This is a genomic window from Pseudomonas sp. GW821-FHT12A04 (assembly GCF_058807755.1).
In genome coordinates this window covers 170,178-217,151 of record NZ_JBXAQZ010000010.1, presented here as the reverse complement: position 1 = coordinate 217,151, position 46,974 = coordinate 170,178, and the positions used below count along the sequence as shown (strand labels likewise).

Sequence of the window (46,974 nt, the reverse complement as noted above, 5' to 3'; positions counted from 1 at the left end):
GTGCCAACGTCGAGAATCTGTATTTCGGCGGTAGTGGCAACTTTGCGGGCAGCGGCAACGAGCTCAATAACACGATCGTGGGCGGTGCGGGTAACGACGTCCTCATCGGCGGCGCAGGCAACGACGTTATCATCGGTCGCGCAGGTGCCGACACGATGGCTGGCGGTATCGGCAGCGATGTCTACGAAGTCACCGACCTCGGGGACGTGGTAAACGAGCTTGCCGGTGCCGGCAGCGACTCGGTCTGGACCTCGCTCGCGAGCTACACCCTGGGTGCCGACGTCGAAAATCTGTTTTTCGGCGGTAGCGGCAACTTTGCGGGCACCGGCAACGGGCTGGCCAACACGATCGAGGGGGGGGCAGGTAACGACGTTCTCACCGGCGGTGGCGGTAACGACGTGATGAGTGGCGGCGTCGCCGGTAACGATACGTTCGCGTTTGCTGCGGGTTTCGGCAGCGATACGATCCTGAACTTCGGAGCCAATCCGGCCGGGCAAGACTTGCTCAATATCACGGCGCTGGGGATCAACAGCGCGACGTTCGCTGCCAACGTGACCATTACGGCCAACGGGGCGGACACGGTGGTAGGGATCGGGGCGGACACGATTCACCTTGTGGGTGTCAACAGCGCAGCCGTTGATCAGACGGACTTCATTCTGGCCACTTGAGGTCCTGGTCAGTACTGTCGCAGGGAGCGTGGACAGCGGAGGGGAGGGCAATGGATGCCCTCCCTTTCTCCTTCCATTCAATTGCCCATCAGCTATCGGGGGTGCCAGCAGCGTACTGGAACTCATCAAAGCAGGTTGGAACCGAACTGCGAAATCAAAGAAACAATGAAAAAGGAAACCCGGCCTTGAACACTTCAGCCATCTGCCTCTTGAGCAGTCTATTGGTTTCGATCGCTGCTTCTGCTACCGGGGTTAATCCGGTGTTCGACCTGGATTTCACCAGGTCAGCCACGGAAACGCTGAAAAAACTGCACATCAACGACGCTTGTATTATCGCCATCTCAAGTCCTGCTGCGTTTACGTTCTGCCGAGAAGGGTCATCAACGCTCTGGAAGTATCAGGCGCTGGATCTGGAGCAACAGGCGCTGATCCAGATTGGCCAAAAGCGGTCTTCGACGGACTTTCAGCAAATAACCCTTGTGGAAGTCGACAGCGTTGCTTGCGAACAGGATCACCTTGTGGAATGGGTTAAACCAACTATCAGGCATGGACTTGTCCTTGGTCTGATTACCCTGTTTCTGTTGGCCGGCCTGCGATATACCTACCGGGCGATCATGCATTGCTGTTATGACGAGGCTGGCTTTTCGAAGTTCGGCTTACAGCGATTGGACGAATCCTGGTCAGCGCACAATTCAACGGTAATGGCGTTGGTCGCATGGGGTATGGCGGCAGCTATGGCATTTGTTTACTTCGGGTTTTGAGCATGACCACAATTAGCGGATGTGCCGTTTCAAGATGTTCGCCATTCGATGTACTTTGACTCCGTGCAGTTCCACTCGCTGACGATTGATTGATTGATTGATTGATTGATTGATTGATTGATTGACTTGCTTGATATCCTGTTTTTTCAGTTAATCCTGAGTTTCTGTCTACCTGAAAGGGTGGCTGGATCACCGTGAAATTCGCAATTGGAGTTTGCTCTGGATGAGAGCTGCTCGCTATTGCGCGAGTTGTGGGATGTATAACAGCTATTGATTCTGTTGATGGCTTATCCGTTGCTGATTGCGTTCGGGTTCCTGACGATGCTGGCGCTACTCCTTCCTGGATGCAGATGCTCCCTATCTTTCGATACAGAGCATCTTCGTTGAACATCACCCTTGTTGATCGGTTTTCATACAGTCTGCAGGGCACCATTCTTTAATTACAGAACGGCCGTAATGGGGGTGATAACCATACGAGCGGCCTCGCTTACCAACTCACCCTCACCCCCGCATTGCCACTCACGCCTTCCAGGGCATTGGTGTCCAGATTGGTGTTGTAATCCGCCGCCAGGTACACGCTGACCGTTGACGATAACCGCGCCACCACACCCACTCCGAGATCGGCAGAGGACGATTTGTGATCACTCTTGATCCGGTCCACGTCATCATAGGTCACGGAGTCACTGCCGCCAAAGGTGCGCCAGGCGTTCGCCCGGACGTAGGGCTCGATGGGCGTGTTCTGTACCAGGTAGCGCCCTTTCAGGCGTGCACCGAGGCGACCGGTCCAGTAGTCCTGGGAGTCGAACGAGACCTTGGAAATACCGTCGTTCTGGCTGTCCATATCGATCTGCTGGTTGATCACCTGGACCTGTGGCTCCACCACCCAGTGCTCGGAAATTGCAATCGGATAGCCGGCTTCGGCGGACAACGCCAATGCATGGCCCTTGCTGTCCATTTTCACCCCACGGTCGGATTTGTTATCGCCATCCAGGCGCGTGCCCATGGCCACAAGGTCAACGTACCAGCCCACGGTTGGATCGGTGAGGGTCCAATAGGCGCCGAAGTTGTCGCCGTCGAGTTCGATCCGCCCCGAACGACGGTCCTGGAATCCCTCGGCGAAACCTTTGACATCGCCCTGCAAGCGGCTCTGGCCGACGAACAGGCCGAAGCGTTGGATCTGCCCGCCGCTGGTTTCGGAGGCATACAGGTCATGGCCCACTTGATAGCCCTTGGTAGAACCGTCGAAGCTGGGGGACACGGTGCCGGTCCAGCTCTTGTTGAAATCGCGGCCATAGGCACGACCCCAACCGGCCGGGACGGCACCGGTTTCGCTCAACAGGCTTTGTTCGCCCTGGCGGTCGTGGAACGTGCCCAACGCTTGCAAAGTCATCAACTGCGCGGCTGGCACCACCACCGAATACACGGGCACCTCCAGGCGGTACAGTGGAATAGGATCGGCACCTGCCATCGCTGTCGGTAATGGCGGGGTACTGACAGCAGGTTCCGGAGAGGTTTCGGCCGGGATTTGGTTGAGCGGAGGTGCAGTGGGTTCGACCGGAGCAACGGGCCTTGAAGTTGGCGGCTCCACGGGCGGTTCATCGGGCGTAACCACCGGCGGTGTCGGTGGAATCGGTGGTACCGGCACCACTACCTGCGGCACCGGTGTCGGCGGTGGTACCACCGGCGGTTGTACCGCTGCCACTGACGAGCGCAGGTACCAGTTGTTTTCCGAGCCTGCCGTTACACCCCCCTTGAACAGATAGTACTCATAGGCCCCGGCAGAAACCGAGCCTTTCAGGGCAAAGGCATCGGTAGTGCTGACTGCGCCGTTGAGCGCCTGCACCACTTCGATCCCGTTGCTTTGCGTCAGGCCGCCCAGGCCACTGAGATTGGTCACCGCCAATTGGGTATTGCCGCTGATGCTGCCGTCGGAGACCACCAGTTTGTCAGTGGCGGAAGTATCGTCGCCGAGCACGGTTTGCAGCCACAGCTGGCCGTTGTTGCCGACGTAGTTGCCGTACACCGTCAGCGAGTCCGCGGCGCTGTTGCTGCCGGTGGTCATGTCGATGGTGCCGGCGTTGATGAGGGTCGCCCGCTGGCCGGCGGTGTAGGGTCGGATGCTGCCTTGGGTCACCGCCAGCACGCTGGTGTTGTCGATGGAAACCGTGCCGGCATTACTGGCGCTGTCGCCGAGGAAAAAGTCGCCAGCCAGGTCAAAGTGCGAATTGTTGTTGAGGCTGACGGTTTCCCAACCGATGTAGCGGGAGGCCGTGTTGGAAGTGGTGTTGTCGAAGGTCAATTGATCATTGCCCAGGCCGCCGTCGATCGATGGGGTGGCGCTCAACAGGCTTTCGGTCAGGCCGCTGAGCAGCGCGGTATCGTTACCATCACCCATCAGCACGGCGGACTTGATCTGGCCGCCATTGAGCCAGTTGAAGGTGTCGTTGCCGAGGCTGGTGCGGATCTCGCCGTTTATCACGCCGCCGCTGACAGTGATGCGGTCGTCGCCGCCGCTGACACTGATATTGCCGCCAATCGTACCCCCGGTGACGATAATCCAGTCGGTACCAAATCCGGTGACGAGGTTGCCAAGGATCGAGCCGCCGGACATGTCATAGATGTTGTTGTCCAGTTTCATGTCGACGCGGCCGATGGTGCCGCTGGTTTGCTGCGCCACGTCGCCATCTTCAAAGGCGCCGACGATGGTGCCGCCGGTCATCAGGAAGGTGTCGCGGCCGTCGCCTTGAGCCAGAGACTGGATCTGCCCGCCACTCATCACAAAGTCATCGATGCCATTGCCTTGGGAAACCGCACCCGTGACCGCACCGGCACTGATACGGAAGCGATCGGCACCATCACCCTGAGTGATGCTGCCGACGATTCGTCCGGAGTTCATGTCGACGAGGTCGGTGCCAGCCCCGGTAACAATGTTGCCGTTGATGGTACCGGTGCCGTCAATCGGGAGGGTCAGGATGTTGTTGCCCAGCAGGTCGGTCAGGCCGACAGGGCTGCTGCCACTGTCGCAGACATACGCATCGACGCCGGGGCCGGGAGTGAGTACGCAAGCCGCTTGCGCCTGTTGTACTGCCAGACTTAAAAGCGACAACGCCCCCACTTGAAGAAGTCCATTTTTTCCTGCACGAAGCGCAAGGTGCATAAGATCCCTCTTATTTAATGTCATTCTGATATTGTGTGGAGGTTTTATTTTGTAGTTATATCTAGACCATCAATACGATATCTACAAGGAAATGGGCTTGTGGTCCTTTCGTCGATTGCCCAGGACCTCAGCAGGGTGTTGCAGGCGAATAGAAAGTTAAAATCCACAACGCTGAGCTGGGAAAAACGGATGAGTTCCGCTCTTCGATTTAGTACCTCTGCTGGGTATGAGTGAGACAATTCCTGTTTTTTCGCCATAAGTGGGTGGTTATATTGTCTTCCAGTTAGTTTAAATTGTTTTTTCTGGAATATATCGTGTCAAAGATTGCGTTGTTTTTACTTTTTGGTTTTGTGTTGTCGGATTACGTGCTCGCGTCACCCAAAAAACAAATGCTTCTAAAAGTGCGTCGTACATGAATTGCGGTTCAGGTCTGGCCACGGCCAAGCGTGTAGCCCAGTTGGAGGTGTGCTTCAGAGTGCCGCCATTCAGCGCCGCACCGCGAAAACTCCTCTGGCAATGGCCCGACATCACGACATAAAACATTTCACACACGGCGTCCATGCTGGTTTTTAACGTTCCCGCGACACGGCTGGCTATGGCTGGCTGATTCCATTCTTAATGCAAATAATTCCAATCGAAGTGAAAACTCATGACCGCAGGTCGTTTTTGTTTTGAGTCATTCCCGTTAGCCCAATGTTGCTGCTCATTTCGGTCAATAAGTTGTCATTTACGGTCATTGAGGGATGACGGCACGACTCTTAGTCTGTCGAACATGACTGATGGGGGCCGCAGAGCTCCCGCACTTTCCGTGATCGCTCGATGTGGAGTTACCGATGACCGCCGCTCAATACCCGCACCTGTTGGCTCCGCTGGACCTGGGGTTCACCACGCTGCGCAATCGCACCCTGATGGGGTCGATGCACACTGGCCTTGAAGAGAAACCGGGTGGCTTCGAGCGCATGGCGGCGTACTTTGCCGAGCGTGCCCGTGGCGGTGTCGGCCTGATGGTCACCGGCGGTATCGGCCCGAATGACGAGGGTGGCGTGTATTCCGGCGCGGCCAAGCTGACGACCGAAGAAGAGGCGCTCAAGCACCGTATCGTCACCCGTGCCGTGCATGACGCGGGCGGCAAGATCTGCATGCAGATCCTCCATGCCGGTCGTTATGCCTACAGCCCGAAACAGGTTGCGCCAAGTGCGATCCAGGCACCGATCAACCCGTTCAAGCCCAGGGAACTGGACGAGGAAGGCATCGAGAAGCAGATCAGCGATTTCGTCACCTGCTCGGTACTGGCGCAAACCGCCGAGTACGACGGCGTGGAAATCATGGGTTCCGAAGGTTATTTCATTAACCAGTTCCTCGCCGCCCATACCAACCACCGTACCGACCGCTGGGGTGGCAGCTATGAAAACCGCATGCGCCTGCCGGTGGAGATCGTTCGTCGCGTGCGTGAAGCGGTAGGCCCGAACTTCATCATCATTTTCCGTCTGTCGATGCTCGACCTGGTTGAAGGCGGCAGCACCTGGGAAGAGATCGTTCAACTGGCCAAGGCCATCGAGCAGGCCGGCGCGACCATCATCAACACCGGTATCGGCTGGCACGAAGCGCGGATTCCGACCATCGCCACCAAAGTGCCGCGCGCGGCGTTCAGCAAGGTTACGGCCAAGTTGCGGGGTTCGGTCAATATTCCGCTGATCACCACCAACCGTATCAACACCCCGGAAGTCGCCGAGCAGATCCTGGCCGAGGGCGATGCCGACATGGTGTCCATGGCACGGCCGTTCCTCGCCGACCCGGATTTCGTCAACAAAGCCGCTGAAGGTCGTGCCGATGAAATCAACACCTGCATCGGTTGCAACCAGGCCTGCCTCGACCACACGTTCGGCGGCAAGCTGACCAGTTGCCTGGTGAACCCGCGTGCCTGCCACGAAACCGAGCTCAACTATCTGCCCGTGCAGCAACTGAAGAAAATCGCCGTGGTCGGTGCCGGCCCTGCCGGTCTGTCCGCCGCGACCGTGGCCGCCGAGCGTGGCCATCAGGTGACGCTGTTCGATTCGGCCAGCGAAATCGGCGGTCAGTTCAACATTGCCAAGCGCGTTCCGGGCAAGGAAGAGTTCTACGAAACCATTCGCTACTTCAACCGCAAGTTGCAGACCACCAACGTCGAGGTGTGCCTGAACACCCGCGTCGACGTGGCCGGGCTGGTCGAGGGCGGCTACGACGAAATCATTCTGGCCACCGGCATTGCGCCGCGTGTGCCGGCCATTCCAGGGGTGGAAAACGCCAAGGTGCTGAGCTACCTGGACGTGATCCTGGAGCGCAAGCCGGTCGGCAAGCGCGTCGCGGTGATTGGTGCCGGTGGTATCGGTTTCGACGTTTCCGAGTTCCTTGTGCATGAAGGCGTCGCCACCAGTCAGGATCGCGCCGCGTTCTGGAAGGAATGGGGCATCGATACACACCTTGAAGCGCGCGGCGGTGTCGCCGGTATCAAGGCCGCGCCCCATGCGCCGGCCCGCGAGGTGTTCCTGCTGCAACGCAAGACGTCCAAGGTCGGCGACGGCCTGGGCAAGACCACCGGCTGGATTCATCGCACGGGCCTTAAGAACAAACAGGTGCAGATGCTCAACAGCGTTGAATACCTGAAGATCGACGACGAAGGCCTGCACATCCGCATCGGCGAAACCGGCGAAGCTCAGGTGCTGCCAGTGGACAACATCGTGATTTGCGCCGGGCAGGATCCGCTGCGCGAGTTGCATGACGGCCTGGCGGCGGCGGGGCAGAGCGTGCACCTGATCGGCGGCGCGGATGTCGCGGCAGAGCTGGATGCCAAGCGGGCGATCAATCAGGGGTCGCGGTTGGCGGCGCAGTTGTAATTCACGTAATCAGGCTGTTCACAAAACCCTGTGGCGAGGGGGCTTGCCCCCGTTCGGCTGCGAAGCAGTCGTATTGGGGCCGCTTCGCACCCCAACGGGGGCAAGCCCCCTCGCCACAAGTCAGCTGTTAAGATGCTGGCTCTTCACCCAGAGCCGGCATTGATGCTTCTCCCACCCTCCACCTGGTTACCCCAGGCCCCCCTCGACCCCCTTCACCTCGACTGGCTCACTCAAGCCGGCATCGAAGTGGCGGTCCTGCGTCTGGACCGGATCGACCCGCTGATCAGCGGCAACAAATGGTTCAAGCTCATCGAACACCTGAAAACCGCCGACCGTCTGGGTGCCGAAGGCATCATCAGTCTCGGTGGCGCGCACTCCAATCATCTTCATGCGTTGGCGGCGGCGGGCAAGCGATTCGGCTTTTCCACTGTCGGCCTGTTGCGCGGGCATCCTCAGCAAACCCCGACGGTCGAGGACTTGCAGGCGTTCGGCATGGAGCTGCACTGGCTGGGCTACGCAGGCTATCGAGCGAGGCATGAAGCGGGTTTCTGGCAACCCTGGCAAACCCGCTATCCGACATTGCATCCGGTGCCTGAAGGCGGAGGTGGATTACCCGGTGCTGAAGGTTGCATGCAATTGCGGGCCAGGGTTTGTACCCAATTGGCGGGCTTGGGCTGGAATGACTATGACGGCTGGTGGCTGGCCTGCGGAACCGGCACGACCCTGGCCGGCCTGGTGCTGGCCGAAGCGGGGGATCATCCGGTATATGGTGCCCTGGCCGTGCCTGATGACCACGGGGTGGCGCAGCAGGTCGAGAGGATCGTGCAGGAAGCGGGTGTGGTCGATGTGGTGTATGAGCTGTTCGAGGCCAGTCGTGGCGGGTTTGCCAAGGTTGATCCGTTGCTGCTCGACTTTATTGAAAAGACGGAGCAGGCGGGAAATATTCCACTGGAGCCGCTGTATACCGGCAAGGCACTGCTGGCACTCAAGCACCAAGTGGAAGCGGGCAAGTTCGCCCGGGGCACGCGGCTGATCTTCGTCCACACTGGCGGCTTGCAGGGGTGGCGGGGATTCAATTCACAAACCTGAAAGTCACCGAAAACCAATGTGGGAGCGGTCAAGTTCAGGCGTCGCGGTTTACCCGCTTGGGCATCATCCGCAGCAATGTGTTATCGCCCACCACATAATGGTGATACAGCCCGGCCACGGCATGCAGGCCGATCAGCCAATAGCCGATAGTGCCGCCGAGCTCATGCCAGCCCTGGAGCTGTTTGGCCAGGTCCTTGTTTTCCGCTACCAGCATCGGCAGGTCTACACCGTAGAACATCACCTGATTGCCTTTGGCGCTGGTGACCAGCCACCCGAGAATCGGCGTGACGATCATGAAAATGTACAGCGCCCAGTGCATCAGCCTGGCCAGTGTCGTTTGCCAGTGCGGCGAGGCCGGGAAGACCTGCGGCGCCGGGCCGAGGCTGCGTGCGAACAATCGCAGCCAGACCAGAACGAATACGGTCAGGCCGAGCATGAAGTGTGATTCGACGATCAGCGTGCGCGCGCCACTGCCCTTGGGAAAGAATCCGCGAAACTCGATACAGGCGTAAACCAGCACCAGCAGGACCAGCATCAGCCAATGCAGCGCGATCGATACGGTGCTGTAGCGCGACTCAGAGTTTTTCCACGGCATAGGTGTTCCTCAGAGGTCCGGTTTAAAGCCACCGTTCTTGTCCGACGGTGTGCGTTAACTGTAATCCTGTTTCACCGGATTTGCCTGAGGCGATTGGTCGCTGGATGTACTGGTTCGGGTAACAGACGGAAAAAACTGTAGGAGCGAGCCTGCTCGCTCCTACAGGAGGGGGGGCGTTGCGGTATTTAGCTCGACTGTGGCATTTCGCCGTTGGCCAGGCGCTTGTTGATGTCGGCGATCACTTCCGGCAGATCGGTGATGGTGTCGATCATGTAGTGCGGGCGCGAACTTTCGAACATCCCATGGATGCGCTTGCGCTCGCTGTCCAGCTGATCGCTGCCCAGAGCGCGATAACCTTCGTAGTCCAGGCCCAGGGCGTTGCCCGAGCAGATCAGTGCCACGGTCCACATGCCCGCGCGGCGGCCTTCGAGAATGCCCGGCACGGTGTCATCGATCTTCACGCACGCGGCGACATCGTCGATGCCTAGGGCGATGACGTTGGCCAGCGCCTGGGCGGGCCATGGGCGACCATTCGGGACTTCGTCGGTGGCGACCACGTGGTCGGCAACGTAACCGTTGGTGGCGGCCAGTTCGACCACCTTGTCCATGACCTGTTTCGGGTAACCGGAGCAGGAGCCGATCCTGATCCCTTGCTGGCGCAGGTTGGCGATGGTCTCCAGTGCCCCGGGAATCAGCGCCGAGTGCTCGGCGATTTTTTCGATCTGCAGCGGCATGAAACGCTGGTAGATCGCAGTGACGTCATCGTCGGTCGGCGTGCGGCCGAACACTTTGCGATAACGCTCGGCAACTTCCGGCAGATCGCACAGGGTGCGGATGTGGTCCCACTTGCCCATGCCCATCGGGCCACGGGCCTCTTCGATGGACACCTGGACGTCGAACTCGGCGAAAGCCTCGACGAAAATCTGCGTCGGGGCGAAGGAGCCGAAGTCGACCACGGTGCCGGCCCAGTCGAGGATGGCGGCTTGCAGCTTGGTTGGGTTGGCGTAGTTCATGGCGTTTGGATTCCTGTGATATCGATCTATTCGGAAATTCAGCTTTTCTGTGGGAGCGAGCTTGCTCGCGATAGCGGTCTTACATTCAACATGTGTGTCGACTGATCGGGCCTCATCGCGAGCAAGCTCGCTCCCACAGGGAATGTGGTGTGGTTTAGATGTCGAGCACTTCCATCTCGCGCAACACTTCGGCAATCGCCGCCACCGCTTCGCGCATTTGCGCCGGGTTGACATGGCCGATGCAGCCGACGCGGAAGGTTTCGACCTGGGTCAGTTTGCCGGGGTAGAGGATGTAGCCCTTGGCCTTGACCCGCTCGTAGAATTCTTTGAACGCGTAGCGCGGATCTTTCGGGGCGTGGAAGGTGGCGATGATCGGCGCCTGGATAGCCGCCGGCAGGAAGCTGTGCAGCCCCAGTTTGCCCATCTCTTCCATCAATGCCTGGCAGTTGGCGGCGTAGCGTTCGTGCCGCGCCGGCAAGCCGCCTTCTTCGTTGTATTGCAGCAGGGCTTCGTGCAGCGCCGCGACCACATGGGTCGGCGGGGTGAAGCGCCACTGGCCGGTCTTGGCCATGTAGGCGTGCTGGTCCTGCAAGTCCATCGCCAGCGAATGCGAGTTGCCGGCGGCGCTGGCCAGGGATTCTTTGCGAGCGAAGACAAAACCCATGCCCGGCACGCCCTCCAGGCATTTGCCCGAGGCGGCGATCAGTGCGTCGAACGGCACTTGCTGCGCATCCACGGGCAGGGCGCCGAAGGAGCTCATGGCGTCGATGATCAGGCGCTTGCCGTGTTGCGCCACTACTTGGGCGATCTCTGGCAGCGGATTGAGGATGCCGGTACTGGTTTCGCAGTGAATCAGGGCGACATGGGTAATGTCTTGATCGGCACGTAGCAGGCGGTCGACGTCGGCGGCGGTGGTTGGCTCATCTTCTGCGGTTTCGAAGGTACTGAAGGAGCGGCCCAGTACTTCGCAGATTTTCGCCAGGCGTTTGCCGTAGGCGCCGTTGATCAGGACCAGAATCTTGCCGTCCCGTGGCACCAGCGTGCCGATCGCTGCCTCTACCGCGAAGGTGCCGCTGCCTTGCAAAGGCACGCAGTGGTGGGTGGCAGTGCCGTTGATGATGGCCAGCAGTTGCTCGCAGAGGCTGGCGGTCAGTTGATTGAAGCGGTCATCCCATGAACCCCAGTCGATCATCATCGCCTGACGGGTGCGGGGCGACGTGGTCAACGGGCCGGGGGTGAGCAGGATGGGTTCGGCAGTACTCATTCTCGTGTCCTCGCAATCGATGGGATGAAGCTACGGGGCTTAAATTGCAATTTGCCGTGTTATCAATCAAATTGTTTATTGTTATGCCAGCCATCAGTGAGGGTTATTCATGAACCTGTTTCAGCTCCGCGCCTTCGATGCCGTGGCCCGGGAAGGCAGCTTTACCCGGGCAGCGGCGCGGCTGTTCATCAGCCAGCCGGCGGTCACCGGGCACATCAAGGCTCTGGAGGAGCACTACCAGATCACCCTGCTGCGCCGCACCGCCCGACGGGTGGAGCTGACGGAGGAGGGCACCAAACTGGCGGCAATCACCCGGGCGATGTTCGGCCTGGCCGAAGAGGCGCAGGTGATGCTCGAAGCCAACCGGCAATTGCTGACCGGGCGTCTGGAGGTGGCGGCGGACGGCCCGCACATGGTCATGCCCATGCTCGCCAGCCTGCGGGCGCGCTATCCGGGGATCACGGTGAACCTGCGCCTGGGCAACGCCCAGGAAACCCTGGCGGCGCTGCTGTCCGAACATGCCGACGTGGCGGTGCTGACCGAGGTCGAGCCGCGCAAGGGCCTGCATCTGCAGGCACTGAACGAGTCGCGGATTTGCGCACTGGTGCCCGACGGGCATCCTTGGGCGCAGAAGACTAAAGGCGTGCAGCTCAAGGAACTGGATCAGGTGATCATGGTGCTGCGCGAACCGAGTTCGATTACCCGGCGCACCTTCGATGAGGCTTGCGCCCAGGCCAGGGTCAATCCACGGGTGTTGCTGGAACTGGACAGCCGCGAAGCGGTGACCGAGGCGGTGGCCGCCGAACTGGGGGTGGGGGTGGTGTCGTCGGTGGAGGTCAGCCACGATCCACGGGTGGCGGCGGTGCCGATCATTGGCGAGGGGTTGGTGAATCGGCACATGATTGGTTGTATGGAGCGGCGGCGGGACTTGCGCTTGATTCAGGCGTTTTTCGGGTTGGCGCCCGTCAGGTAGACCGAGTTGCCTGCATCGCGAGCAAGCTCGCTCCCACAAGGGATTTGCGTCGACCACAGATTATTCAGACGATACACCACCACTGTGGGAGCGAGCTTGCTCGCGATGGGGGCGTACCTGCCTACACAAGACTCTCGCGCACCATCTCAAGAAACGTCGCCACCACCCGCCGCGAACTCTGCTCGCGCAAGCACACCAGGGTTTCCGTCAGCCTGCGTTTGCAATCGATAATCGGCAGCGCACACACCCGCGAATCCGCGCCAAACTCGGCAGCCGATACAACGCCCACGCCAATCCCCACCACCACCGCCTCCCGAGCTGCCTCGCGACCTTCAACCTGAATCGCTGGGCGGATGCGAAACCCGGCCCCCGCCATTTCCTCCTCCAGCGTCTGCCGGGTCACCGAACCGATTTCCCGCAACACCAGTGGCGTGTCGTCGAGGTCGGCGAGGGTGATGGATTCGCGGTCGGCCCACGGATGATTGCGCGACACGAACGCCACCATCGGGTCGTTGCGCAGGGGCAGTGAAATCAGGCGTTCATCGCTGACGTCACGGCCCAGCAATGCAAGGTCGGCCTGGTAGTTGAACAGTCGAAAAAGCGACTCGTCGGTGTTGCCGGTTTCGATCTTCACGCTGATCCCGGGGTAGCGCTCGCAGAATCGGGCAATCTGCGGCAGCACGTGCACCGGTGCATCCACCGCCAGAATCAGGCTGCCGGTCTGCAGGGCCTGGGATTCCTGAAGCAGTTCCTGGGCTTCCGCCTCGATCACAAAAAGCCGCTGGGTAACGCTCAACAGACGCTCGCCCAGATCGGTCAGGCGCACCGAGCGTTTGTTGCGGTGAAACAGCAAAACACCGTAGCGCTCTTCGAGTTTGCGCACCTGGTCGGAAATCGCCGGTTGCGTCAGAAACAGGCGTTCGGCGGCCTTGGTAAAGCTTCCATGGACCGCCACGGCGTGGAAAGCTTTGAGCTGGGCGTGGGACACCGACATGGGAATCTCCAGTAACAAGCTGAGCTTATATTTGAAATACGATAAATCGATTTCACTTATTAATCAGTAATTGTTTTTATCCACCTCAGCCCCGTTGACTGGTCAGTCGAACAGCAGCGGGTGCCATGAGCCTGTGCGTGCAACTACAGGACTCATCTGACCGGTATCCGCCGTAGGGACAGGGCGATATCGCAGTGCTCAACAATAAAAACACAGGCGTTTTCTTCCAATTCTGCCGGCACACTCACACCCTGAGGTCAGAACCACAATGAACAAGCACATCGGCACCATCAAGCGTTGGCGCGTGCAGATCTTCGCGATCACCTGGCTCGCCTACGCCGCGTTCTATTTCACCCGCAAAGCATTCTCGGTCGCCAAGCTCGGTATTGGCGAAGACCCGACCTTCATGCTCGACAAAATGGCCATGGCCAACCTCGACGCCATCTACCTGACGGCTTACGCCGTCGGTCAGTTCACCTGGGGCATCCTCGCAGACCGTTTTGGCCCGCGAGTTGTGGTGCTCGGCGGGTTGCTGATTTCCGCCGCCGCGGCGCTGGTGATGGGCAACTTCGCAACGTTACCGATTTTCGCTACCTGCATGCTGATACAAGGCCTGGCGCAGTCCACCGGTTGGTCGGGGCTGTGCAAGAACCTCGGCAGCTTCTTTCCCTCCGAGCAACGCGGACGGGTATTGGGCCTGTGGAGTTCCTGCTACGCCTTTGGCGGTCTGGTAGCCTCGCCGTTTGCCGGTTGGTGGGCGTACACGCTCATCGGCAGCTGGCATGCGGCGTTCATTTCCAGTGCGGCGGTGGTTGGGCTGGTCGCCGTGCTGTTTTTTATTTTCCAACGCAACAAACCGGAGGACGTCGGCTTGCCGGCGGTGGAGCCGGAGCCTGAGCTGACCGCCGAACAAGCTGAGGCGCAAAGCAAAATCAGCATGTGGGAGCCTTTGAAGGAAATCCTGCGCAACCGCACGGTGCTGGTGTTGGGGTTGGCGTACTTCATGCTCAAGCCGGCGCGCTACGCGATTCTGCTGTGGGGGCCGGTGATCGTCTTCGAACAGATGCCTTCGGTGGGCAAGGTCGGCGCGGCGATCATTCCGACTGCGTTCGAGCTGGCCGGGTTGCTCGGGCCGATCCTGATTGGCCTGGCCTCGGACAAACTGTTCGGCGCCCGGCGCATGCCGGCCTGCGTGATCAGCCTGTTGGCGCTGACGGTGTCCCTGGCGTTTTTCATGGGCGCCCTGCATACCGGCAGCGTGCTGCTGGTGGTGGCGCTGCTGTTCGTCATGGGCCTGACCCTCTACGGACCGGACTCGATGATCAGCGGCGCGGCCGCCATCGACTTCGGCACCGCCAAGGCCGGCGCCACGGCAGCCGGTTTCGTCAACGGCTGCGGTTCGGTCGGGGCGATTCTCGGCGGGCTGCTGCCGGGCTACTTCGACACCGTTACCGTGTTCATCGTCTTCGCCGGCTGCGCCATGTTCTCGGCGCTGGTATTGATCCCGCACTGGAACAGCCGCCCCGGTGGCCTGGGCACTCACTTCGCCTATGTGCCCAATCAAGCGATGACTATCAAACCCCTGCGTACCTGAATCCTGTCCCTCGTCGCCTGCTGCACCTGCGGCAGGCCGGCGTGTGGGCCACTGACCGGAGATTGACCCCATGAGACCCTTTTGGCTGGACCAGGCCTTGAAGGCTGATGCATCCGAAACCTGTCCGCCACTGGAAGGCGACGCCCGCGCCGATGTCTGTATCGTCGGCGGTGGTTACACCGGGTTGTGGACCGCGATCATGCTCAAGGAGCAGAACCCCGAACTGGATGTGTTGCTGATCGAAGCGGACATCTGCGGTGCCGGGGCCAGTGGACGCAATGGCGGTTGTGCGTTGTCGTGGTCGGCCAAGTATTTCACCCTCGAACGTTTGTTCGGTGTCGAAGAAGCCGTACGTCTGGTCAAGGAGTCCGAGCGCAGCATCCATGCCATCGGCGCCTTCTGCGAACAGTATGGGGTGGACGCCGATTACCGCCTCGATGGCACCCTCTACACCGCGACCAATCGCGCGCAGGTCGGCTCGACCGACGCTGTGATCGCGGCGCTGGAGCGCAACGGCATCAACTCGTTCACCCAGCGGCCAGTGGCCGATGTGCAGCGCATGGCCGGTTCCAGCAAACACCTGGAGGGTTGGTTTTCCCCGGCCGCGGCCAGTGTGCAGCCGGGCAAACTGGTGCGTGGCTTGCGCCGGGTAGCCCTGCAACTGGGGGTGAGGATTCATGAAAACACAGCGATGACCGGGCTGGAGGAGGGCCGACCGGCGGGCATTCAAACCCCCAAGGGCACCATTCGCGCCGACCGCGTGGTGCTGGCGATGAACGCCTGGATGGCCCGGGCGTTTCCGCAGTTCGAACGCAGCGTGGCGATCGTTTCCAGCGACATGCTGATCACCGAGCCTCGGCCGGATTTACTCGACGAAATCGGCCTGACCAGCGGCGTCACGGTGCTCGATTCGCGGATTTTCGTGCACTACTACCACAACACGCCGGACGGCCGGATCATGCTCGGCAAGGGCGGCAACACCTTTGCCTATGGCGGGCGCATGCTACCGGTGTTCGATCAGCCATCGCCTTATGCCGGCCTGTTGCAGAGCAGTCTCGCGGATTTCTTCCCGGCGTTTGCCGACGTCAAGGTCGAGGCGACCTGGAACGGTCCATCGGATCGATCGGTGACCGGGCTGCCGTTCTTCGGGCAGATGAGCGCCAGTGGCAATGTGTTTTACGGTTTCGGCTATTCCGGCAGCGGCGTCGGCCCCTGCCACATGGGCGGGCAGATTCTGGCGTCGATGGTTCAAGGCCTGGACAACCCCTGGACCCGTTCGCCGCTGGTCAATGGCCCACTGGGCTTTTTCCCGCCGGAGCCGATTCGCTACATCGGCTCGCTGATGGTGCGCAACGCCATCCGCCGCAAGGAGCGCGCGGAGGATCACGGGCATCGGCCACGGCATCTGGACGTGCGTCTGGCGAAGTTCGCTGCTGCAGCCGGCAAGGCTGACAAGGGTTGAGCGTCAGGGTGCAGGGTCCGAGCGGGTGAGCAGCCAGTCGAACAGCAGGCGGGTATCGCCACGGGGCTCATGCGGGCGAGGGCGGTGAGGTTGTGGCCGAGGGCCCATGGCCGTACAAAGCACCGGGCGATCCGGGTCACTGTCGAGGAAAATCACCAGTACCTCGCTGCCAGCCACGGGCAAGCGGGCCGGATCGATCCAGTCCTCGGCGGTGGTCAGCGCCAGCGGTAGCCACAGGCCGTTGGACTCTTCAGCGTCTGGTTGCGTGGCGGGCCAGAGGTTCACCTGAACCCGGCCATCCTCGTCCACTGCCGCCGGTTGCCCGACCGGGCCGCACACGCGACCGGGCTGATACCCGGGGATACTCGGCCTGGGTTGTTTGAGCGCTGGCCTGAATACCGTCGACCAGGGGATGGCGCTGAATTGATTGCGGTAACCCGAGGCCGTGCCCGGTGTGTCGTCGAGCAGAATGGATGACTGACACCCCTGATGGCGGATTTCGGTAACCAGCCACTGATCATTGAAATTCGCCAGCGGGTGCTCGGCCACTTGCAGGATCCGGCCACTGCGTAATGCCCCCTGGCTACTTTGACCGTGGATCTGCTGGTGACGGCAGCGCAGGCGTTCCAGTTGTCGACGGCTGAGCTGGTCGCGATGTTGTTGCTCGCCAGCGGGACAGTGCCTCGCCGTGGCGAACGAGTGATTGGCTGCGCCTTCGCTGATGTCCGCTGCACCCGGATTCCTGGCGCCTGGACGCACAGGGGAGAGCGTGGCGTCATGGCGCTGGAACAGTTCGCTGATCACCGGTTCCTGGTGTTCGCCGGGGGCGCCGCCGCTCATCGACATGAGCAGGGGCTCCTGGGGAAAACTCAGGCTGTCGTCGGCCAGCACCAGCACATGGCCGTCGCGTTGATGCTCGAAGTGATAGTGGATGCCTTCTTCCTCGCACAGCCGTTGCAGCAACGCCAGGTCGGATTCCTCGTACTGAATGCAAAAAGGTCGCAGGGGATAGTGCCTGGTTGCCAGTTCAAAGCGATAACTGCTGGCGGGCAACCCATGTTCCTCCAGCAACTGGCGCAGGATCATGGGCACGCTGGCGTGCTGGAAAATACGTCGGCATCGTTGCTGTTCCAGCACCTGGACACGAGGCACCAGCACCAGCTTGTAAGCGACCCGGTGCCCGCTTCGATGTTCACAACTGGCGCTGTCCAGCACGCCATGAATGCCTTGATCGTGGCCGAATTCGAGGAACGCCGGTTGGTGCAGCAATCGCTCAAGGTTCAGGGCTGGTGCCAGCCCGATCACCTCGATGTCGAATCGATAGGGCTGGTTGAGAGCTTCATGACCACTGAACCGGACCACCTGGAAGTTCAGGTCGTCTTCGAGAAGCGTCAGGGTGGTGGGACTTTCCTTGTCGTTGTGCATCGAACGCGCTACCGCTGTGGAGTAGGGTGCAAAGCGTACGAAACCCCGGCGCATTGCGGGCACGGTAAAGCGACATTTCCGAATTGCCCTACAACCGCTGGTGAAGATGTCGATGCAAGTCGGGATTTTTTGGTCGATTGCCAACTTTAGGCCGTATAAACTTGTGCAAAGCGTCGGCCAATAGATGTCTCGGCGCCACAGATGCCACAGATAAGAGAGTGAGAAATGGGCGCACAGTGGAAGGTTAAACACAAAGAAGCGGCAGCCAATGCCAAGGGCAAGATCTTCGGCAAACTGGTGAAAGAAATCACCATTGCTGCGCGCAACGGCGCTGATACTGCTACCAACGCGCACTTGCGCCTGGTGGTTGAACAGGCCAAGAAAGCTTCGATGCCCAAGGAAACACTGGATCGTGCCATCAAGAAGGGCGCGGGCCTGCTGGGCGAAACCGTGCAATACCATCGCGTGACCTATGAAGGGTTCGCCCCGCATCAGGTGCCGTTGATCGTTGAGTGCGTGACCGACAACATCAATCGCACCGTCGCCGAGATCCGCGTGGCGTTCCGCAAGGGTCAGCTGGGGGCTTCCGGTTCGGTGGCCTGGGACTTCAACCACGTCGGCATGATCGAAGCGTCGCCGGACACCCCGGATGCCGATCCGGAAATGGCCGCCATCGAAGCCGGTGCACAGGATTTCGAGCCGGGTGAAGAGGGTGCAACCCTGTTCCTGACCGAACCGACCGACCTCGACGCGGTGCAGAAAGCCCTGCCGGAACAAGGCTTCACCGTGCTGTCGGCCAAACTGGGCTACCAGCCGAAAAACCCGGTCAGCGGCCTGAGCGATGAGCAGATGGCGGAAGTCGAAGCGTTCCTCGAAGGCCTCGATAACCACGACGACGTGCAGGACATGTTTGTCGGGTTGGCGGGTTAAGTCTTTGTGTCAATGACGGTCATGTTGTTTGACAGACCGTCATCGTCGGATCGCCGCCCGGAGCAAGCTCGCTCCCACAGGTTTAGCGCTACCCTGTGGGAGCGAGCTTGCTCGCGATTGACCGCGCAGCGGTCACAGACTTTCCAATTGCCGCACGATTTCGCTGAACCCCGGCCGTACCAGCACTTGCGGCTGGCAGCAACGCTGTTGCAGATCTTTCAGTACCCCACGCTGTTCGTCGCTCAACCCCGAATTGACCCGCTCCAGCAGTTCGCCCAGCAACACCCCGAACGCCCGCACCTCGATCCGCTGCAAGGCGCGGCTTTCCAGGCTGTCGGAAATCCCGTGGAACGACGCCGCGCCAAAATCCCCCAGCAAGCAATCGCCCTGTTCATTCCACAGAATATTGTGCCCGTAGAGATCGCCATGGGTGATGCCGTGGTTGTGCAGGTGTTCGGCCACCGAGGCAATGCCCGAGGCAATACACAGCGCCACCGCCGCACTGAAACGCAAGCCTTCGGCATAAATGTCGCGGCTGCACGACGTCAGGCTCGGCAGACCGGCGAGGTTGCGAAAACTCGGCGGGACCAACTGCATGACCAGCCCGGCGGTTTGTTGCGGGTGATCGACAATCCGCCCTTCGACGCGAATCAGATTCGGGTGCAGGCCCGCGGTGATGCAGGCGTTCATCTCGTGCAGCGGCGAGCCATCGCTGGTCATTTCGCCCTTGTAGAGCTTCACCGCAACTGGCATGGCCGGTTGGTCGGTCGGTTGCCAGACAGCTTGATGAATCACTCCGGACGCCCCTTCGCCGAGTTTTTTCTCCAGGTGCAATGCCGACCAGTCAATGCGCGGTGTGGCATCGAGGGCGGCGGCATCGGCTTCGGTTTCCAGCGGATTACCGGCGTAGGCCAGCCAGGTCAGGCTTGGCAGCGTCAGCAGCCATTGCGGCAAGTCGGTGAACTGGTTGGCGGCGATGCGGATCAGCTCCAGCCGATGACAATTGTGCATCGACTCCGGCAACGCCTGCAGGCGGTTACCGGCAAGCATCAGCTTTTGCAGGTATGGCCGCTCTCCCAACGCGCTCGGCAGCGTCTCGATGCAATTGTCGGTCAGGATCAGCCAGCGCAGCAGTGGTGGCAGTGCCGCTGCGGGCACGTGGGCTATACGGTTGGCCTTGAAGCCAATCATCGTCAGTGCAGCGCATTGGCCAACACAGGCCGGCAACTCGGTGAAACGGTTATCGGAGCAGAACAGTACGCGCAAACGGGACAGGCGATGCAAGTCCTCTGGCAACGCGCTCAGAGCATTGCCGCTGAGGTTGAGCACTTCCAGCGAATCCGCCAGATCGAAGATCTCCCGGGGAAACTCGGTCAGGCCCTCGGCCAGATCCAGCCGCGTGATGCCCGACAACTCGCCGGCGCGCAATTGAGCAAGGGTATGCATGAACAGATTCGCCATTAACCTAGAGGAGGGCGCGGGGCCCTGGAAATGGGCGACATGATAGCGGGAAAGATGTGGGGCCGGGCTTGCTCGCGAAGAGGCCCCTCAATACAACAAAAAGATATCGATCAGACTGGTTCGCTGACTTCGACCAGTTGTCCCAATCGGCTGCGCGTGCGCGCCAGATCAATGGCATCGCCACCCAGGCTTTCGCGCAATGAGTGCTGCCCGAGCAACGTCAACTGCTTGTCCTGGTCGTACAGCACGTCGATGAGATTGATAAAACGCTGCTGGGCGGCAATCGTGCAATCGCCCAGCAGTGGCAGTTCATCGATGATCCAGCGGTCGAACTGGCGGCACAGCTCCAGATAATCCATCACCGCCGTGGGCTGATCGCACAAATCGGTGAAGGTAAAACCGACGCCGCGCCCTTCGCAGAAACGTGCTCGCAAATGCCGGGTACCTACCGGCAACGAAACAGGCGGGGCATTGTGCCTGGGCAGGTTCAGCGATTGTCGTTGCGCCACGCTCGCCGGCCAGACGTAGTGACCTTGAGTGAACAACTGATGCGCATGGGTTCGGGCCTGGCTGCGGTAGTCGTGGGGCCCGCCGACCTCCATCACCTGCATGCGCGTATTGATCAAGTCGATCACCGGTTTGAAGCGGGCGTGGTACAGCGGATTGGGCAACAGGCCTTCGGGCGGATAATTGGAGGTGACCAGCAACAGGATGCCGCGCTGGAACAGTGCCTTGAACAACCGGGTGATGAGCATCGCATCGCCGATGTCGTGCACATGGAACTCATCGAAACACAGCACCCGGCAATCGCTGAGCAGTTCATCGAGGGTGATCGCCAGGGCGTCGGCCTGATCGCGGTGCTCGAACATGCCCTGGTGCAGTTGGGCGAAAAAATGATGGAAGTGCAGACGTTGTTTTTGCGCGAGGGGAATGGCCCGGAAAAACCCGTCGAGCAGCCAGCTTTTGCCGCGCCCCACGGCACCATGCAGGTAAAGGCCGGGAAGGGGTTTCGCCGCAGTGCCCATCAGCATGCAGGCATGCCGGGCCATGCAGTCGATCACCCGCTGTTGGCTGTGACTGAGGGTGTAACCCTGGGCATGGGCCTGATGGCGAAAGTAGTCGTGGATGACTTGGCCTGTCGCGGCGCTACCGGGCGCCGGTGCCTTGCCGAGAAGGCGACGCAACGTTTGCCAGCGCGATTTGATTCGCGAACGGCTGGGCGGTCGAACGGCCACTGGGATATCACCTCTGGTGTACGGGCAGGCTCTTTGTGCTGCGCCGCCATAGTGTAACCAGAGCAGGGAATCTGCTTCCAGCAGTGTCGGCATATTCCGGGCCACCGTCACTGGCCTCTGAAGGAACACCGCAAACTCCCACAAAAAAAGCAGCTGGATGGCGATCAGAATTGAGTGGTCTGTTTGAGCATCCGTGCCGCTGGTGTATCCGCCTGGCTGACCATCGCATAGTTGTAGCCACTTCCCGACCAGTACTCGGCCTGCAACTCGCCATCACTGCGACTGCCCCTGGGCAGCAGGAAGTTTTTCGGCCCTGGCGGGCGCACGTAGAAACTGATTTTCTGCCCGCTCTGGTTCTCGTAGACCACCATCGCCGCCGGGCCTTGCTCGGTGCTCAGCAGGCGCCCGCTGACCGGTTTGAAACCGGCATCCGAAAGGTCGGGCAGGCGGTTGGCCTGTGTGAAGTAGCGGTCGAGCCAGCCTTGCATGTCACCGTCGTCGCCGACTTTGAAATCCGCCGGCAGGAGGCCTTGCTGGGCAATCAGGCGATACGCCTGCAGCGCATCGGTCATTGGAAGCTGGGGGCTCGCCAGTGTCATCTCCCGCGCTTGCCAGCCGCTGAAACCGCCGACGCTGACGGCGATGAACAGCACCGCGGCACTGGCCAGGTGTCTACGGGATTGGCGTTTAAGACGTTGGCGTATAACCGCCGGATCCAGGTCCGGGTTCGACGGTTGTTGCAAGGCACCACTCAGCGCTGCGCGCAGTGCCTGGGCATCCTGCTGCCAGGCGCGCACTTGCGCGGCCATCTGCGGGTTACCGGCCAGAAACGTCTCCACCTGGCGTCGGTCGGCGTCGCTCAGTTGGTGGTCGACGTAGGCATGCAGGTCACGTTCGCTGGGGGGCATGCTGATCATTTGAGTCTCCGCAGGGAAGGGCGGTTGATTTCGCCATCGCTGAGTTGGCGCAGGGCCTGGCGAGCTCGGGACAGGCGGGACATCACGGTGCCGGTGGGTATGTCGAGAATCTCGGCGACCTCTTTGTAACTCAAACCTTCCACCGACACCCAGAGCAGCAGCGCGCGCTGCTCGGTGGGCAGCCGGTCGAAGGCGTTGAGGGTCGATTGGGCAATCACGGTGCGCTCCACCGAGGGCTGGGCATCGTCACGCCCGGTGAAGAATTCGAGCATGCGCGCGTAGCGCCGGGAGCGACGGTGAGCATCGAGAAACTGCCGATAGAGAATCGAGAACAGCCAGGCGCGCAAGTCGCCCTCGGCGCGTTTGCCAGCCCAACTCGAGAGTGCCCGCTCCAGGCTCGCCTGCACCAGGTCGTCAGCGCTGCTGGTGTTGCGCGTCAACGACACGGCGAACCGTCGCAATCCTGGAATGATTTCCCTCAGTTGTTCGTCGATATCGTTCATGAAGTTCTGACTAGTCACTACGCTTGGGACTAGGAAGACGTCCGGTACCGGAGGTTATTCCACGTCAGAAAAAATAAACACCGCGCGTGGGAATAAACCTGCATGCGGTACGTCTGCTTGATTCTTCTCACTTGTGGCCGATGGCCCTGGAGTCTTTCATGGTAGATCGATCATCACCGCCAACCCGGCCACCCTTGAGTGCGGCAAGCCTGACGTTGCGTCTGGCTGGCATTGCCGTGGTCGTTGCCGCCGTGGCTGGGGCGTTTGCCTACGTCAACGGCACCTTTGACCCACAGCGCCTGACCCCGAAGAAACTGATCAACGTGCTGGAAACCAACAACGGCGTGCATCCGGGTTTCCGTCGCAACCATTCCAAAGGCGTGTGCGTGATCGGGCATTTCGAGAGCAGCGGTGAGGCGCGCAGCTATTCCACCGCCCAGGTGTTCAACGAAGCTCGGACGCCGGTGGTCGGGCGTTTCGCCTTGCCGGCCGGCAACCCTTATGCTCCGGACAGTGCCGTGCCGATCCGCAGCATGGCCTTGCGCTTCACCCAGGCCAACGGCCAGCAGTGGCGCACGGGGATGAACAGCATGCCGGTGTTCCCGGTGGGCACGCCCGAGGCGTTCTATCAATTGCAGCAGGCACAATCGCCGGACCCGGCTACGGGCAAGCCGAACCCGACTGCGGTTCCGGCGTTTTTCGGTGCGCATCCGGAAGCTGCACCCTTTCTGGCCTGGATCAAGACCGCCAAACCGTCAGCCAGTTACGTCACCGAGACCTATAACAGCGTCAACGCGTTTTATCTGGTGAACGCTGCCGGACAACGCCAGGCTGTGCGCTGGAGCATGGTGCCGGTAGCGCAGGATGCGTCGGGTGCCATGGCGCCCGAGGGCAGCGACTTTCTGGAGAAAGACCTGGTTCAGCGTATAGCCGCAGGACCGTTGCGTTGGCAGTTGAATATCATCCTGGCCAATCCCGGCGATCCCGTGAACGACGCCAGCAAAGCCTGGCCTGAAGGGCGCAAAGTGTTGAACGCAGGCACGCTGGTGCTGGAAAAAACCCAGCCGCAACTCAATGGCGAATGCCGTGACATCAATTACGACCCGCTGGTTTTACCCGCCGGTATCGAAGCATCCGACGACCCGTTGCTCGCCGCTCGTTCAGCCGGTTACGCCAATTCCTACCTGCGTCGCACCAGCGAAGTCAGCCAGTTGCCCGCCGCCAAACAGGAGGCCCAGCAATGAGCACCCAACCCAACCACTTCGCTCCATTGGCGCGACTGCTGCACTGGCTGATGGCACTGATGATCATCGCCATGCTGTTTATCGGTGCCGGCATGGTCGCCTCGGTGTCCGAACGGCATGAATGGCTGATCAATCTGCACAAACCTTTGGGTGTCGCGATCTTGCTGCTGGTGATCGCGCGGCTGGTGGTGCGGTTCTCCACCACGCAACCACCGCTGCCGGCGGATTTGCCGGGTTGGCAAGCGATGGCGGCCAAGGCCTCGCATGTATTGCTGTATGCCTTGATGCTGGTCTTGCCGTTGCTGGGCTGGACGATGATTTCGGCGTCGGGCGAACCGGTGATGCTCAGCAGTTCGCTGCAGTTGCCGTCGATCGTGCCGGCGAACGCCCAGCTGTTTGCGTTTTTGCGCAAGGCCCATGGGTATCTGGCGTATCTGCTGTTTCTGACCGTGTTGCTGCATTTGGCGGCCGCGTTGTTTCACGGTTGGGTGCGGCGGGATGATGTGCTGGACAGCATGTTGCGGGGTAAGGATCGCGGCTAGTTGCAATGGAAAAAAAGATCGCAGCCTGCGGCAGGCGGCGATCTTTTGATCTTGAAGGGAGATCAGCGCAGGGTATCGACCATATCCGCAATGGTGGTGAGCACATCCTTGCCCAGCTGCTTCGACCGCTTGCCTGACCAGCCCGTCAACGGGTTCGGATGATCATCGTGATCTTTGAACGGCATTTCCAGGGTCAGCGAAAGGCAGTCGTACTTCTGGCCCACGCTGTTGCAGGCCAGCGTCATGTTGGCTTGACCCGGCTCGTCGCGGGTGTAGCCGTGTTTGGTCTGGAAATCCTTTGTGGTGTGTTTCAGGTGGTTGCGGAAGTGTTCTTCGAGTTTTTCGATCCGTGGTGTGTAACCCGGATTGCCTTCGCAAGCAGCTGTGAACACATGAGGGATTTCCTCGTCACCATGGACGTCGAGGAACATATCGACGCCGTATTTTTCCATCTGCTGCTGTACGAACAGGACTTCCGGGCTGATTTCCTGGCTGGCGCTCTGCCAGGCGCGGTTCAGGTCCTGGCCCATGGCGTTGGTGCGCAGGTGTCCGTGGAAGGCGCCATCCGGGTTCATGTTCGGCACCAGGTACAGGTCGGCGCCGGCCAGCAGTTTGTTCAGCACCGGGTCGTCGTTCTTTTCCAGGCGCTCGATCACGCCTTCCATGAACCACTCGGCCATGTGCTCGCCCGGATGTTGCTGGGCGATGATCCACACTTTGCGCTGGCCTTCGACGCCTGTGCCTTTGCGCAATAGCTGGATGTCGCGACCTTCGACACTCTTGCCGGTGGCCAGCAGTTCGGTGCCGGCCTTGGTCAGCGCCTGCTCGATCAGCCAGTCGTGGCGGCCACGGCTGTAGGGTTCGAAGTAGGCGAACCAGGCATGGGTCTGCTCGGCTTCGAGGCTGAAGCGCAGGCAGTCGCCTTCGAAAATGGTCGGTACGCGGAACCAGTTGACGTGGTCATAGGACGCCACCGCCTGATAGCCGGCCCAGGCCTTGTTGTAGGAGGATTGGCTGGCATTGTTCAGGCGAAACCAGTGCTCCTGGCCGACATGCAGGCCGCTTGCCTTGAAGTGGAACCATTGGAAATGGTTGCTTTTGGTATCGGGGCGGATCGCCAGCAGGGGCTTGAGCGGGTCGCTGACATCGATTACCTGGATATTGCCGCTGTCGAAGTTGGCACTGATGTCGAAAGAAGATTTAGCCACGGCCATAATCGGGTCCTTGAATATGATTTTTATGGTGGCTACTTTACACGCAAGAGTGGGGTGAAACCGAGGGGAATTGCGGGGTGCGAGGGTGGGGGCGTCCTCCTTGACGCCGCCGCAGCTTAGAGACTATGCGATTGATTCTCAAGTGCTATCTGTCGCTGGTTTTAGCCAATGATGCCGGGCTTCTCTTGCCAACTGGAATTCTTTTGATATCATCCGCGCCATCGAATTTGCGGCACCCAAAGACTTCATTAGCCTGAAGCCAAAGCCAGAAAAACTGGCAAAAAAAAGACCCGGCAAAAAGCCGGGTCAAAAACCGTGATTAGCCTGATGAGGAGATAGTCCAGGAGACCGACCTAAGGTCACCTGGTCCATCGACTGATCTCGCGATCAGTCGATGCAATAATAATCATTCTCGTTTGCAAGTCAAACGTTTTTACCTGCGCGACAGGAAAATTCTTTCCTGCCCTCTCGATTTGCCTTCTCACCTCAACCGTTTTCATACTTCTCCAGCGATCGATCGACCATCGCCTTGGCCATGTCGATCATGTGCACCGTCGAAAATGCCAGGTCGCGGCTTGCGCCTTGCAGATGATTGGCGGACTCGTACGCGGTGGCGGCAGCACAGCGCAACAGGTCCAGGGCATGGACCAGCGCCTCTTCGCCGCTGATATTGCGGTTTACATCAAAAAAACGCGGCTCGGCCACTCCCTCCGAAACAGCTGGTTTCAAGTAATAGTCCAGCGCGCGTTGTGCCGCCGCTGAGTCCAGGGGCGAGGCAAAGGTGGTGTCGATGTGCATGTCCGGCAGGTCATTGGTGGGTTGGTTCATGGCGATGGCAAGCTCCGTGTTAGATTCAGATCCGTGAACCGATCCTAATACGAACTGTATTTGTGACGGCAATTTAAATACTACATTTTGTGTTTTGATGGCTGGAGTCGCCCACGTATCGTGCCGCACATGGATAAATGGATTGAATTGGTCAAGGCCAAGATGAGTGAACTCAAAATCACTCAAGAGATACTCGCCGAGCGCCTCGGGATGTCCCAGGGCGGCATTGGCCACTGGCTCAACAAACGTCGTGAACCCGGCATCGAAGACATGAACCGTGTGCTGCAGGCGCTGGGCCTTGAGTTTCTCGAAGTGGCGCTGGTGATCCGGGAGCCGCAGGCGTCAACGGACGACGAAATCCCCCTGACACAGAAGTACAACCCGTACTTTCGCTACCCGGTCAGTGACTGGCGCGAACCTGCCGTAGTGCGTGACGGCGAGGTTCCGGTATACGGAAAAGGACACTTTGAACTGTCCGATTACCACGCCCGGGGGCCGGCATTCTGGTTGAGAGTGGCAGGCGATGCGATGACCGCACCCAATGGCATCAGTATCCCGGAAGGCATGCTGATCCTGGTGGACCCTGCGGTGGACGTCGAACCTGGCAAACTGGTCATTGCCCAGTGGCCGGGCAGCAACGAAGCCACGTTCCGCAAGCTCATCGAAGAGGGCGGGCAGCGTTATCTGGTCCCGCTCAATCCGACGTATCCGAAAGCCTTGTACACCGAAGAGTGTCGAATCATCGGTGTAGTGGTTCAGGCAACAGCCAGGTTCTGATCAGATCGGTCCTCGCGATGCGTAGGACCGATCTCATTTCACGCTTCTTCCAGTTCGACCAGCGCACTGCCTTCGCTGACCATTTCGCCTTCCTGGCAATACAGCGCCTTGATCACCCCGGCGTGGGGCGCGCGGATGCTGTGCTCCATCTTCATCGCTTCCAGTACCACCAATTGCGCCCCGGCCTCGACCGATTGCCCGGCCTCTACCAGTACCCGGACGATGCTGCCGTTCATGGGAGCGGTCAGCCCGCCCTGATGGCTGTGGCTGGCCTCGACGGCGCTGATCGGGTCGTAAGACTCGATGCGGCGCAACTCGCCATCCCACTGCAAATACACATAGTCGCCACGGCGTATTGCGCGGTGCTGACGGCGCACGCCTTCGTGCTCGGTCAGCAGTTGCTCGCCATTGAGACGTGCGCTGTGGGCATTGATGTCGCCCAGCGTCAGCGCACGGTCCTGACCTTCACAACTCAAGTGAAGGGTGATTTCTCTCGGCAAGCCGGCACGCAGCCCGTTAGGTGCAGCCCACGGCGAACTCGGGTCATCGGCGCGGGTTGCATGGGGCTGGCTCTGGGCGAACGCCTGGGCGGCGGCTTGCCAGAAGTCATCGCTGAGTTCCGCTGGGGTCGGCAGCAACTGTTCCTGATAACGCGGAATGAAGCCGGTATCCAGTTCGGCAGCGGCAAATTCCGGGTGGCCTATGATGCGCCGCAGGAAATTGATGTTGGTCTTCAGCCCGCCGATGGCGAATTCGTCGAGCATGCTCAGCAGGCGCAAGCGCGCCTGTTCACGGTCTTCACCCCAGGCAATCAACTTGCCGAGCATCGGGTCGTAGAAAGGCGAAATTTCATCGCCTTCTTCAACGCCGCTGTCCACTCGACGCCCCGGCCCTTGGGCGGATTCGCGATACAGCTCCAGGCGACCGGTCGCCGGCAGGAAATCATTGCCCGGGTCTTCGGCATACAGCCGCACTTCGATCGCGTGCCCCACCAGTGGCACCTGGTCTTGCGTCATCGGCAACGCTTCGCCGCGTGCCACGCGAATCTGCCAAGCCACCAGGTCGAGGCCCGTGATGGCTTCGGTGACCGGGTGTTCGACCTGCAGGCGGGTGTTCATCTCCATGAAGAAGAACTCACCGCGCGCATCCAGTAAAAACTCCACGGTGCCGGCACCGACGTAACCGATGGCCTGCGCCGAGCGTACGGCGGCTTCACCCATGGCGCGCCGCAGCTCCGGACTCAGGCCCGGCGCCGGTGCTTCCTCGACGACTTTCTGATGACGACGTTGAATCGAGCAGTCGCGTTCGTTGAGGTACAGGCAGTTGCCGTGCTGGTCGGCGAACACCTGGATTTCCACGTGGCGTGGCTTGAGCAGGTATTTCTCCACCAGCATCCGCGAGTCGCCGAACGACGATTGCGCCTCACGCTGGGCCGAGGCCAGGGCTTCGGCCAATTGGCTGACGTCCTCGACCACTTTCATGCCTTTGCCGCCGCCCCCGGCCGTGGCCTTGAGCAACACCGGGTAGCCGATACGTTCGCAGGCGGCGCGGAAGGTTTCCAGGTCCTGGGCTTCGCCGTGATAACCGGGCACCAGTGGCACGCCAGCGGTTTCCATCAGGGCTTTGGCGGCGGACTTGCTGCCCATGGCATCGATGGCCGAGGCGGGCGGGCCAAGGAAAATCAGGCCGGCCGCTTCGATGGCGCGGGCGAACCCGGCGTTCTCCGACAGAAAGCCATAGCCGGGGTGAATCGCCTGGGCGCCGCTGGCCTTGGCGGCGGCGATCAGTTTGTCGATCTGCAGATAGCTGTCGACGGCCTTGCTGCCACCGAGGTCAACCCGAATGTCGGCTTCGCGGCTGTGCCGGGCGTCACGGTCGGTGGCGCTGTGCACGGCCACGGTGGTCAGGCCCAGGGCCTTGGCGGTACGCATTACCCGGCAAGCGATTTCGCCACGGTTGGCCACCAGCAGGGTGGTGAGGACAGGTGCGCTCATCAACGGGGCTCCTTGGTGGTTTCGGCTTGCCAGCTCGGCGGACGTTTTTGCAGGAAGGCGCGCAGGCCTTCCTGGCCTTCGGGGCTGACGCGGATGCGGGCGATGGCGTTTTCGGTGTAGCGGCGCAATGCCGGGGTCAGTGAGCCGTCGCCGACTTCGCGCAACAGGTCCTTGCTGGCGCGCATCGCGGCCGGACTGTTGAGCAGCAGGTTGTCGATCCATTGCTCGACTTTCTGTTCCAGCTCGGCACTTGCATAGCTCTCCGACAACAATCCGATTTCCCGTGCCCGTTGCCCGCCGAAGCGCTCAGCGGTCAAGGCATAGCGACGTGTAGCGCGCTCGCCAATGGCTTGCACCACGAACGGGCTGATTACCGCGGGTGCCAGGCCGATGCGCACTTCCGACAGGCAGAATTGCGCATCATCGGCACCGATGGCCATGTCGCAGCAACTGATCAAGCCCAACGCGCCGCCAAAGGCTGCGCCTTGCACGACGGCCAGGCTCGGAATCTTCAGTTTGGCCAGGTTGTACATCAATTCCGCCAGTTCCCGGGCGTCATCGAGGTTGGTGGCGTAATCGAGCTCGGCCGATTGCTGCATCCAGGCCAGGTCGGCGCCGGCGCTGAAATGCTTGCCACGACCGCGCACGATCAGAAACCGCAGGCTGGCATCGCTGGCGACTTTGTCGAGGGCGAGTATCAGTTCGCGGATCATTTCGGCATTGAAGGCGTTGTTCTTTTCTTCACGGCTGAGCCACAGCGTGGCAAATCCACGGGGGTCGGTCAGCAGTTCGAGGGTGTTGAAGTCGCTCATATTGTCCGTCTCCACAACTCTATTCTGTAGGAGCGAGCTTGCTCGCGATGGTCTTGAGGACGCCGCTGGGTGTCAGGCTTTCAGCGTTATCGTTGACGACCATCGCGAGCGAGCTCGCTCCTACAAAAAATCACATCCGGAACACGCCGAAGCGGCTCGGTTCGATTGGCGCGTTCAACGACGCGGACAAGGCCAGGGCCAGTACGTCGCGGGTCTGGGCCGGGTCGATGACACCGTCGTCCCACAGACGCGCGCTGGAATAGTAGGGGTGACCCTGTTCTTCGTACTGGTCGAGGATCGGTTGCTTGATCTCGGCCTCCTGTTCGGCGCTGAAACCATGGCCACTGCGCTCGGCCTGTTCGCGCTTGACCTGCACCAGCACGCCGGCCGCCTGTTCGGCGCCCATCACGCCGATGCGCGCATTCGGCCACATCCACAAGAAGCGCGGATCGTAGGCGCGACCGCACATGCCGTAGTTACCAGCACCGAAACTGCCGCCGATGATCACGGTGAACTTCGGCACCTTGGCGCAGGCCACGGCGGTCACCAGTTTCGCGCCGTGCTTGGCGATGCCGCCAGCTTCGTACTTCTGCCCGACCATGAAACCGGTGATGTTCTGCAGGAACAGCAGCGGGATGCCGCGCTGGCACGCCAGTTCGATGAAGTGCGCGCCTTTCTGCGCCGCTTCAGCGAAGAGGATGCCGTTGTTGGCGAGGATCGCGATCGGGTAACCGTGCAGGTAAGCAAAACCGCAGACCAGCGTCGTCCCGAACAGCGCCTTGAACTCGTCGAACACCGATCCGTCCACCAGCCGCGCAATCACTTCGCGCACGTCAAACGGTTGCTTGGCGTCAGCCGGGACCACGCCGTACAACTCGTCACTGCTGTAGAGCGGGGCGATCGGCGTGCGTTGCTGAACCTCGCCTTGCTTGCGCCAGTTGAGGTTGGTGATGCTGCGGCGTGCCAGTGCCAGGGCGTGTTCATCGCTCTCGGCATAATGGTCGGCCACACCGGAAATCTTGCAGTGCACATCGGCCCCGCCGAGGTCCTCGGCACTGACCACTTCACCCGTCGCGGCTTTCACCAGGGGCGGGCCGGCGAGGAAGATGGTCGCTTGTTCGCGGACCATGATCGCTTCGTCGGCCATGGCCGGCACATACGCGCCGCCAGCGGTGCAGGAGCCCATGACCACGGCAATCTGCGGAATGCCCATGGCGCTCATGTTGGCCTGGTTGAAGAAGATCCGCCCGAAGTGCTCGCGGTCCGGGAACACTTCATCCTGACGCGGCAGGTTGGCGCCGCCAGAGTCCACCAGATAGATGCACGGCAGACGGTTCTGCTGGGCGATGGTCTGGGCGCGCAGGTGCTTTTTCACCGTCAGCGGGTAATACGAGCCACCTTTGACCGTGGCGTCGTTGGCGACGATCATGCACTCGACGCCTTCCACACGGCCGATCCCGGCAATTACGCCAGCAGCGGGGACGTCTTCGCCATACACCTCGTACGCCGCCAGTTGGCTGATTTCCAGAAACGGCGAACCCGGATCCAGCAAGCGGTTGATGCGCTCGCGAGGCAGCAATTTGCCCCGCGAGGTATGGCGTTCCTGAGCCTTCGGGCCGCCACCTTGCGCCACTTGGGCGAGCAGGGTGTGCAACGCGTCGACCTGCTTGAGCATCGCTGCGCTGTTGGCGGCGAACTCCGCTGAACGGGGGTTGAGCTGGGTATGCAGGGTAGCCATGTGCAGCTCCGTTTAGCGGGTTTCGTTGAACAGTTCGCGACCGATCAGCATGCGACGGATCTCACTGGTGCCCGCGCCGATTTCGTACAGCTTGGCGTCACGCAACAGACGGCCAGCCGGGAATTCATTGATGTAGCCGTTGCCACCGAGAATCTGGATCGCGTCGAGGGCCATTTGCGTGGCGCGTTCGGCGCTGTAGAGGATCACGCCGGCGGCGTCCTTGCGCGTGGTCTCGCCGCGCTCGCAAGCCTGGGCCACGGCATACAGGTAGGCGCGGCTGGCGTTGAGTTGGGTGTACATGTCGGCGACCTTGCCCTGGATCAGCTGGAATTCGCCGATGCTTTGGCCGAACTGCTTGCGGTCGTGGATGTACGGCACGATCAGGTCCATGCACGCCTGCATGATCCCGGTCGGGCCGCCGGAGAGCACAACGCGCTCGTAGTCGAGGCCGCTCATCAGCACTTTCACGCCGCCATTGAGCACGCCGAGGATATTTTCTTCCGGTACCTCGACGTCATCGAAAAACAGCTCGCAGGTGTTCGAACCGCGCATGCCGAGCTTGTCGAACTTGTTGCTGCGGCTGAAGCCTTTCCAGTCGCGCTCGACGATGAAGGCGGTGATGCCGTGAGGGCCTTTTTCCAGGTCGGTCTTGGCGTAGATCACGTAGGTGTTGGCGTCCGGACCGTTGGTGATCCAGGTCTTGCTGCCGTTGAGCACGTACTTGTCGCCGCGTTTATCGGCACGCAGTTTCATCGACACCACGTCGGAACCGGCATTCGGTTCGCTCATGGCCAAAGCGCCGATGTGCTCGCCGCTGATCAGCTTCGGCAGGTATTTGGATTTCTGCTCGTGGTTGCCGTTACGGTTGATCTGGTTGACGCACAGGTTGGAGTGCGCGCCGTAGGACAACGCCACCGAAGCCGAGCCACGGCTGATTTCTTCCATGGCCACCACGTGGGCCAGGTAACCCAGGCCGGCGCCGCCGTACTCTTCCGGCACGGTAATGCCCAGCAGGCCCATGTCACCGAACTTGCGCCACAGGTCGGCGGGGAACAGGTTGTCGATGTCGATCTGAGCGGCGCGCGGGGCGATCTCCTTGGCGACGAAGGACTGAACCTGATCGCGCAGCATGTCGATGGTTTCACCGAGGGCAAAGTTCAGGGATGGATAGCTCATGGGTCACCTTTAGGCTTTTTTGTAGGACGGGGAGGGCCGTGATTGGGTTCTCACCTTTACGTTAACGTAAGCCTGTGACGAATGGCTGTCAATCACCCTTTACGTTAACGTCAACTTGGGTGATTCTGTAGGAGCGAGCTTTCTCGCGAAGGACGTCAACGATAACCCGTGTTGTCTGGATAAACGCGGTGCCTTGACGTTCTTCGCGAGAAAGCTCGCTCCTACAAAATAAAGACAATAGGGGTCGTCATGGATCAACCCAGTGCAAGCCCGCAACGCAGTTACACCCGTGGTTCCCAGGACAAAGCCTTGCTGGCGATGACCATCGGCCAGGCGTTCGACAACACGGTTGCGCAGTACCCGGACGGGGAGGCGCTTGTGGTGCGCCATCAACAGCTGCGTTATACCTGGCGGCAATTGGCCGAGGCCGCGGACCTGCACGCCAGGGCACTGCTGGCGCTGGGGCTGCAAGCCGGGGACCGCCTCGGCATCTGGGCGCCGAACTGTGCGCAGTGGTGCATCAGCCAAATTGCCACCGCGAAAATCGGCGTGATCCTGGTCAACATCAATCCGGCGTATCGCAGTTCCGAACTCGAATACGTGTTGAAGCAATCCGGCTGCCAATGGCTGGTGTGTGCCGGGGCCTTCAAGACCTCGAACTATCACGCCATGGTGCAGGGCCTGGTGCCGGAACTGGCAGAGCAGTCCATCGGCAAATTGCTCAGCGAGCGGTTGCCGGAGTTGCGCGGCGTGATCAGCCTGGATGTGCAGCCGCCCAGCGGTTTCCTCCCGTGGTCGCAACTGACGGATCTGGCTGGCAGCGTGTCTCCTGAACAATTGCGCGAACGTCAGGAAAGCCTGCATTTCGATCAGGCGGTGAACATCCAGTACACCTCTGGCACCACCGGTTTTCCCAAGGGCGCGACCCTCAGTCACTACAACATTCTCAACAACGGTTACATGGTTGGCGAAAGCCTGGGCTTGACGGCGGTCGATCGCCTGGTGATCCCGGTGCCGCTGTATCACTGCTTCGGCATGGTCATGGGCAATCTTGGCTGCATCACCCATGGCAGTACGATGATTTACCCGAACGACGCGTTCGATCCGTTGCTGACCCTGGGCACCGTGGCCGAAGAAAAGGCCACCGCGCTGTACGGCGTACCGACCATGTTCATCGCCATGCTCGATCAACCTCAGCGTGCCGGGTTCGACCTGTCGAGCCTGCGCACCGGGATCATGGCGGGCGCAACCTGTCCTATCGAGGTGATGCGCCGGGTCATCAGCGAAATGCACATGAGCGAAGTGCAGATTGCCTACGGCATGACGGAAACCAGTCCGGTGTCGTTGCAGACCGGTCCTTCAGACGACCTGGAACTGCGCGTGACCACCGTCGGCCGCACCCAGCCGCAACTGGAAAGCAAGATCATCGACGAAGCGGGCAACCTGGTGCCGCGTGGCACCATCGGTGAGCTATGCACCCGCGGTTACAGCGTGATGCTCGGCTATTGGAACAACCCTGAAGGCACGGCGGACGCCATCGATCAGGCTGGGTGGATGCATACCGGTGACCTGGCGAGCATGAACGACGAGGGTTACGTGTGCATTGCCGGGCGCAACAAGGACATGATCATCCGTGGTGGTGAGAATATTTACCCGCGGGAGCTGGAAGAATTTTTCTTCACTCATCCGGCCGTTGCGGACGTGCAGGTGATCGGCATTCCCTGCTCGCGCTACGGCGAAGAGATCGTCGCCTGGATCAAGTTTCACCCCGGTCACGGCGCCACCGAGCAAGAGCTGCAAGCCTGGTGCAAGGAGCGCATCGCGCACTTCAAGACGCCGCGTTACTTCAAGTTCGTCGAGGAGTTTCCGATGACGGTGACTGGCAAGATCCAGAAATTCCGGATGCGCGAGATCAGTATCGAGGAGTTGCGCGAAAAGCAGGAATGAAGAGGAAACCTGTGGGAGCGAGCTTGCTCGCGATGAGGGTGTGACATTCAACATTTGTGCTGACTGATCCACCGCCATCGCGAGCAAGCTCGCTCCCACAGTGTCTTGAAGAGTTTTCAGAATCGCAGACAGCACAAAGGGGAGCCGAAGCTCCCCTTTAATTTTCGTTGCGCGTGCTCTTTTTTTATTATTGAGGGTCGGTCTGTTTTTGTTTTTGGCAACCGTTGCCCTTTACCGCTGTTTTTGGCGATCCCCATTCGGGATCAAGAGCAAACGTATTTTTTTGAGCGCTGATCTACTTTCTCGCTAAGCGATCCAACCAGTTCGGGAGCTACCTGAAGGTAGTTTTATTATTCTCTGCCCGGTTGCGGGTAACTCCGAAAAGCACCCTGAAAAGCACATCTTCTCCAAAAAAATCTGTTAGCTGCGTCTCTGCCGTGTTGTTTTTGTTATGTCAGAGTCGTTACGTCTTGTTTTTATTAGGTTTGCTGCAATTTTTTTATTCTTGTTATGCGATAGATAGAGCAGGAGGCGTGCCAACTTTATAAAAGCCTTTAAAATCAATGGTTTGAAAATTTGTAGGGTTTTGCGCCTCAGGCAAAACCCTACATGTTGTTTCCGTGTTACTCGCTTGCGCCCACGTTTGAGTCCGTGCGGTAACACCCGGACACACTCAGCGCACTCACTGTGCGCTGCGGGCCTTGGCCACGCGGGAGCCGGTAGGGCGACCCAACACCGTGCAAATCTGCTGGCCGGCGAGCATCAAGGCGTCGAGGTCGATTCCGGTGTCGATGCCCAGGCCGTTGAGCAGGTAAACCACGTCTTCGGTGGCGACGTTACCGCTGGCACCCTTGGCGTAGGGGCAGCCGCCGAGACCTGCGATGGAGCTGTCGAACACCGAGATGCCTTCCAGCAAGCTGGCGTAGATGTTGGCCACAGCCTGACCGTAGGTGTCGTGGAAGTGCCCGGCGAGTTTCTCCCGGGGCACCTCCTTCGATACCACTTCAAACATCTTGCGGGTTGCGCCAGCGGTGCCGGTGCCGATGGTGTCCCCCAGCGAGACCTCATAGCAGCCCATGGCATACAGCTCGCGGGCGACCAGGGCGACCTGCTCCGGGGCGACATGACCTTCATAGGGGCAGCCCAGCACGCAGGACACATACCCGCGCACAGTCACCCCATGTTGTCTGGCGGCGTCCATGATCGGCCCGAAACGCTCCAGGCTTTCGCTGATCGAGCAATTGATGTTGCGCCGGGAAAACGCTTCGGACGCCGCCGCGAACACGGCCACTTCCTTGACCCCGGCGGCGAGGGCATCTTCGAAACCGCGCAGGTTGGGGGCGAGCGCGCCGTAGACCACGCCCGGTTTGCGCTGGATCTGCGCGAAGACCTCGGCAGAACCGGCCATCTGCGGCACCCACTTGGGCGAAACGAAACTGCCGACTTCGATATAGCCGAGCCCGGCTGCGGTCAGTGCGTCGACCAGTTGCACCTTATCGGTAACACTGATGGGTTGGGCTTCATTTTGCAGGCCGTCGCGTGGACCGACTTCGACAATGCGTACGTGGGTGGGGAGGGGCATGGGGTTCGACCTGTGCTGATTGTTCGGAGAACCCTGTAGGAGCGAGCCTGCTCGCGATGGGCTCCCAGGCACCGTGTTTATCCAGCAAACACGGGTTATCGTTAACGACCATCGCGAGCAGGCTCGCTCCTACAAGGGGTCGGGTTTACTGAATGACTTCCTGGCTTTTGAGCGTCTGCTCCAGCGCCTGCACGCAGCGCTCTTCGGCGGTATCGAGTTCCAGTTTCATCTGTTCGATGTCCAGCATTTGCTGTTCAAGCTGCTCCCGGCGCTCACTGATTTTCGCCAGCATGCTGTGCAACTGTTTGGTGTTACCGCTGGACGGATCGTAGAGCTCGATCAGCTCGCGGCATTCAGCCAGGGAGAAACCGATGCGCTTGCCCCGCAGGATCAGCTTCAGGCTGACCTTGTCGCGGGGCGAGTAAATGCGTTCCTGGCCACGGCGCTCGGGGCTGAGCAGGCCTTGCTCTTCATAAAAGCGAATGGCACGGGTGGTGATGTCGAGCTCGCGGGCGAGATCGGAAATGCTGTAGGTCTGGCTGCTCATGGACGCGCTCGCAAAAGGTCATGGCGCTAAGCTAATGGCAGGTTGACGTTTACGTCAAGGGGCAGGTCTTTCCGGTGTGGAGAAGGGCCTCATCGCGAGCAAGCTCGCTCCCACAGGGATCTGTGTCGGACACAAGTATTGTGTTCACTGGATACCTACTGTGGGAGCGAGCTTGCTCGCGATGGGGGCACCTCGGTATCAAGCCCTACACCTTCTCGAGCTTTTTCTCCTGCGCCGTCACCTGCTGGCACAACTCGATCATCTGCTCGCGCATCCAACGGTTCGCCGGGTCCTGGTCAGTGCTTTCGTGCCAGTAGAGGTGGGTTTCCACCGGCGGTACATCGTTGACCGGCAGATAAAAGGCGTGCAAATCGTTACGACGGGCGAAGCGTTCCGGTACGGTCATGACCATGTCGGTCTGCTGCAACACTTGCGAGGCCATCAGGTAATGCTGGGAGCGCAGGGCGATCTTGCGCTGGATGCCCATCTTGCCCAGCGCCAGGTCGACATAGCCGAGGCCGCTGCGACGACTGGAAATATGGATGTGGGTCAGGCTCAGGTAATCGTCCAGTGTGAGTTTTTCCTTGCCCGCCAGCGGATGCCCCTTGCGCATGGCGCACACGTAGCGGTCCTCCATCAACTTGACGTGACGCACCTGCGGGTCGGTGTTGAGCGGCGCATCCACCGCGAAGTCGAGGCGACCGGCGGCCAGTTCCTTGGTGGTTTCGCGACGTTTGGACAGGAAGCTTTCGATGATCACCGCCGGTGCCAGGCGGCGCAGGCGCTGGAACAGCGGCGGCAGGATCACCGCTTCGGTCAGGTCGGTCATGCTGATGCGATAGGTCTTGACCGCTTGCTGCGGGTTGAAAATGCGGCTTTCCTGCACCGACACGCGCAGCAGCGAGAGCGCGTTGCGCACCGGGCCGATGATGTTCTGTGCCATGGGCGTGGGCACCATGCCCTGGGCGGTGCGCACGAACAACGGGTCGTTGAAGGTCTCGCGCAACCGGGCCAGAGCGTTCGACACCGCTGGCTGGGTAATGCCCACAATCTGCCCGGCGCGGGTCAGGTTGGCTTCGGTGTAGATCGCGTCGAAGACGATGAAAAGGTTGAGATCGACCTTGCTCAGATTCATTACGCGGCTCTCTTATTGTGTGGGCGGGCTGACCGTGACGATCAGTCGATCATATATCGGTGATGAATGTTTATACACGCCGAGAATAGGCTAGGTAAATTATCAACGCTGTTCTAGCATCGATACATGACCTAAAACAACCTCCCCCAAGAAGGTATCTCGCTCATGGATTTCGCTTATTCGCCCAAGGTTCAGGAACTGCGTGAGCGCGTAACAGCGTTCATGGACACCTACGTCTATCCCGCCGAAGCCGTGTTCGAGCGCCAGGTCGCCGAGGGCGATCGCTGGCAGCCGACGGCGATCATGGAAGAACTCAAACTCAAGGCCAAGGCCGAAGGCCTGTGGAATTTGTTTCTGCCTGAGTCCGAACTGGGTGCCGGCCTGACCAACCTCGAATACGCGCCACTGGCGGAAATCATGGGCCGCTCGCTGCTGGGGCCAGAACCGTTCAACTGCTCGGCACCGGACACCGGCAACATGGAAGTGCTGGTGCGCTACGCCAACGAAGAGCAGAAACAACGTTGGCTCGAACCGCTGCTGCGGGGCGAGATCCGCTCGGCGTTCGCCATGACCGAACCGGATGTCGCGTCCTCCGACGCCACCAACATGGCCGCCCGTGCCGTGCGCGATGGCGACGAGTGGGTGATCAACGGCAAGAAATGGTGGACCTCGGGTGCTTGCGACCCGCGCTGCAAAATCCTGATTTTCATGGGGCTGAGCAATCCGGACGCGCCACGTCACGCCCAGCACTCGATGATTCTGGTGCCGGTGGATGCGCCCGGTGTGAAGATCGTGCGTCCACTACCGGTGTTCGGTTACGACGATGCACCTCATGGGCACGCCGAAGTGCATTTCGAAAACGTGCGGGTGCCCTACGAAAACGTCCTGCTGGGCGAAGGGCGCGGCTTCGAAATTGCTCAAGGTCGCCTTGGCCCTGGCCGGATTCACCATTGCATGCGTTCGATCGGCATGGCCGAGCGCGCCCTGGAGCTGATGTGCAAGCGCTCGGTGAACCGCACAGCGTTCGGCAAGCCTCTGGCACGCCTGGGCGGCAACATCGACAAGATCGCCGACTCGCGGATGGAAATCGACATGGCACGCCTGCTGACGTTGAAAGCGGCGTACATGATGGACACCGTCGGCAACAAAGTGGCGAAAAGCGAGATCGCGCAGATCAAGGTCGTCGCGCCAAACGTGGCATTGCGGGTGATCGACCGGGCGATCCAGATCCATGGCGGGGCAGGGGTTTCCAACGATTTCCCGCTGGCCTACATGTATGCAATGCAACGCACCCTGCGCCTGGCCGACGGCCCGGACGAAGTGCACCGTGCGGCAATCGGCAAGTTCGAAATCGGCAAATATGTGCCGAAAGAGATGATGCGTAGCGGGCAATAAGACCGCAAAGAATTTGTGGGCCGTGAGTATTTGTGGCGAGGGGGCAAGCCCCCTCGCCACATTTGTTCGCATTTCAGTTCAATACACCCAAACCTCAACCCGCCGATTCTTGATCCTTCCCTCATCGGCGCTATTAGCCGCCACCGGCATTTCGGCACCGAATCCGCGAATCTCGCGAAACACCACGCCGCTCTTCACCAACTCCCGCCGTACCGCCATGGCCCGCAGCTTCGACAACAGATCGGCGCGCGCCGGGTCGCTCTTGGCATCGCCAAACCCCACCAGCGTCACTTGCCCAGCCGTTTTGTCGTGCTGCCTTATATAGTCGAGCACCCGCCACAGGTCTTGTCGGGCCTTGTTGTCCAGGGTGGCGCTGCCTTCCTCGAAACGGAAGTTCACCGACAACCGTTGAGCATGTCTGCTTAGCGCCTGATAACCCTCTGGCATCAACGCATTGGGGGTAACGGCCATGGCCTGGACGGTTTGGGCAATAAAACCGTTGGCGGCCACAATGGCCTGACCCTTAGTGCTTTGGGCAAACGCCACCAGGGCGTTGGCCCAGGGATTTTTCCCGTTGGGTGGCAGATAGAAGAACAGCCGACGGGACAGCGGATAATCTTCCGTGGCAATCAGGCTGTTGAGCGGCGGCATGGCTTGCGATTGACCGTCGACAATGGCCACGGCTTTAGCCTGGCGCACGTAGGGCAAACCGATGAAACCGATGCCATGCGGGTCAGCGCTGACCGCATCGGACAGTTGTTCGCTGGACTCGAAGCGCTTCGCCGCACTGCCGAGGGTTTTCCCGTGGCCGCTGAGGACCAGTTCCTTGAAGGTGTCGTAGGTCCCGGACTGATCATCCCGTGCATACAGATGAATCGGCCCGCCGCGACCGCCAATGTCTTCCCAGCTCTTCACCTCGCCACTGAAAATGCGCGCCAGTTGCACGGTGTCGAGTTGGTTCAGCGGATTGTCCGGATGAAGGATGATCGCCAGGCCATCGATGGCAATGACCTGTTCGGCGCTCGGGCTTTTCAGGTCACCGAGCGATTGCAGGCTGGCCAGTTCGCTGTCCTTGATCGGGCGCGACGAGGCGGCCAGATCGGCGCTGGCTGCTTTGAGTGCAGTGAAACCGGTGCTGGAGCCATGGGCCGCTACCTCCACCACGACCCGACGGCCCTGAACGGTTTCGCCGACGATGCGCAGTTCGTTGGCGGTGTCCGGGGTTTCACGGCGGATCTTGCGCAGGCCCTGTTCACTCAACAGACCCTCGACCAGTGCCGGCCCCAATGCCGCACCGATGGTGTTGGAACCCTGAATCCGCAGCGCCGGGCCGTGTTCGGGTGTCGGCAAGTCGCCGGCCGAGGCCGCCTGCGGCAAGCCCGTGCACAGCATCAACAGGAACAACACGCGCAGCATCATGCCGGCACCATATAAAGCCAAAGGAGGTGTCGGGAGATTAAGTCAGTAAGGTTTCCGAAAAATGACAAATTGCAGTGGTGGTCCCCTGTGGGAGCGAGCTTGCTCGCGATGGGGCCTTTACATTCAATATCGATGTTGAATGTAAGACTACTATCGCGAGCAAGCTCGCTCCCACAGGGGATTGTGGTTGGTCCTGAATCAGCTCAACTCAAGCCAGATCGGCGCATGGTCCGAAGGTTTTTCCATGCCTCGCAGTTCATAGTCCACACCGGCGGCCTTCACCCGTGGCAACAGGCCGTGGGAGGCGAGGATCAGGTCGATGCGCAGGCCACGTTTGGGCTCGTCTTCGAAGCCACGGCTGCGATAGTCGAACCAGCTGAAGGTGTCGGTCACGTCCGGGTTCAAGTGACGGAAACTGTCGACCAGGCCCCAGTTTTTCAGGCGGGCCATCCACTCGCGCTCTTCCGGCAGGAAGCTGCACTTGCCGGTTTTCAGCCAGCGCTTCATGTTGTCCGGGCCGATGCCGATGTCGCAGTCTTCCGGGGAAATGTTCACATCGCCCATCACCACCAGCGGCTGGTCGTTCTTGAACTGGCTTTCCAGTAATTGCTGCAAATCGCCGTAGAAACGCTGCTTGGCCGGGAACTTGGTCGGGTGGTCGCGGCTTTCGCCCTGTGGGAAATAACCGTTCATGATGGTCACCGGCACGCCGTTGGCGTCGGCGAAGGTGCCCCAAATGAAGCGTCGTTGGGCGTCTTCTTCGTCGGTGGCGAAACCTTTATGCAGGGCCAGCGGCTCCTGGCGCGAGAGCAGGGCGACGCCGTAATGGCCTTTTTGCCCGTGGAAGTACACGTGATAACCCAGGGCCTGCACCTCGGCCAGCGGGAACTGTTCGTCGTGGACCTTGGTTTCCTGCAAGCCGATCACATCGGGCTGGTGCTTTTCGATCAGCGCCGCCAGCTGATGGGGACGGGCGCGCAGCCCGTTGATGTTGAAGGAGACGATCTTCATGGTCGGCAGTCCTGGCAAAAGGGCGATGCTAGCTGACATGTGGGAATCGGGCCAGTGTGGGGTGAGGGGATTCGGTTTTGCCTGTCAGCTTTGCGTCGATAGTGATGGCCTCATCGCGAGCAAGCTCGCTCCCACAAAAGCAAAGGCGGTTTCATTGCCTACACTGATTGCGGATCTGTAAGGAACTGTGTCAGCGCCAACAGGCTCGTAACAACAAGAGCGCAGCCACCCGAGCTGTGCCGGGGAGATCAACCGTCATGCCCGAAACCTCGACCGCCATCGCCGATATTCACATGCTCGACAGCGGCTACGGCCGCGAAGCGCGTTCGTTGCTGTACCAGGCTTATCGACACGAGCCGACCTTCGGTTATCTGTTCGAAGCCGAGCGCCCCGGCTACGAACAGCGGGTTCGCGCCACCGTGCGCGAGTTGGTGACCCAGCACTTTTTTCAGGACCTGCCGGCCATCGGCCTGCTGGTCAACGACCGCCTGATCGGTATCGCCCTGATCGCACCGCCGCAACGTCGCCTCGGCGTCACCGAAAGTTGGGCCTGGCGCCTGCGCATGGTGCTCAGTACGGGATTTCGCTGCACCCGTCGCTACCTCGAGTATCACGCTGCCGTGGAAGCCTGTGTGCCAAACGACTCGGTGCACGTCCTGCCGTTGCTGGGGGTTCATCCGCAGTTCCAGGGAAAACATTTCGGTGAACAACTATTGCAAGCCGTGCACAACTGGTGCGCAGTGGATGAAAATTCACAGGGCGTGATCCTCGATACAGGGAACCCTCGCTACCTGGAGTTCTATAAGCGCCAGGGCTATCAGGAAATCGGTGAAGTTGCCGTAGGACCGATTCGCGAGCACGTGTTTTTTCACCCAAATCCCCAGGTGTTACATACTGCAACCGCTTGAACGGCGAACTTTCTTTGCATGTCAGGCTCTATCACGCTTCCATGTTCATGATCCATGCTCGTGATAGCATCCGCGCCTATGAAGTTTCCAGGAAGAATTACCAGCGGTGTGCTGATGCTGATGACCAGCTGCGCAGCGCTGGCACAAAGCGAATTGGATGTACGGATCAAACCGTCCAATGACGAGCTGAAAGCCAATATCGAAGGCTATATCGGCAGCCTCGGCGATCGCGATGAAGAAGCGTTGCTGCGCTTCAGCCGTGGCGCCGAAGAACAGGCGCGCAAGGCCGCCCAGGCCTTGGGCTATTATCAGCCGCACATCGACAGTGAAGTGAAGGGCGGCGAAAAGCCGCGCCTGGTGTTGACGGTCGACCCCGGCGAGCCGGTGCACTTGCGCAACGTCACGGTACGTGTCGACGGTCCGGCAGCCTCCCTCAAGTCCTTTCGAATTCCCAAAAGCGACGCGCTCAAGCCCGGCGCCGTGCTCAACCATGGGCATTACGAGGACGCCAAGCGCCTGATCCAGAATCAGGCTTCGCGTTATGGCTTTTTCAGCGGCCGTTTCACCCGTTCAAAACTGTCGGTCGACCCCCGTGCCGGCGTCGCCGATATCGAATTGATCTATGAAAGCGGTCCGCGCTATACCTTGGGCAAGGTCAGTTTCGAGGGCGATACGCCGTTCGATGACGAGTTGCTGCAACGCATGGTGCCGTTCAAGACCGGCACGCCGTATGACTCGGAACTGATCGCCGAACTCAACCAGAACCTGCAATCGAGCGGCTACTTCGAAGGCGTGCGCGTGGACGCGGCACCCACGGCGTCCAGGGACGAGGCGATCCCGGTGGACGTCAAGCTCGAAACCCGCAAGCCGCGGACCATGGGCCTGGGCCTGGGTTTCTCCACCGACGTCGGCCCGCGGGCCAAGGCCAACTGGACCCGGCACTGGGTCAACGCGCAAGGGCACAGTTATGGCTGGGAAACCGAAGTCTCGGCACCTCGGCAAAACGTCGGGCTGTTCTACGACATTCCGCTGGACCCGCCACTGACCGACAAACTGCGTTTTGCCGGTGGCTACCAGAATGAAGAAATCGCCGATAAGGACAGCCACAGCAAGCTGCTGACCCTCGGCCCCGAGTGGCACAGCAAACTGCCCAGCGGCTGGCAACGGGTGGTATCGCTGAAGTGGCAGCGCGAGGATTACCAACTGGGCGACGACTCGGGACTCAGTACCTTGCTGATGCCCGGTGTGAGCTATTCGTACCTCAAAAGCGACAACCGCATCGACCCGCACAACGGTTACCGCCTGCAATTCGAATCCAAAGTGGCCAAGGAAGGTCTGGGTTCCGACAGCAACGTGCTCTACGGCACGGCATTGGTCAAAGGCCTGACCACGGTGTTCGATAAACACCGCCTCCTCGGGCGGGTGCAGGTCGGCGGCAGTGCCACCAACGGTTTCAAATCGGTGCCGCCATCGCTGCGCTTCTTCGCCGGTGGCGACCAGAGCGTGCGTGGCTACGACTATCAGAGCCTGTCCCCGGAAAACTCCGACGGCGACCGCATCGGTGGCCGCTACATGGTCGCCGCCAGCGCGGAGTATCAGTATTCCATCGCGGAAAAATGGCGGATCGCGACCTTTGTCGATCAGGGCAACTCCTTCAACACGCTCGAACTGCCGAACCTCAAGACCGGCGTCGGTATCGGCGTGCGCTGGGTATCGCCGGTGGGGCCGATCCGCCTCGACCTGGCCCATGCGCTGGACGACGATGGCGGTATTCGACTGCACTTTTCCATGGGGCCTGAGCTGTGAAGCGTGGTTTGAAAGCAACACTGCTGACGATGGTGGCGCTGGTGGCAGTGGTTGTCCTGACGCTGGCCACGGTGCTGGGCACGGCGACGGGCAGCCGCTGGGCATTGGGTTTCGTGCCGGGCTTGACCCTGGAAAACTTCCAGGGCCGGCTGGGCGGGCAGTGGAGTGCCGACCGGGTGCTATGGCAGCAGGACAGCAACCGGGTTGAACTGAGCAAGGTGATTTTCGCCTGGTCGCCGTTGTGCCTGACCCGCATGACCCTGTGCATCGAGCAATTGCAGGCCGATCAGGTCAGCCTGACGTTCCCGCCGGGTGCCGAAGAGCCAGAAAGCGGCCCGATCACGCTCCCGGAGCTGAAGTTACCGTTGGCCCTCGAACTGGGGGAGATCAAGGTCGGCAGCCTGTTGTTCAACGGCAGCGAAGAACTCAAGGGCTTGCAACTGGCGGCGCACTGGACGACGGCCGGTTTGAAGATCGACGCGGTGTCGTTGCAGCGCGATGACCTGAGCCTGAACCTGTCCGGCCTGTTGCAGCCCTCCGGCAACTGGCCCCTCAGCGCCTCCGGCAAGGTGACCCTGTTGTCGACGCCTGAGCCGCTGGCGCTGGCGCTGAAAGTCGACGGCGACCTGCTCAAGACCCTGAACCTGAAAGCCGACAGCAGCGGTTACCTCAACGGGCAACTGACCGGCGAACTGCAACCGCTGGTGGAAAACCTGCCGGCCAAGGTGCGGATCACCGCCGATGGCTTCAAGCCCAGTGCCGATCTGCCGGACACCCTGCAACTCAATCAGCTTGAACTCACGGGGGCAGGCGACTTGAAGAACGGCTACGCGCTGCTCGGCAAAGCCACGCTGCCCGCCGAGCAAGGGCCCGTCACCCTGGCGCTGCAAGGCAAGGTCGACGCCAAGGGCGCGCAGATCGCCGCGCTGGACCTGACCGCCAACGACAAGCAAAGCCTCAAGCTCACCGGACAGCTGGATTGGAGCAAGGGCTTGAGCGCCGAGGCGAAGATCGACTGGCTGGATTTCCCGTGGCACAGGCTCTATCCGCTCATCGACGAACCGCAGGTAGCGCTTCGCACGTTCACCGGCGAAGTCTCTTACACCGACGGCAAGTACCTCGGGCATTTCGCCGCGGCGGCGGATGGTCCGGCCGGCGCCTTCACCCTGGCCAGCCCTTTCGCGGGCGACCTGACGAAAATCTACCTGCAACAGATTCAACTCCAGGCCGGGCAGGGCAAGGCTGAAGGGCACCTGAACCTGCAATTTGCCGACGGCATTGCCTGGGACACCGCGCTGGACCTGTCGGCGATCAACCCGGCGTACTGGGTCGCGGAGCTGCCGGGCACACTGGCCGGGCCGTTGCGCAGCACGGGCGAGATGAAGAACGAGGTGCTCAGCCTCAACGCCGACCTGGACCTCAAGGGCAAACTGCGCGGTCAGCCGGCGGTGATCCAGGCCAAGGCCGATGGCCGTGGCGAGCAATGGAACCTCAATACCCTGCAAGTTCGCCTCGGCGACAACAGCATCAGCGGCAAAGGCAGCCTGCAACAGAAACTCGCCGGCCAGATCGATCTCAAGTTGCCGCGCCTGGCCCAGCTCTGGCCGCAACTGCGGGGCCAGCTCAATGGCCGCGTGGATGTCGCCGGCACACTCAAGGCGCCCCAAGGCAAGCTTGACCTGCAAGGTTCGCAACTGGCTTTCCAGGACAATCGCCTGCAAAGCCTGAACCTGGACGCCACGCTGGACAGTGCGCAACGGGCGAAAGTCGACCTCAAGGGCAGCGGCATCCGGGCCGGTGACACTTCACTGGGAACCCTGACCGCCAGCGGCCAGGGCGATATCAAGAACCAGAAGCTGAACCTCGATCTGCAAGGGCCGAAGCTGAAACTGGCGCTGGGTCTGGACGGTGCGCTGGACAAAGGCAATTGGCGCGGACGCCTGGCCAGCGGTGATATCCAGGCCGGTGGCCAGGACTGGAAGCTG

The 46,974-nt window shown here is 60.5% G+C and carries 38 protein-coding genes (1 of these 38 cut by a window edge); 16 read left to right on the top strand and 22 right to left on the bottom strand.

Translation table 11 applies throughout. From position 1 onward, the window contains the following. On the top strand, positions 1-668 hold a 668-nt coding region (locus AC1RS8_RS17445), incomplete at its 5' end, for a calcium-binding protein (RefSeq protein ID WP_493163166.1). Positions 669-718: 50 nt separating this feature from the next. Then, the gene (locus AC1RS8_RS17440; protein WP_489338895.1) at positions 719-1,429 is read left to right on the top strand and encodes a hypothetical protein; all 711 of its coding nucleotides are present in this window, start codon (positions 719-721) and stop codon (positions 1,427-1,429) included. A 487-nt stretch (positions 1,430-1,916) separates the two neighbouring features. Here the strand turns inward: AC1RS8_RS17440 and AC1RS8_RS17435 are convergent, their stop codons facing one another. Continuing rightward, the gene (locus AC1RS8_RS17435; RefSeq protein WP_489338894.1) at positions 1,917-4,586 is read right to left on the bottom strand and encodes an autotransporter family protein; all 2,670 of its coding nucleotides are present in this window, start codon (positions 4,584-4,586) and stop codon (positions 1,917-1,919) included. Between the two features lie 288 nt (positions 4,587-4,874). Beyond that, positions 4,875-5,147 (bottom strand): hypothetical protein, encoded by a 273-nt coding sequence (locus AC1RS8_RS17430; protein ID WP_489338893.1) that lies wholly within the window; start codon positions 5,145-5,147, stop codon positions 4,875-4,877. A 272-nt stretch (positions 5,148-5,419) separates the two neighbouring features. Between AC1RS8_RS17430 and AC1RS8_RS17425 the strand changes: the two genes are divergently transcribed. Both AC1RS8_RS17425 and AC1RS8_RS17420 read left to right on the top strand, forming a co-directional pair. Then, positions 5,420-7,459, top strand: coding sequence for an oxidoreductase (locus AC1RS8_RS17425; RefSeq protein WP_489338892.1), 2,040 nt, complete (start codon positions 5,420-5,422; stop codon positions 7,457-7,459). A gap of 162 nt (positions 7,460-7,621) precedes the next feature. After that, entirely contained in the window at positions 7,622-8,548 is a 927-nt protein-coding gene (locus AC1RS8_RS17420; RefSeq protein WP_489338891.1) for a 1-aminocyclopropane-1-carboxylate deaminase/D-cysteine desulfhydrase, read from the top strand. A 34-nt stretch (positions 8,549-8,582) separates the two neighbouring features. Here the strand turns inward: AC1RS8_RS17420 and AC1RS8_RS17415 are convergent, their stop codons facing one another. From AC1RS8_RS17415 to AC1RS8_RS17405, 3 genes are all read right to left on the bottom strand, one after another. Continuing rightward, positions 8,583-9,143, bottom strand: a complete 561-nt coding sequence (locus tag AC1RS8_RS17415; protein WP_489338890.1) for a cytochrome b — start codon at positions 9,141-9,143, stop codon at positions 8,583-8,585. A 185-nt stretch (positions 9,144-9,328) separates the two neighbouring features. Continuing rightward, on the bottom strand, positions 9,329-10,156 hold the full coding sequence (phnX, locus tag AC1RS8_RS17410) for a phosphonoacetaldehyde hydrolase (RefSeq protein WP_489338889.1): 828 nt from the start codon (positions 10,154-10,156) through the stop codon (positions 9,329-9,331). Between the two features lie 154 nt (positions 10,157-10,310). Continuing rightward, the gene (locus AC1RS8_RS17405; protein WP_489338888.1) at positions 10,311-11,420 is read right to left on the bottom strand and encodes a 2-aminoethylphosphonate--pyruvate transaminase; all 1,110 of its coding nucleotides are present in this window, start codon (positions 11,418-11,420) and stop codon (positions 10,311-10,313) included. 109 nt (positions 11,421-11,529) lie between these two features. Here AC1RS8_RS17405 and AC1RS8_RS17400 point away from each other — a divergent pair, with 109 nt between their 5' ends. Beyond that, complete coding sequence (locus AC1RS8_RS17400) at positions 11,530-12,393, top strand: LysR substrate-binding domain-containing protein (protein WP_154861372.1); 864 nt, start codon at positions 11,530-11,532, stop codon at positions 12,391-12,393. 121 nt (positions 12,394-12,514) lie between these two features. Here the strand turns inward: AC1RS8_RS17400 and AC1RS8_RS17395 are convergent, their stop codons facing one another. Continuing rightward, complete coding sequence (locus tag AC1RS8_RS17395) at positions 12,515-13,387, bottom strand: LysR family transcriptional regulator (RefSeq protein WP_057714111.1); 873 nt, start codon at positions 13,385-13,387, stop codon at positions 12,515-12,517. Positions 13,388-13,655: 268 nt separating this feature from the next. On the opposite strand from AC1RS8_RS17395, the gene AC1RS8_RS17390 reads away from it, so the two are divergent. Together AC1RS8_RS17390 and AC1RS8_RS17385 are read left to right on the top strand one after the other, a co-directional pair. Next, positions 13,656-14,981 carry an MFS transporter gene (locus AC1RS8_RS17390; RefSeq protein ID WP_057714112.1) on the top strand — a complete coding sequence of 442 codons (1,326 nt, stop codon included), beginning with the start codon at positions 13,656-13,658 and terminating at the stop codon, positions 14,979-14,981. Between the two features lie 70 nt (positions 14,982-15,051). Further along, the gene (locus tag AC1RS8_RS17385) at positions 15,052-16,443 is read left to right on the top strand and encodes an FAD-dependent oxidoreductase (protein WP_057714113.1); all 1,392 of its coding nucleotides are present in this window, start codon (positions 15,052-15,054) and stop codon (positions 16,441-16,443) included. 3 nt (positions 16,444-16,446) lie between these two features. Here AC1RS8_RS17385 and AC1RS8_RS17380 read toward each other — a convergent pair whose 3' ends face one another. Then, complete coding sequence (locus AC1RS8_RS17380; protein WP_489340636.1) at positions 16,447-17,868, bottom strand: type VI secretion system Vgr family protein; 1,422 nt, start codon at positions 17,866-17,868, stop codon at positions 16,447-16,449. Positions 17,869-18,093: 225 nt separating this feature from the next. Here AC1RS8_RS17380 and AC1RS8_RS17375 point away from each other — a divergent pair, with 225 nt between their 5' ends. Then, the gene (locus AC1RS8_RS17375; RefSeq protein ID WP_056854673.1) at positions 18,094-18,798 is read left to right on the top strand and encodes a YebC/PmpR family DNA-binding transcriptional regulator; all 705 of its coding nucleotides are present in this window, start codon (positions 18,094-18,096) and stop codon (positions 18,796-18,798) included. A 132-nt stretch (positions 18,799-18,930) separates the two neighbouring features. Here the strand turns inward: AC1RS8_RS17375 and AC1RS8_RS17370 are convergent, their stop codons facing one another. The 4 genes from AC1RS8_RS17370 to AC1RS8_RS17355 all read right to left on the bottom strand — a co-directional run bounded on the left by AC1RS8_RS17370 (position 18,931) and on the right by AC1RS8_RS17355 (position 22,914). Further along, positions 18,931-20,244 (bottom strand): leucine-rich repeat-containing protein kinase family protein, encoded by a 1,314-nt coding sequence (locus AC1RS8_RS17370; RefSeq protein ID WP_489338887.1) that lies wholly within the window; start codon positions 20,242-20,244, stop codon positions 18,931-18,933. 125 nt (positions 20,245-20,369) lie between these two features. Further along, entirely contained in the window at positions 20,370-21,494 is a 1,125-nt protein-coding gene (zapE, locus tag AC1RS8_RS17365; RefSeq protein ID WP_489338886.1) for a cell division protein ZapE, read from the bottom strand. 164 nt (positions 21,495-21,658) lie between these two features. Further along, positions 21,659-22,411, bottom strand: a complete 753-nt coding sequence (locus AC1RS8_RS17360; protein ID WP_489338885.1) for an anti-sigma factor family protein — start codon at positions 22,409-22,411, stop codon at positions 21,659-21,661. Next, positions 22,408-22,914: a sigma-70 family RNA polymerase sigma factor gene (locus AC1RS8_RS17355; RefSeq protein ID WP_057714118.1), complete on the bottom strand. Its 507-nt coding sequence runs from the start codon at positions 22,912-22,914 to the stop codon at positions 22,408-22,410. The genes AC1RS8_RS17360 and AC1RS8_RS17355 overlap by 4 nt, the downstream gene beginning before the upstream one ends. Positions 22,915-23,072: 158 nt before the next feature. Here AC1RS8_RS17355 and AC1RS8_RS17350 point away from each other — a divergent pair, with 158 nt between their 5' ends. Then, entirely contained in the window at positions 23,073-24,158 is a 1,086-nt protein-coding gene (locus AC1RS8_RS17350) for a catalase family peroxidase (protein ID WP_407515651.1), read from the top strand. Next, positions 24,155-24,700: a cytochrome b gene (locus tag AC1RS8_RS17345; RefSeq protein WP_489338884.1), complete on the top strand. Its 546-nt coding sequence runs from the start codon at positions 24,155-24,157 to the stop codon at positions 24,698-24,700. The genes AC1RS8_RS17350 and AC1RS8_RS17345 overlap by 4 nt, the downstream gene beginning before the upstream one ends. 62 nt (positions 24,701-24,762) lie before the next feature. Here the strand turns inward: AC1RS8_RS17345 and AC1RS8_RS17340 are convergent, their stop codons facing one another. Both AC1RS8_RS17340 and AC1RS8_RS17335 read right to left on the bottom strand, forming a co-directional pair. Next, positions 24,763-25,914, bottom strand: a complete 1,152-nt coding sequence (locus tag AC1RS8_RS17340) for a M14 family metallopeptidase (protein WP_489338883.1) — start codon at positions 25,912-25,914, stop codon at positions 24,763-24,765. 486 nt (positions 25,915-26,400) lie between these two features. Next, positions 26,401-26,742, bottom strand: a complete 342-nt coding sequence (locus AC1RS8_RS17335; RefSeq protein ID WP_090456664.1) for a DUF6124 family protein — start codon at positions 26,740-26,742, stop codon at positions 26,401-26,403. Between the two features lie 129 nt (positions 26,743-26,871). Between AC1RS8_RS17335 and AC1RS8_RS17330 the strand changes: the two genes are divergently transcribed. After that, the gene (locus AC1RS8_RS17330) at positions 26,872-27,519 is read left to right on the top strand and encodes a LexA family protein (RefSeq protein WP_057714123.1); all 648 of its coding nucleotides are present in this window, start codon (positions 26,872-26,874) and stop codon (positions 27,517-27,519) included. Positions 27,520-27,557: 38 nt separating this feature from the next. Here the strand turns inward: AC1RS8_RS17330 and AC1RS8_RS17325 are convergent, their stop codons facing one another. From AC1RS8_RS17325 to AC1RS8_RS17310, 4 genes are all read right to left on the bottom strand, one after another. Further along, entirely contained in the window at positions 27,558-29,513 is a 1,956-nt protein-coding gene (locus AC1RS8_RS17325) for an acetyl/propionyl/methylcrotonyl-CoA carboxylase subunit alpha (RefSeq protein ID WP_493163155.1), read from the bottom strand. Further along, a complete protein-coding gene (locus AC1RS8_RS17320) occupies positions 29,513-30,325 on the bottom strand; it encodes a gamma-carboxygeranoyl-CoA hydratase (protein WP_489338882.1) in 813 nt (270 codons plus the stop codon). The genes AC1RS8_RS17325 and AC1RS8_RS17320 overlap by 1 nt, the downstream gene beginning before the upstream one ends. 130 nt (positions 30,326-30,455) lie before the next feature. Beyond that, complete coding sequence (locus AC1RS8_RS17315; protein ID WP_489338881.1) at positions 30,456-32,063, bottom strand: carboxyl transferase domain-containing protein; 1,608 nt, start codon at positions 32,061-32,063, stop codon at positions 30,456-30,458. A gap of 12 nt (positions 32,064-32,075) precedes the next feature. Next, positions 32,076-33,239, bottom strand: a complete 1,164-nt coding sequence (locus AC1RS8_RS17310; RefSeq protein WP_007946948.1) for an isovaleryl-CoA dehydrogenase — start codon at positions 33,237-33,239, stop codon at positions 32,076-32,078. Between the two features lie 249 nt (positions 33,240-33,488). Between AC1RS8_RS17310 and AC1RS8_RS17305 the strand changes: the two genes are divergently transcribed. Continuing rightward, positions 33,489-35,186: an AMP-binding protein gene (locus tag AC1RS8_RS17305; RefSeq protein WP_489338880.1), complete on the top strand. Its 1,698-nt coding sequence runs from the start codon at positions 33,489-33,491 to the stop codon at positions 35,184-35,186. A gap of 682 nt (positions 35,187-35,868) precedes the next feature. Here the strand turns inward: AC1RS8_RS17305 and AC1RS8_RS17300 are convergent. The 3 genes from AC1RS8_RS17300 to AC1RS8_RS17290 form a co-directional block, all read right to left on the bottom strand. Continuing rightward, entirely contained in the window at positions 35,869-36,768 is a 900-nt protein-coding gene (locus tag AC1RS8_RS17300; protein WP_090456652.1) for a hydroxymethylglutaryl-CoA lyase, read from the bottom strand. A gap of 145 nt (positions 36,769-36,913) precedes the next feature. After that, positions 36,914-37,315: a MerR family transcriptional regulator gene (locus tag AC1RS8_RS17295; protein ID WP_057714129.1), complete on the bottom strand. Its 402-nt coding sequence runs from the start codon at positions 37,313-37,315 to the stop codon at positions 36,914-36,916. Between the two features lie 205 nt (positions 37,316-37,520). Next, positions 37,521-38,450, bottom strand: coding sequence for a LysR family transcriptional regulator (locus AC1RS8_RS17290; protein WP_090456650.1), 930 nt, complete (start codon positions 38,448-38,450; stop codon positions 37,521-37,523). 165 nt (positions 38,451-38,615) lie between these two features. On the opposite strand from AC1RS8_RS17290, the gene AC1RS8_RS17285 reads away from it, so the two are divergent. After that, on the top strand, positions 38,616-39,845 hold the full coding sequence (locus AC1RS8_RS17285) for an acyl-CoA dehydrogenase (RefSeq protein ID WP_057714131.1): 1,230 nt from the start codon (positions 38,616-38,618) through the stop codon (positions 39,843-39,845). 78 nt (positions 39,846-39,923) lie between these two features. Here the strand turns inward: AC1RS8_RS17285 and AC1RS8_RS17280 are convergent, their stop codons facing one another. Next, complete coding sequence (locus AC1RS8_RS17280; protein WP_407515639.1) at positions 39,924-41,264, bottom strand: phosphate ABC transporter substrate-binding/OmpA family protein; 1,341 nt, start codon at positions 41,262-41,264, stop codon at positions 39,924-39,926. A gap of 198 nt (positions 41,265-41,462) precedes the next feature. Then, positions 41,463-42,275 carry an exodeoxyribonuclease III gene (gene xthA, locus AC1RS8_RS17275; RefSeq protein ID WP_057714133.1) on the bottom strand — a complete coding sequence of 271 codons (813 nt, stop codon included), beginning with the start codon at positions 42,273-42,275 and terminating at the stop codon, positions 41,463-41,465. A gap of 257 nt (positions 42,276-42,532) precedes the next feature. Between xthA and AC1RS8_RS17270 the strand changes: the two genes are divergently transcribed. The 3 genes from AC1RS8_RS17270 to AC1RS8_RS17260 form a co-directional block, all read left to right on the top strand. Further along, positions 42,533-43,183, top strand: coding sequence for a GNAT family N-acetyltransferase (locus tag AC1RS8_RS17270; RefSeq protein WP_090456646.1), 651 nt, complete (start codon positions 42,533-42,535; stop codon positions 43,181-43,183). A gap of 78 nt (positions 43,184-43,261) precedes the next feature. Then, entirely contained in the window at positions 43,262-44,989 is a 1,728-nt protein-coding gene (locus AC1RS8_RS17265) for an autotransporter assembly complex protein TamA (RefSeq protein ID WP_489338879.1), read from the top strand. Beyond that, positions 44,986-46,974, top strand: the 5' portion of a protein-coding gene (locus AC1RS8_RS17260; RefSeq protein WP_489338878.1) for a translocation/assembly module TamB domain-containing protein. Its footprint extends 1,683 nt past the window's final position; only the first 1,989 of its 3,672 coding nucleotides appear in the window; the start codon lies at positions 44,986-44,988; the stop codon falls past the right edge of the window. The genes AC1RS8_RS17265 and AC1RS8_RS17260 overlap by 4 nt, the downstream gene beginning before the upstream one ends.

What these genes read in the sequence shown, in the direction of transcription:
- AC1RS8_RS17315 (WP_489338881.1), bottom strand. Translation starts at nt 32,063, where the DNA reads ATGGCTACCCTGCATACCCAGCTCAACCCCCGTTCAGCGGAGTTCGCC.
- AC1RS8_RS17420 (WP_489338891.1), top strand. Translation starts at nt 7,622, where the DNA reads ATGCTTCTCCCACCCTCCACCTGGTTACCCCAGGCCCCCCTCGACCCC.
- AC1RS8_RS17440 (WP_489338895.1), top strand. Translation starts at nt 719, where the DNA reads ATGGATGCCCTCCCTTTCTCCTTCCATTCAATTGCCCATCAGCTATCG.
- AC1RS8_RS17280 (WP_407515639.1), bottom strand. Translation starts at nt 41,264, where the DNA reads ATGATGCTGCGCGTGTTGTTCCTGTTGATGCTGTGCACGGGCTTGCCG.
- AC1RS8_RS17295 (WP_057714129.1), bottom strand. Translation starts at nt 37,315, where the DNA reads ATGAGCAGCCAGACCTACAGCATTTCCGATCTCGCCCGCGAGCTCGAC.
- AC1RS8_RS17325 (WP_493163155.1), bottom strand. Translation starts at nt 29,513, where the DNA reads ATGAGCGCACCTGTCCTCACCACCCTGCTGGTGGCCAACCGTGGCGAA.
- AC1RS8_RS17335 (WP_090456664.1), bottom strand. Translation starts at nt 26,742, where the DNA reads ATGAACCAACCCACCAATGACCTGCCGGACATGCACATCGACACCACC.
- AC1RS8_RS17305 (WP_489338880.1), top strand. Translation starts at nt 33,489, where the DNA reads ATGGATCAACCCAGTGCAAGCCCGCAACGCAGTTACACCCGTGGTTCC.
- xthA (WP_057714133.1), bottom strand. Translation starts at nt 42,275, where the DNA reads ATGAAGATCGTCTCCTTCAACATCAACGGGCTGCGCGCCCGTCCCCAT.
- AC1RS8_RS17400 (WP_154861372.1), top strand. Translation starts at nt 11,530, where the DNA reads ATGAACCTGTTTCAGCTCCGCGCCTTCGATGCCGTGGCCCGGGAAGGC.
- AC1RS8_RS17435 (WP_489338894.1), bottom strand. Translation starts at nt 4,586, where the DNA reads ATGCACCTTGCGCTTCGTGCAGGAAAAAATGGACTTCTTCAAGTGGGG.
- AC1RS8_RS17375 (WP_056854673.1), top strand. Translation starts at nt 18,094, where the DNA reads ATGGGCGCACAGTGGAAGGTTAAACACAAAGAAGCGGCAGCCAATGCC.
- AC1RS8_RS17370 (WP_489338887.1), bottom strand. Translation starts at nt 20,244, where the DNA reads ATGCATACCCTTGCTCAATTGCGCGCCGGCGAGTTGTCGGGCATCACG.
- AC1RS8_RS17390 (WP_057714112.1), top strand. Translation starts at nt 13,656, where the DNA reads ATGAACAAGCACATCGGCACCATCAAGCGTTGGCGCGTGCAGATCTTC.
- AC1RS8_RS17425 (WP_489338892.1), top strand. Translation starts at nt 5,420, where the DNA reads ATGACCGCCGCTCAATACCCGCACCTGTTGGCTCCGCTGGACCTGGGG.
- AC1RS8_RS17415 (WP_489338890.1), bottom strand. Translation starts at nt 9,143, where the DNA reads ATGCCGTGGAAAAACTCTGAGTCGCGCTACAGCACCGTATCGATCGCG.
- AC1RS8_RS17350 (WP_407515651.1), top strand. Translation starts at nt 23,073, where the DNA reads ATGGTAGATCGATCATCACCGCCAACCCGGCCACCCTTGAGTGCGGCA.
- AC1RS8_RS17340 (WP_489338883.1), bottom strand. Translation starts at nt 25,914, where the DNA reads ATGGCCGTGGCTAAATCTTCTTTCGACATCAGTGCCAACTTCGACAGC.
- AC1RS8_RS17430 (WP_489338893.1), bottom strand. Translation starts at nt 5,147, where the DNA reads ATGGACGCCGTGTGTGAAATGTTTTATGTCGTGATGTCGGGCCATTGC.
- AC1RS8_RS17380 (WP_489340636.1), bottom strand. Translation starts at nt 17,868, where the DNA reads ATGCACAACGACAAGGAAAGTCCCACCACCCTGACGCTTCTCGAAGAC.
- AC1RS8_RS17345 (WP_489338884.1), top strand. Translation starts at nt 24,155, where the DNA reads ATGAGCACCCAACCCAACCACTTCGCTCCATTGGCGCGACTGCTGCAC.
- AC1RS8_RS17300 (WP_090456652.1), bottom strand. Translation starts at nt 36,768, where the DNA reads ATGCCCCTCCCCACCCACGTACGCATTGTCGAAGTCGGTCCACGCGAC.
- AC1RS8_RS17360 (WP_489338885.1), bottom strand. Translation starts at nt 22,411, where the DNA reads ATGATCAGCATGCCCCCCAGCGAACGTGACCTGCATGCCTACGTCGAC.
- AC1RS8_RS17285 (WP_057714131.1), top strand. Translation starts at nt 38,616, where the DNA reads ATGGATTTCGCTTATTCGCCCAAGGTTCAGGAACTGCGTGAGCGCGTA.
- AC1RS8_RS17330 (WP_057714123.1), top strand. Translation starts at nt 26,872, where the DNA reads ATGGATAAATGGATTGAATTGGTCAAGGCCAAGATGAGTGAACTCAAA.
- AC1RS8_RS17310 (WP_007946948.1), bottom strand. Translation starts at nt 33,239, where the DNA reads ATGAGCTATCCATCCCTGAACTTTGCCCTCGGTGAAACCATCGACATG.
- AC1RS8_RS17320 (WP_489338882.1), bottom strand. Translation starts at nt 30,325, where the DNA reads ATGAGCGACTTCAACACCCTCGAACTGCTGACCGACCCCCGTGGATTT.
- AC1RS8_RS17265 (WP_489338879.1), top strand. Translation starts at nt 43,262, where the DNA reads ATGAAGTTTCCAGGAAGAATTACCAGCGGTGTGCTGATGCTGATGACC.
- AC1RS8_RS17355 (WP_057714118.1), bottom strand. Translation starts at nt 22,914, where the DNA reads ATGAACGATATCGACGAACAACTGAGGGAAATCATTCCAGGATTGCGA.
- AC1RS8_RS17290 (WP_090456650.1), bottom strand. Translation starts at nt 38,450, where the DNA reads ATGAATCTGAGCAAGGTCGATCTCAACCTTTTCATCGTCTTCGACGCG.
- phnX (WP_489338889.1), bottom strand. Translation starts at nt 10,156, where the DNA reads ATGAACTACGCCAACCCAACCAAGCTGCAAGCCGCCATCCTCGACTGG.
- AC1RS8_RS17395 (WP_057714111.1), bottom strand. Translation starts at nt 13,387, where the DNA reads ATGTCGGTGTCCCACGCCCAGCTCAAAGCTTTCCACGCCGTGGCGGTC.
- AC1RS8_RS17270 (WP_090456646.1), top strand. Translation starts at nt 42,533, where the DNA reads ATGCCCGAAACCTCGACCGCCATCGCCGATATTCACATGCTCGACAGC.
- AC1RS8_RS17385 (WP_057714113.1), top strand. Translation starts at nt 15,052, where the DNA reads ATGAGACCCTTTTGGCTGGACCAGGCCTTGAAGGCTGATGCATCCGAA.
- AC1RS8_RS17405 (WP_489338888.1), bottom strand. Translation starts at nt 11,420, where the DNA reads ATGAGTACTGCCGAACCCATCCTGCTCACCCCCGGCCCGTTGACCACG.